This window comes from Halorhodospira sp. 9628, from assembly GCF_022228075.1.
In the GTDB taxonomy this organism is placed as follows: Bacteria; Pseudomonadota; Gammaproteobacteria; order Nitrococcales; family Halorhodospiraceae; genus Halorhodospira; species Halorhodospira halophila_A.
On the sequence record NZ_JAJNRF010000011.1, the window covers coordinates 1 to 55359 of the forward strand.

Here is a 55359-nt window from a genome sequence, read left to right on the forward strand (position 1 = left end):
GGTGGCCGAGCCACGCTCGGCCGCGGCGGCGCTGGCGTAGCCAGCGCGCAGGCGGGCCCCGATCTCCTCGTCGGGGTCGAGCAGGTCCTGGGCATCCACGGTCTCAAAGCGAACCGACCCCCCCAGGGCACCGGGGCCCTGGTCCGCCGCCGGACGCGGGTCGAGATCGGCCGACCGCAGCAGGTCCGGGTCGAGGCCGGTCAGGCCACCGCGGTGCTGGTGAAGATTGCGCCCCTGGCGGGCGCCGTCGACGCTGACGTTGAGGTTGCTCGACTCGACACCGCGCAGGTAGAGGCGCTGGGCGTTGCGGCTGCCGCCACCGACCCCGGCCGAGGCCTCGCCGCGGAAGATCTCGGCGCTGCTGGAGGCCTGGCGGCGCTGCAGGGCTTCGCTGTCCGCGCCGCGTCCCAGGGGATCGCCGCCGGCCTCGATGCGCACCGGCGACAGATCGGTGGAGGAAGCGATCGGTTGGTCATCGTCCGCGGCGTGGGCCGGGACCGACACCGCCGTGGCCAGCAAGGCACCGAGCAGGCGCCCGGGTTTTCGATCGTTCGGATTCATGTTCAGCGCTCCTCGTCTTGCGACGGGCGCTGGCGACTCAAACTGGGGGAGCGACGACGGCTGCAGCGCCGCCGCCGGACGGATGGGATCACCGGCAAGCTCACCCCCAGGCGCGCCGCCCGCACGCCGTTTCGTGGGTTGCTGTGGGCCGGTCTCCGGGCTCGTGGGGGGTCGCTGGATGCGTCGTTGCGGATCGCCTTCCCGCGAGGGCCGCCGGGTGACGGCTGTCTCGCAGTGGCCTGTGATCCGCAGGCCCCACCTACCGTTGCGGGGGCAGCGCCGGCTTCACTGCTGGGTGCAGCTGGACCGGACTTCCCGTTTAACCCCAGGCGATCCTGTTGCGCCTGCGGGCACCCACATCGAAGTCGCGGAGTTTAGGCAGGCTGATCGGCCGGTTGCAAATCGACGAGCCGGACAGTTCGTCGCAGGGGGCGCGATCCCCGTGCCCACCCCCCGGGGGATGCACCGACGGAACGCGCACCTAGCCCGCCGGCCGCCCCGGCACGCCGAGCGCCTCCAGCCAGGCGGGTTCCAGGGCCTGCTCCAGGGTGTCGGCAAGGCGATCCAGCTCCGCCTCGATGCGCGCCTGCTCGTCGCCACCCTCGCCCTCCAGGGCGAACCACTCCACCAGCAGGGCGCGGCGGAACGGCCCGCTGTCGAAGAGCCGGTGGAGGTAGCTGCCGAGCACGCGGCCGTCGTCGGAGCGCGCCACGAAGGGGAAGAGGCCCTCTTGGGCGCCGGTGACACCGTGGTGGATCTCGTAGCCGGTGACGGTCACCGGCGCCGGCCACTCGGCGTGGCCGTGCACCTCGGCCAGCTGCTTGGTCGCCGCCAGGCGGGTGCGCACCGGCAGCAGGCCTAGGCCCGGGGCGCTGCCGCCGCCCTCGACCCCTTCCGGGTCCTCGATGTGCTCGCCGAGCATCTGCAGGCCGCCACACAGGCCGACCACCCGACCTCCATACCGACAGTGGCGCAGCAGCGCCTCGGCCACGCCGGATTCACGCAGCCAGGCCAGATCCGAGAAGACATGCTTGGAGCCGGGCAGGACGACCAGGTCCGCCCCGTCGAGATCCCGCGGCTGCCGGGCGAAGCGGACGTGGACCCCCGACTCCGCATCCAGGGCGTCGAGATCGTCGTGGTTGCTCATCCGCGGATAGGCCACCGCCACCACCTGCAGGGCGCCGCCGGAGCCGCGCGGCCCAGCCATCCGGTAGGGGGCGTCCTCCTCGGGCAGGTGCAGATCGGGCACCGCCGGGACCACGCCGATCACCGGCACGCCGCCGCGTTCGGCGAGCTGCGCCGGCGCCTCGCCGAGCAACTCCGGGCTGCCACGGAAGCGGTTGATGATCAGCGCCTCCACCCGGCGCCGGTCGGCCGCATCAAGCCACTCCAGGGTGCCGAGCAGGGAGGCGAAGACGCCGCCGCGGTCGATATCGCCCACCAGCCAGACCGGGACGTCGGCGGCCTCGGCAAAGCCCATGTTGGCGATGTCCCCCTGGCGGAGATTGGGCTCTGCCGGCGAGCCGGCCCCCTCGACCAGCACCACGTCGTAGGCGGCACGCAGGCGCTCGAAGGACTCGAGCACCGGCGGCAGCAGCGGCTGGCGGGCCTCACGGAAGGCGCGCGCCTCGAGCCGCCCGGTGACCTGGCCCTGGAGCACCACCTGGGCGGTGCGCTCGGCCTCGGGCTTGAGCAGCACCGGGTTCATGTCGGTGTGCGCCGGCACCCCGGCGGCCAGGGCCTGGAGCCACTGGCCGCGGCCGATCTCGCCGCCGTCGCGGGTGACCGCCGCGTTGTTGCTCATGTTCTGCGGCTTGAACGGCGCCACGCGGACCCCGTGGCGGGCGAGCAGGCGGCAGAGACCGGCGACCAGCGCCGTCTTGCCGGCGCCGGAGCAGGTGCCCTGGAGCATGAGGGTGCGGGCGCTCACCACTCGATCCCCGGCTGGGCGCGCACCCCGGCCTCGAAGGCGTGTCGCACGGCGCCTACCTCGCTGACCGTATCCGCGGCGTCGATCAGCGGCTGCGGCGCGTGACGGCCGGTGACCACCACGTGCTGTTCGTAGGGCCGCCGGGACAGATCATCCAGGACCTCGCCCAGTTCCAGGTACTCGTAGCGCAGGACGATGCACAGCTCATCGAGCACCACCAGCGACGGCCCCTCCTCACACAGCCAGCCCCGGGCGGCGCGCCAGGCCTCGCGGGCCGCCGCCACATCCCGCTCGCGGTCGGCGGTCTCCCAGGTGAAGCCCTCGCCCATCACCTGCCAGTCGACCCCAGGCTGGTCACGGAAGAAGGCCTCCTCGCCGGTGGCCCGGCCGCCCTTGATGAACTGCATCACCCCGGCGCTGCGGCCGTGGCCCAGGGTCCGCGCCACCATGCCCAGCGCCGACGAACTCTTGCCCTTGCCCGGGCCGGTGAGCACCAGTAGCACACCGCGATCCTGCTGCGCGCGGGACCGGCGCTCCTCCATGACCGCCCTCTTGCGCTCCATGCGCGCCGCGTGCCGCTGCGGGTCCTTCGCGTCTTCACGCATCGCTTCGCACACCTCGTTGCTCGGGAGAAACCGCTCCCCGGGGAAGCGGCGATGAGTAGCCTACCGGCTCAGGAGCCCGGCGACGACCTCGGGCGCCGAGGGAAAATACGCGTGGAAGTAGGTCGCGGTCAGGCTGCCGACCCGGTAGACGCCCTCGGCCGGGCTGCCGCTGCGCCGCACGGTTTGCTCCGTGGGCTCCAGGGCCGTCTCCAGCCGCGAGTGGTGGAAGGTGTGGCCGCGCAGCTCGCCCTCCGGGCGGGACAGGCTCTGCAGGCCGATGCCCGTCAGCCGCCCGGCCATCTCGGCACGCCCCGCGAGGAGGCCGAGCATCGGGTGCTCGCTGCCGTCGCCATCGACCAGCGACTCGGCGCAGTACATCAGACCGCCGCACTCGGCGAGGATCGGCCGGCCCGCGGCGTGGTGTTCACCGATAGCGGCCCGCATCCCGTCGTTGGCGGCCAGGGTGGCGGCGTGCAGCTCCGGGTAGCCGCCGGGCAGCCAGAGGGCATCGCAGGGGGGCAGCGTCGCATCGCGCAGCGGCGAGAAGGGCACCACCTCGGCCCCCATCGCCTCCAGCAACTCGAGGTTGGCCCGGTAGGCAAAGGCAAAGGCGGCATCCCGGGCCACCGCGATCCGCTGCCCATGCAGCCGCCGGGGCGGAGCCGGCGGCGCCTCGCCGTGCAGGGCCACCGGGGGCGGCAGGCGGCCCAGGCCGGCCTCGGCGAGCACCGCTGAGGCCGCATCCAGGCGTGCATCCAGGTCGGCCACCTCGCCGGCCTGGACCAGTCCCAGGTGGCGATCAGGTACATGCAGGGCCTCGTCGCGGGGCACCGCCCCGAGCCATTCCACCCCCTCGGGCAGGCTGCCGGCGAGCATGCGCGCATGCCCCGGACTCCCCACCCGGTTGGCGATGGCCCCGATCACCCGCACGTCATCGCGGTGGCGGGCCAGCCCGCCGACCAGGGCCCCGAAGGTCTCGGCCATGGCCCGGGCGTCGATCACCACCGCCACCGGCAGGCCGGCCAGGGCGGCGAGATCGGCACTGGAGGGGTCACCATCGAAGAGCCCCATGGAGCCCTCGACGAGGATCAGGTCGGCCTCGCGCGCGGCCTCGGCCAGGCGCCAGCGGCACTCGGCCTCGCCGGTCATCCACGGGTGGAGCTGGTAGACCGGCGTCCCGCTGGCCCGCTCCTGGACCATCGGATCCAGGTAATCCGGGCCGTGCTTGAACACCCGCACCCGGCGCCCGGCATTGCGGTGCAGCCGGGCGAGCGCCGCGGTGATCATCGACTTGCCCTGGCCGGAGCCCGGGGCGGCGATCAGCAGCGCGGGGACCGTCATTGCCCGAAACCCTAGCGCAGGATGAGCAGCGGCGTGCTCGAGCGCATGATCATGTGGGTGGTCGTGCTGCCGACAAAGAACCGGCGCAACCGCGAGTGGCCGTAGGCGCCCATGGCCATCAGGTGGATATCCTGCTCCTTGCGGTAGTTGCACACCGTCTCGTCGATCCCGCCGGGACGGACCTCGGCGTGGACCGTGAAACCGGCCGCCTCCAGCTGCTGACGCGGGGCGAGCAACCGCTCGCGGTTGACCTCGGTATCGGCGTCAACCAGGAGCAGGTGCGCCTCGAGCCCCTGGAGCAGCGGGCTCTCGGTGATGCGATCGACCACCTTCTGGGCCGCCGGGCTGCCGTCGTAGGCGATCAGGAAGCGTTCCGGCTCGCGGAAGGCCAGCGGCGCCACCAGGATCGGCTTCTGCACCCGGCGGATGGTGCTCTCCAGGTGGCTGCCGATATGCTGCTCTTCGGCGTCGCCGTCCTCGCCCTGCTTGCCGAGCACCAGCAGGCGCATCTCCTCCTGCGCCTTGTCCAGCACATCGGTCACCTCGCCGTTGCGCAGCAGCCGCCCGGGGTTCTCGATGCCCTGTTCCCGGGCGCGGCTCATGGCATCCTCGAGGATGGCGCGCGCCTGCTCGCGTGCGAGCCTACCCCGCTGCTCCTCAAGCTGCACCATCTCGTCGAGGAGGTTTTCCCGCACCCCGAAGGTCAGGTTGCCGCTGAGATCCGCCTCGCGCTCACCGTGCGGGTTGCGAAAGGCGTGCAGGAACGTCAACGGCGCCTGCAGGCGCCGTGCGGCCCAGACCGCGTGATCGCAGACGGAGGGCGACGAGCGGGATCCGTCGACGCTGGCGATGATTTTGCTCATGGTCGTTGACTCCTTGCCCGGCTCAGTGACCCATCAACCGCTCGACGGCATCCGGCTCGTTGTGGACCGCGTAGCGATCGACGATGGTCGCCGTCGCCTCGTTCATGCCGACCACGTCCACCGCGACGCCTTCGCGGCGGAAGTTTATGACGACCCGATCCAGCGCGGCCACCGACGTGATGTCCCAGAAATGGGCCCGGGTTAGATCGATGGTGACGGTGTCCAGGTCCTCACCGAAATCGAAGGACTTGCGGAAACGCTCCGCCGAGGCGAAAAAGACCTGGCCGACCACCTCGTAGCGGCGGTGCAGCGTCTGGTCGTCAGGCAGGCTCTGCACATCCGAGCGCACGTACATGAAGCGGCTGACCTTGTTGGCGAAGAACAGCGCCGCGAGGAGGACGCCGGTGAGCACGCCGATGGCCAGGTTGTGCGTGAACACCGTCACGGCCACGGTGCTGATCATGACAATGTTGGTGCTCATCGGGTGCTTGGGCAGATCCCGGATCGAGGCCCAGCTGAAGGTCCCGATGGAGACCATGATCATCACCGCCACCAGCGCCGCCATCGGGATCATCTCCAGCAGCGGGGTCAGAAAGACCACGAGGATCAGCAGCACCAGGCCGGCGACCAGCGACGACAGCCGCCCCCGCCCGCCGGATTTCACATTGATCACGGACTGGCCGATCATCGCACAGCCGGCCATGCCCCCCAGGCTGCCGGCGGCGATGTTGGCGATACCCTGCCCCTTGCACTCGCGGTCGCGGTCGGTCTCCGTATCGGTCAGATTGTCCACGATCCCCTGGGTCATCATGGACTCCAGCAGCCCCACCACGGTCAACGCCAGCGCATAGGGGAGGATGATCCAGAGCGTCTCCAGGTTCAGCGGGACATCCGGCCAGAGAAACACCGGCAGGGTGTCCGGGAGCTTGCCCATATCCCCCACGGTGGGGATGTCCATGCCGAGGAACCAGGCCAGCGTGGTGAGAACGACGATGGTCACCAGCGGGGACGGCACCATCCGGGTCACATACGGGAACAGGTACAGGATCGCCAGACCACCGATCACCATCGGGTAGACCGTCCAGGGCACGTCGATCAGCTCCGGGATCTGCGCCATGAAGATGAGGATCGCCAGGGCGTTGACGAAGCCGGTCATCACCGAGTTCGAGATGAAGCGCATCAACTGCCCGACCCGCAGGTAGCCGGCGATGATCTGCAGCAGGCCGGTCAACAGGGTCGCCGCCAGCAGGTACTCCAGCCCGTGCTCCTTGACCAGCGTGACCATCAGCAGCGCCATCGCCGCGGTGGCCGCCGAGATCATCCCCGGCCGCCCCCCGGTGAAGGCGATCACGACCGCGATGCAGAAGGAGGCGTAGAGGCCGACCTGCGGGTCCACACCGGCGATGATGGAGAAGGCGATGGCCTCGGGGATCAGGGCCAGTGCCACCACGATGCCGGCGAGCACGTCGCCCCGGATGTTGCCGAACCACTCCCGCTTGAGCCTGCTCCAGTCCATTCCGTTCCCCAAGTCACCAGACCATTACGCCCCCTTTCGGACCGCTCCAGGACCGAGGGCTCGTACGCAATACGAAACCGCGATGGTGCGCTCACGGGCCGGGCCCGGAGCCTGGATGCCGCGAATCACCAGCAGACCCGGAAGGGCCCGCCACCAAGGAGGGCGCTGTTCGTGCCAATCGCGAAAGGGCGAGGATCCTACCAGCCCTGGGGGGGCGAATGACAGACGGAGACCTCCGCGAAGCGCACCGCACCCTCGCCGGCGGGCACACGGATTGACGGCACATGCCCTGCGGCCGGATACTTACCGGCAATTTGCCGGCGATCCGTCCAACCGGTGGCAACACGGAGCGGGAGGCAAGCGTGAACCGCGTGATCTTTAATCAGAAAGGCGGGGTGGGCAAATCCACCATCACCTGCAACCTGGCCGCCATCAGCGCCGCCTCCGGGTTGCGGACGCTGGTGGTCGACTCCGACCCGCAGGGCAACTCCTCGCAGTATCTGCTCGGCGCCGATGCCGACGCGTGCGAGTCCACCATCGCCGACTTCTACGCCTCGACCCTGGGTTTCCGTCTCGGCCCCCGCAAGCCGGCGGATCTCGATCAGTTCATCACCGAGACCCCGTTCGAGAACCTCTCGATCCTGCCGGCCAACCGGGAGTTGGAGGCGCTGCAGAACAAGCTGGAGGCGCGCTACAAGATCTACAAGCTGCGCGACGCCCTCTCCAGCCTGCAGACCCCATTCGACGCCATCTACATCGATACCCCGCCGGCACTGAATTTCTTCAGCCGCTCGGCGCTGATCGCCGCGCAACGCTGCCTGATCCCCTTCGACTGCGACGACTTCTCCCGCCGTGCGCTCTACGAGCTCGTCGAGCACCTGGAAGAGATCCGCGAGGATCACAACGAGGCGCTGCGGGTCGAGGGCATCGTGGTCAACCAGTTCCAGCCCAGCGCCAATCTGCCACGGCAGCTGGTCGAGGAACTGATCAACGAGGAACTGCCCATCCTCGCCCCCCACCTGAACACCTCGGTCAAGGTCCGCGAATCGCACCAGAACGCCCAGCCGCTGATTCACTGGGCGCCGAGGCACAAGCTCACCGGACAGTTCCGCGAACTCTACGAGAACCTCAACGGCGCGACGGTGGCCTGCTAGGGCGCGCCCGGCTACCCGTCCGTCCCGCGGCGGGCCAGAATCCGGTCGAGTTGGTTGGCGAAGGCCTGGCGGTCACGCTGGCTCAGCGCCGCCGCCCCACCGGTCTCCACCCCGCTGGCGCGCATAGTATCCATGAAATCACGCATATTCAGGCGCTCCCGGATGGTGGCGGGCGTGTAGAGCTCGCCACGGGGGTTGAGCGCCTGGGCGCCGGCGTCGATCACCTCGGCGGCCAGCGGGATATCGCCGGTGATGACCAGATCCCCCGCTGCCACCTGGCGGACGATCTCATGATCGGCGACGTCAAAGCCGGGCGCCACCTGGACGGCGCGGATATGCTTGCACGGCGGCACCCGGATCGGGTGGTTGGCCACCAGCGTCAACGGCACTCCCGTGCGCTGGGCGGCGCGAAAGAGGATCTCCTTGATCGCGCCCGGGCAGGCATCCGCATCGACCCAGATCTTCACAGTGTCCTCCAGGCAGGTTCCGCATCGGTCTCAGGAGGCGGCCGGCCATCGAGCCTGGAGCCACCGCGCCACTCCAGCGTAACCGATCGCCACCGCCGCCAGGCAGAGGACCGTGGTGGCTAGCACATTGGCGCCGGCAAGAGCGGGCGCCCGCTCGAGGAGGGTCAGCGTCTCCAGGTTGAAGATGGAGAACGTGGTGAACCCGCCGCAGAAGCCGTTCACGGCGAACTGCCGCCAGTGGGTGGGCAGCGTCCGCTCCGCCGGATCCGCCGCCGCCCAGGCCGCCACGGCACCGATGAGCAGCGAGCCGAGGGTGTTCACCAGCAGGGTCCCCCCAGGGAAGGCCACCCAGCCGGCCACGTGCATCAACCGGTCCACGCCGTAACGGCTCAGCCCGCCGAGGGCACTGCCGGCGGCGACCCAGAGGGTGATCCTCATGAGCCGCCTCCGGCGATCCACGCCCCCGCCTGCAACCCGATCCAGGCGCCCGCCAGGGTCAGCGCCAGGGTGGCGGCGATGTTCCCCACGGCCCGGACTCCGCTACCCGTCCGGGCGAGGGTGTAGGTCTGCAGGGCGAAGGAGGAGACCGTGGTGTAGCTGCCGCAGAAGCCGATCAGCAGCAGCCTCTCCAGCGTGGCGAATCCGCCGGCCGTGGCGGCGAGCACAGCGGCCAGCACCCCGGCAAGCAGCGCCCCGGTGACGTTGACCACCAGCGTCCCCCAGGGGAAGGCCTCGCCCAGGCGCCGGTTGACCGCCGCCGCCACCCAGAAGCGGGCGACCCCGCCGAGGGCACTGCCCACGGCCACCGCCAGCGCACCGGCCATACCTGCCGAGGATGCCATGGCTCAGGCCGCCCTCAGGGTGCGGATCCCGACCTGGCGAATCCGCTCATCGGCAGTCACCAGCACCATGCCTTCCGCCTGGGACTGAGCGATCAGCATTCGATCAAACGGATCCCGATGATGCATGGGCAACTGTCCGGCCTGCTCTCCATGGAAGAAGGTGACCGGAAGATGCAGAAACCCGGCCGCTTCCACGAACTCATCGAGGCTTTCAGGAGCCTCCAGTTTTCCCAGAGCGCGCTTGATCGAGATCTCCCAGCCGGAGACCGCGCTGACGAAGACATCGTTGCCCGGATCGGCGAGGGCGCCCCGCGCCCTCTCAGCCAGGGCCGGGTCATCAGCAAGCCACCAGAGAAATACATGTGTGTCCAGCAATAGCCGTTTCACGGGCCGCCTTCGAAATCCTGCACGATTGATTCCGGAGTCTCATCAAAATCCGCGGCGATCCAGATCCGGTCCTTGAGCAGCCCGGGCTGGCGTGGCTGCGCCGAACGGCGATGGGGTACCAGATCGAGATACGGCTTGCCGGCCCGCGCGATCACCACCCGCTCTCCCTGCCAGACAAGCTCGCCCAGCCGGGAGAGCTGGGACTTGGCCTCATGAATGTTGACCTGTTTCATCGCACACCGCCATTAGCTAAGTCCGACTAGGCTATACCCCTAGGCCCCGGCTGTGCAACGCCGCTGCGCCCCGGCGGCCCGGTCAGCGGCGCACGCTCAGCCGCCCTCCGTCGGCCAGTTCTCGGGGCGGGTGCGCCACTACCTCGGCGCCGGCCTCCAAGCCCGAGTGGACCCGGGTCAGACGGGCACCGCGTTCGCCGATGGTCACCGGCTGCAGCCGCGCCCGCCCCTGCTCGACCACGAAGACCGCCCAGCCGTCGTCGTGGCGGAACAGGGCGCTGGTCGGCACCCGCAGCACGTCCTCCGCCGACCAGAGCACGAAGACCGCGTTGACCCGGTAGCCATCGCCAAGGCGCGCCCACGCCTGCCGGGGCGAGGCGAGATCGGCGATGACCCGCACCCGCCGCTCCTCCACGCCGAGGGCGGTGATGTACTCGAAACCGTAGGGCTCCACCCGGCGGACCACGGCCTCCAGGGGCTCGGCCTCGCCCCAGCGTTCCAGGCGCACCAGCATCCCGGGGGCGATGCGCACCGCATCCGCCGAGCGCACCTCGACCTCCACCTCCAGCCGGGCGAGATCGGCCAGCTCCAGGATCGGATCACCGGGCTGCACCACCCGGGCGCTCTCGAAGTGGCGCTGGAGGATCACGCCGTCGATGGGGGCACGCAGACGGATCGGCTCGGCAGCGCCGGCGTCCAGGGCCTCCTCCCCTTCCCAGCGCAGGACCGCCTGGGCCTGATCCCGCTGGGCCTCGGCGCTGGCCACCCGGAACTGCGCCGAGCGCCAGGCCGCCTGGGTCTGCCGGCGCTCGGCGTCGGCCCGCTCCACGCTCCGCTCCGAGACCGCCCCCTCCTCGCCCAGGGCCGCCAGACGGCGGTACTCATCGGCCGCCGATTCCGCCGTCGCTCGGGCTGCCTCGGCCTCCTCGCGGGCCGCTTCCAGCGCCGAGCGCGCCGCCTCCAGCTGGGCCCGGGCCTGCTCCCGGGCCCGGGCGTCGAGCACCGGGACGGCCATCGGGTCGAGGGTAGCGAGCACCTCCCCGGCCTCCACCCGATCCCCGGGCTCGGGAGTGACCCGCCGGGCCTGGGCCGTTGCCGGGGCGGAGAGGAGATAGCGATCGGCCACACGGGTCTTGCCCTCCTCCTCCAGGGTGACCTCCAGGGGGCCGCGGCTGACCGCCTCGGTATCGACGAGGATTGGCGCCGGCCGCAGCACCAGAATAAGCAGGCCGATGACCGCGACCCCGGCCAGTGTCCATGCGATGACGGCTTTCCAGCGTGGCTGCATCCCTACTCCCTCGATTTCAGGGCCTCGACCATGTCCAGCCGGTCCAGCCGGCGCCGCACCACCCAGGCCGAGAGAGCGGCGACACCGAGCAGGACCAGGGTGGCCAACGCGATGCCGGCCACCGACGGGATCATGGGGACCCGGTAGAGCTCCGACTCCGCGGCCTGGACGATGATGGCGTAGAGGTAGTGGCCGATCACGAACCCGATGGGCAGGGCGGCGGCGATCAGCACCGCCTGCTCGCCGAGGAGCAGATAGGCGATCTCGCGCCGGGTGAAGCCGAGCACCCGCAGGCTGGCCAGCTCGCGCCCGCGCTCGGCCAGTGCGATCCGGGCGTTGTTGTAGACCACCCCGAAGGCGATGGCACCGGCGAGCAGCGTGGTCATCGCCGCGGTGGCCATCATCGTGCCGGCCACGTTCTCCTCGAAGTTGCGCATGGCGGCATCGGCCTCGGTGGCCCCGGCCACCCGCGGGCGGCGGTCGAGCTCGCGCAGCAGGGGGCCGCGCTCCTGCCCGGCAAGACCCAGCCAGGCCCCGGAGATCGCCTCGCCCTCGCCAAGGAGCCGATTGAGTGCGTCCAGCTCCATGTAGACCGACACCCCCAGGTACTCGGCGATCACCCCGCTGACCGGGACCTCCAGCGTCTGCCGCCGCCCCTCGAGCACGCGGATCTCCAGCGTATCTCCGGGCCCGACCCGCAGCTGCTCGGCCAGGTAATCCGTCAGCAGCACCCCCTCCCCGGGCAGCGGAACCGTACGCAGGTCGGTATCGAGCAGCCGGCGCAAGTCCGCATCCGGCTCCAGGCCCAGCACCGCCATGCGGTGGCTGCGGTGCCCGAAGGCGACCTCCGCCGCCACCTGGCGAAACGGCTCGGCGCGATCGACACCGGGCAACCCGGCAAGCTCGTGGATCACCTTGCGCGAGGTCGGCTCGTAGAAGGAGACCGTCACGTCATCGCGCTGAACCAGATTGAACTGGATGTCGATCATGGTGTTAAGCGCGTTGCGCTGATACGGGCCGATCATCAGGATCGCCACGGCCAGGGCGATCCCCACGGTGGCCAGCCCGGCGCGCAGGGGACGGCGCTCGAGACCGCGCAGGATCATCCGCGTCGGCTGGCTGAACCAGCGCTGCAGCCCAAGCCGCTCGATCAGTGTAGGCCGATAGGTCGGCGGCGGCTCCGGGCGCATCGCCTCGGCCGGCGGCAGCCGGGCGGCACGCCGGACCGCCAGCCACGTCCCGAGCAGCGCCGAGAGCGTGGTCACCGCCGCGGCGATGGCGACCACCGGCGGCTGGAGCCGGAACTCGAGGAAGGGGAAGCGGAAGAAGCCGGCGTAGATCTCGGCCAGGTGGACCCCCAGCCAGTACCCGGTGGCCACGCCGGCGAGCACCCCGAGCAGGACGATGAGCAGCACCAACCGGAGGTAGTGCCCGGCGATGGCCAGCCGCGAGTAGCCGAAGGCCTTCAGGGCGCCGATGATCTCGCGCTGCGTGGCCACCAGGCGGCTGACCACCACGTTGAGCAGGAAGGCGGCCACGCCAAGGAAGATGGCCGGGATCACGTAGGCCAGGTTGGCCAGCTGGGTCAGCTCGTCCTCGAGCAGGGCGTGGGAGAGCTGATCCCCCCGGTCGTGGGCACCGCGCCCGCCCCGGGGCTCCAGTAGGCGGTCCACGGCCTCGATGATGTCACCGGGCCGGGCACCGTGCTGCAGGGTAAGCAGCAGGTCGTTGAAGGCCCCGTCCATGTCGTAGGCCGCGGCCAGGGCCCGGCGATTCATCCACAGGATGCCGTAGCGCTCGTAGTCGGGGAGGATCTCACCCGGGCGGATCTGATAGATGAACTCCGGCGAGACCGCCACGCCGACCACCTCCAGGCGCTGGTAGCGGCCGCGGATGATCGCCGCCAGGTCATCGCCGGGACCCAACCCATGGGCCTCGGCGAAGGCGTCACTGACCACCACCTCGGCCTCGCGGTCCGGCTCCGGCAGCCGCCCCTGGCGCAGGTGGAGGCGGTTCATGTCCGGCTGGCGGCCCTCGGGCAAGGAGAGGATGCGCCCGGTCACCGGGTTGTCGTAGCCGGGGACGTCCAGGTTGGCCGCGGTGACCACGCGGTCCTCCACGCGCTGGACGCCGTCGATCCGTTCGATCTCCGTCACCAGGCCCCGGGGGGCCCGCTCGGCGCTGGCGAAGAGATCCGCGAAGCGGTACTCCTGGTAGAAGGCGTCGCGGGTCTCGGTCAGGGCAAAGAGCGCGGTGAGGAACATCATCAGCGTCGCCACGCCGCCGGCGATGACCACGGCAATGGCGATCACCTGCCCACGCAGGGTCACCAGCTCGCGCAGCAGCTTGCGGGTGAGCGCGCTCACCAGACCAGCTCCGCCGCCCGGCGCCGCTGGTCATTGATGTGCACCGAGTCGATCAGCCCGTCCTTGAAGTCCACCACCCGGTGGGCCATGGAGGCGATGTCCGCGTTGTGGGTGATCAGCGCGGTGGTAGTGCCCAGCTCCGCATTGATGCGCTCGAGGACCTCGAGCACCGCCACCCCGGTCTTCGAGTCCAGGGCGCCGGTGGGCTCGTCGCAGAGCAGGACCTGGGGGCGCTTGGCCACGGCGCGGGCGATGGCCACCCGCTGCTGCTCGCCGCCGGAGAGCTGCGAGGGGAAGTGGTCCAGTCGGCTGCCCAGCCCGACCAGCGCCAGCGCCTCCTCGGGGGGCATGGGGTCGCGGGCGATCTCGGTGACGATGGCCACGTTCTCGCGGGCGGTCAGACTGGGGATCAGGTTGTAGAACTGGAAGACGAAGCCGACGAAGTGGCGGCGAAAGGCGGTCAGCTCCGCCTCCCCGGCCCGGGTGAGATCGCGCCCCTGGACGATGACACGACCGCTGGTGGGCGTATCGAGCCCGCCGAGGATGTTGAGCAGGGTCGACTTGCCACTGCCCGAGGGCCCGAGCAGCACCACCAGCTCCCCGGCGTAGAGGACCAGGTCCACCCCGCGCAGGGCGTGCACGGCCACCTCGCCCATGCGGTAGACCTTGGTGATGCCCTCGGCGCGGAAGACTTCCTGGGCGGGCAACGGGGCGCCTCACGATGACCGGGCAGCGGTTCCCCCTATTCTAGGCGGTCCGCGGCGGCCACGGCCGATGCCCGGGGCATGGCCCCCCGTGGCGCTCAGTCGCCGCGGCGGCGCCGATCCGCCCGAAGCCGGGCGGCGGCGAGGCTGGAGAGCAACGGGATGGCGCCGAGGGCCACCAGCGAGGCGATCATCCCGGTGCTCATCAGCTCCGCCGGGGTGTGGACCGCCTCCAACTGCGCGCCGGCGTTGGTGAGGATGGCCACGCCGGGGAACATCCCCAGCAGGCTGACCCAGAAGTAGGTCCGCGCCGGCATCCGCGTCAGCGCGAAGAGGGCATTGATCAGGAAGGTGGGGAACGGCTCGGCGATGCGCAGCAAAAACAGCGCGCTCGGGCCGTGGTCGGCACAGTGGCGGTCGACGCGCCGCAGTGCTTCCGGGAACCGGCGGCGCACCGCGTCGTGGAGGGCGTAGCGGGTGAGCAGGAAGATCGCCAGCGCGCCGGTGCCCACCGCCACCAGGACCAACGCCAGACCGGCCCAGAAGCCGAACATCACCCCACCGGCGACGGTCAGCACCCCGCTTCCGGGGACTGAGACCACCGAGAAGAGAAAGCGCAGCGACAGGAGGACGAGCGCCGCCTGCACCGGCTGCGACTCGGCCACCTGCCGCAGCTGTTGCAGCTGGCCGTGCACCCACGCCCACTCCGGCGCGCTGCCGGCCAGCAGGGCACCGAGCAGGGCCAGCACCAGGGCCGCGAGCACGGCGCGGGCACCGAGGGTCGTCCAGCTGAGGGTGGCTCCGTTCACGTCGTTTCCGGTGGCCGATGGAGATAGAGCGCGGTGCGGTCGAAGGTCGGCATCCCGTGCCGACAGCTCCCGGCCGCCGTCTCGCCGTCCGGCGCGGCCCCGTACTGGCCCTCCAGCCCGGGCCGCGGCAGCCGAAAGAGGATACGGGCCGGCGCGCGCTGGCGGCGGATGTTGGCAAGGATCGGCGTCCGCGGGCAAGCCTGCAGGGCGATCAGCGCCACATCCACCTCGGGCAGGGCGTCGGCCGCCGCATCGGCACAGAGGACCCGGACGCGCCCCGGTCCCTCACCGAGGAGGCCCAGGTGCGCCACCACGGCTTGCGCCCCGGCCACGGCGGCGGCGGAACGGTCCACGGCGATCACCCGGGCCCCGCCCAGGCGCGCGGCCAGCACCGCAGTGAACGGCAGCGCCCCGCAGCCTACATGCAGCAGCCGCTCGCCGGGCACGACCCCGGCCAGGCGCAGCTCCCGGGCCACCAGCCGGCGGTACGGCCAGGCGTAGAGGTGAAAGAGGAGCGGCCAGCGCGCGCTCCAGCGCTCCAGGGCGGCGACGCCGGGGGCGATCAGCCGCACGGCAGACCGCCGGCTGGTACGAAGACACGGGCCCCGTCGGCCTCGGTGGCGACCAGCCGCTGCCCGTAGAGCGCCTCCAGCGCCTCGGTGACGAGCATCACCTCGGCGGGCCCCCAGCAGGCATCGCCGTTGGGGTAGAGCAGCAGGATGTGGGTGCACCAGCGCGCCGCCAGGTTGATGTCGTGCAGGCAGAGGAAGACACCGCGCCCCTCCCGCGCCTGGCCGGCCAGCAGATCCATGACGGCCACCTGGTGGCGCAGATCCAGGTGGTTGGTGGGCTCATCGGCCAGCCAGACCGCTGGATCCTGGGCCAGTACCGTGGCCATCGCCAGGCGCTGACGCTCGCCGCCGGAGAGGGTACTGACCAGCCGCTCCTCGAGCCCGCCGAGTTCGAGCCGCTCCAGCGCCTGCCGGGCGCAGGCCAGGTCCTCGGCGGTCTCCAGATCCCACGGCGTCAGGTAGGGGTGACGACCGATGAGCGCGGTCTCCAGCACCGAGGCCGGGAAGCCGTCGTGGCGCTCCTGGAAGACCACCCCCAGGCGCCGGGCCAGCGCCTTGCGCCGCCAGCGGCGCAGGCTGGCGCCGTCGAGCTCGACCGCACCGGCACGGGGCGCGCGCAACCCGGCCAGGGTGTGCAGCAGCGTCGTCTTGCCCGCGCCGTTGGGCCCGAGCACGCCCCAGATCTCCCCGGGCTCGATGGTGAGGTTGAGCGGATAGCCGTCGGGCCGCTCGGGGATGTCGATGATCAGATCCTGGGCCTGGAGCATGCTTCCCCCCTAACGACTGCGGTGCAGCAGGTAGAGGAACAGCGGCACGCCGAGCATCGCCGTGATCACGCCCACCGGGAGCTGCTCCGGGGCGATGAGCGTGCGCGCGAAGACATCGGCCAGCGCCAGCAGCGCCCCGCCGGCCAGCGCCGCGGCGGGCAGGATCAGCCGCTGGTCGTTGCCCAGCACCAGGCGCAGCATGTGCGGGACCACCAGCCCGACGAAGCCGATGCTCCCGGCGGTGGTCACGGCGACGGCGGTGAGCACGCTGGCCGCCACATAGACCGCCCACTCCAATGGCCGCACGGCGACGCCGAGCGCCGCCGCCTGCAGTGGCCCGCGGGCGAGGACGTTGAGGCTGCGCCCGAGCGGCAACGCCACCAGCACGGCCACGGCCAGGGCGACCAAGGCGAGCCACGGGCCGCGGGCGTAGGCCAGATCGCCCATGAGCCAGTAGAGCATGCCGGGCAGCTGCTCGGTGGGCCCGACGGCGAGCATGAAGGTGACCAGCGCCCCCCAGCCGGAGGCCACCACCACGCCGGTGAGCAGCAGCCGGGTCGGCGTCCAGCTGCCGGTGCCGTGGGCCAGGCCGAAGACCAGCAGGGTCGAGAAGAGCGCCCCGACGAAGGCCGCCCCGGAGACCAGGGCCATGCCCAGCCCGAGGAGCATCGCCGCCAGGGCGCCCACGGCGGCCCCGCCGGAGAGCCCGAGCACGTAGGGGTCGGCCAGCGGGTTGCGCAGCAGCACCTGCATCAGCGCCCCGGCCACGGCCAGCAGTCCGCCGACGGCGAAAGCGGCCAGGGCCCGGGGCAGACGCAGCTCCAGGACCAGGGTCTGGTGCAGCGGCTCGCCGCTGCCGGCCAGGACCGCGAGGACTTCGCCCGGGGTCAGGGGCACGCTGCCGATGGCCACCGCCGTGGCCACCGCCAGCAGTGCCGCCAGCGCCAGCACGCCCAGGGGCAAAAGGAAGCGCACCGGCGATCCGACCCGACTCGGCTGGGCCAGCGCCCCGCCCTCCTCGCTCACGGCGCCGGAGCGGCCCCGCTGATCGGCTGTGCGCCCGATCCCCATCAGCGGTTGCGCCGGGCCTGCTCGAGCTTGTCACACAGCGCCCGCGTCCCCTCGAGGATGCGCGGCGTCGGGCGCTGGATCGTCGAGGGCTGGACGAAGAAGAGGTTGTCCTTGGCGGTGGCCTCCAGGACGTCGTAGCGCCGCCACTCGTCCAGCCAGGCGTCGTCGGCCTCGCCCATCCCGCCGGCGACGATCGCCTCCGGGTCGGCCTCGAGGACGGACTCGGTATCCAGCCGCGGGGTCAGGCTGCCGAGATCGCCGAAGACGTTCTCGCCGCCGCAGATGCGGATCGACTCACTGATGATCTGCTCGTCGTTGATGGTCATCACCGGGTCCGGCCAGATCTGGTAGAAGACGCGCACCGGGTCGCGGCCGGCGTACTCGGCCTCGAGTTCCGCCACCGCGTCACGGAAACGGGCCGCCTCGGCCTCCGCGGTCTCCTCGCTGCCGGCCAGGGCCCCGAGCCGTTCCAGGGAGGTGGCGATCTCCTCAAGCTGCCGGGGATCGCTGCGGTAGAGCGGCACGCCCAGCGACTCGATGCGTTCGAGCTGGCTGCTGGAGTTGCCGCTGGTCCAGCCGATGACCAGATCCGGCTCATGGGCGAGGATCGACTCCATATCGAGCCGGTCGTAGCTGCCCACCCGGGGCAGATCGGCGGCCTCCTCCGGGTAGTCGGCGTGGCTGACCGCAGCCACCACATGATCCCCGGCGCCGGCGGCGAAGAGCAGCTCCGTCGCCCCGGGCGAGAGGGCCACGATCCGCTGCGCCGGGGCCTCCAGGCAGACCTCCTGGCCGGCGTCGTCCTCCACACAGCGCTCCCCGGCGTGCACCGGCGCCCACGCCGCCAGCGATGCCAAGAATCCGGCTGCGATGCCCCCTAGCGCGGCTCGGGCCCCGGCGGGGCGTCCTCGAAGACCTCGGCCCCGAAGAGTCGCGCCTCCAGGCTGGCCAGCACCACTTCCTCGTGGGCCTCGTGCGGGTACAACACCCAGTGGCCCTGACCGTCCGAGCGGTAGAGTTCCAGGCTCCCGATCTCCGGGTCGATGAGGAGATACTCCCGCAGCGAGGGGAGCTTGCGGTAGGCGGCAAACCTGGCGCCCCGGTCGTAGGCCGCCGTGGAGGGGGACAGCACCTCCACCACGAGGCACGGCGCCTCCTTGTGTTCGGAGCGCTGATGATCGGTCGGATCGCAGGTGACCAGCACATCCGGATAGAAGAAGGCGTCGGCCGCCTCCACCCGGACCCTCATGTCGGCCATGAACGTACGGCATGGCCCCCCGCGCAGCTGCTGGCGCAGCGCGCTGGCCACATTGAGCGTCACGGTCACGTGCCGGTCCGAAGCCCCACCCACGGCGAAGATCTCTCCCGCCACAAACTCGTGCTTGAGGGGCTGCTCCGCCTCCCAGGCAAGGTACGCCTCGGCGGTCATCCCGGTTGGCTGCGGATCGGCCATGGCTGGAACCTCGGGATACACAGTCATCGCCAGTGTAGCAGTGCCGCCACGCCTGCCCGACGCTCTTCAGCCGGCAGAGCCGCACCGCCAGCCGGCGCACCACGCACCCTGCTGCCATCACGTGTGTCCACCCTACCGTCGCGCCCACCATCGACACTTTACGCGCTCTCATCCGCCGCCCGCTGACCGGCCGGGCGCCAGAGCACCTCGCCGCCGTTCTCGTAGCGGGAGAGGACCCGGGCGACGACGAAGAGCAGGTCGGAGAGGCGGTTGAGGTAGGCCATGGACTCGGGCCGCACCGCCTCGTGGTGGCTCAGGGCCACGACCTTGCGTTCCGCACGCCGGCAAACCGCCCGGGCGACGTGGCAATCCGCCGTGGCCCGGCCGCCACCGGGGAGGATGAACTCCTTGAGATACGGCAGCGAGTCATTGAAGTAGGACAGCGCCGCATCCAGGCGATCCACGGCCCCCTCGGGGAACGCCTTGTGGCCGGGCACGGCCAGCTCGGCGCCCAGGTCGAAGAGCTCGTGCTGGACCTGTGCCAGCACCGGGGCCACGTCCTCGGGCAGCTCGTGGGCCAGCAGGCGCCCCAGGAAGCTGTTGAGCTCATCCACCTCGCCGAAGGCCTCGACGCGGTGGCTGTCCTTGTCCACCCGCGACCCGTCACCGAGGCCCGTGCGGCCCTCATCACCGGTGCAGGTGGCGATCTTGGAAAGTCGGTTTCCCATTATTGCCTCTCCCGCGCCACTGGAGCACCCAACGAAGCTCCAGCGCGCCTATCAAAAACTAGGTTTCAGAATGCGTACTCCGCCGACACGAAATAACGCCGACCGGGCGCTGCATAGTATGTCTCGGGGTCTGAGAAGCCATTCCAGGCCGGATACCACTCCTTATCCCCGACATTCTCGACCTTGCCTCGGACAACCCAACCATCAACAGGACGATAGGCAACGCGAAGATCGAAGACCCCGTAGCCGGAGAGCCGCTTTTCTCCCCCTCCGTCATAGCGATAACTCGCCGCCTCAACGGCGCCGCCGAGACTCCAAGCGCCAAGATGGCGATCGACCTCCAGTGAACCACTGAACGGCGGTTGACGATCCCGGCGCTCCCCCGTTTCACGGTCTTCGGCATCCAGGGCCGTTAATGCCCCGAGCACGGTCCAATCCGAAGATCGGTAGCCCGCTTCCAACTCCGCCCCTCGCAGGCGCACCTCGGCCACGTTTTCCGGACGCATGGGTTGAGCCGCTGTATCCCAATCGATCTGGTCGTCAATGTCCGTATGGAATAAAGAAATGGCCCAGTAGGCATGGTCGAACCATTGCTGAAGACCGACCTCATAGGTTTCCGACTCTTCGGGATCGAGATCAGGGTTTCCCGCTTGCCATTGGGACTCCGGCCAATAGAGATCATTAAACGTCGGCGCCTTAAAAGCCGTACCGTAACTGGCATAAACGGTTGTGACGTCGCCGATATCAAGCCCTGCGGAGATATCGCCGGTCACATGACGGCCGAACGCCTCGTCCTCATCTTCGCGCAGACCCAACGACCACCCCCACGGCCCCTCTTCGCCCGCATATTGCGCGAAGAGCCCCCGGTTCGTGCGGCGATCCTGGGTCAGGGGATCATCCGTATCCACGTCCTCACGTCGCCAATCGAACCCAAGGATCAGGTCGTGACGGGGAGCAAGCGAGACATCGGTCTGCCAAGACACCTCGCGGCGACGTGTATCGAACTGACTATACGGCTGGCCATCGTCAAACTGCGTGCGCTCATCCCGGAGTTCCGAGACCCTTACCGTCGTATCAACATCGTCTGCTATGCCGACCCGCGCGGTTACGGACAACAGTTGGTCCAAGAAATCCGTCTGATTCGGCGTGCCGTCGTACTCGGTCTCCCCTTCGGTACGTGACACATCCAAATCGACCACAGCGTCGTCTGTAAGAGTGCGACTCCAACGCATGGCGAGAGAGTCCTGCCGATAGCCGTCATCGTCGGGTTCGAAAGTCTTCGAGGCATCAACCGGAACTTGTGAGTCGAAGCCTCGGGTGCGGAGCGAACTGGCGGATAAGCGATATCGGTTAGTCGCATCCCCTCCCGATACAGAACCCCTCACTTCACGCGTGCGCTCAGAGCCAATTCGAACGCCGGCAGAGCCACTCGGCTCCTCCGTCACGTCTCGAGTAAACACTTGGATAACACCGCCAATGGCGTCGGACCCGTAAAGGGCCGATCGTGGCCCACGCACCACCTCAACGCGTTCGATCTGGCTCAGAGGAATATGCTGAAGGTCGGCCTCTCCCGTGGTCGCGGACCCCGCTCGAACACCGTCTATCAGAAGAAGGCTCTGCGACGTTCCCGTGCCACGCATCGAAATGCGAGTCTGTTTACCGAGACCACCTTGCTGACTGACGTTCACGCCGGGAGCACGACGGAGAAGCGCGGGAAGATCTTGCGCTTGACTACGCTCGATCTGTTCGCGGTCAATGACCGTTACGGAAGCCCTTGACTGCTGTGGCGCCTCCGCGGATCGCGAGGGCGTAACCACCAAAGGCGTAAGTGAACGCTCAGATACACTGGCATCACCAGCGACAACCGACGAACATCCAACTGCAGCGGCCAAACCGGCAGCGACTCCAGCGCTCGCGTTTCTGGACATATTTTCCTCCCTTCCGCGCGCCACCCGCACGCGCGTCGGTTTGATTCCACCGCAGGGAGGAACAGGGATGGGGAAGGGATCGCGCTTGCGCCCGGCAAACGGTGGCCTGCCCCGGTCTGCCGCCTCCCGCGGCACCTGGGTTCCCTCAGGCCGGTCTCCGGGCTCGTGGGTGGGGTCGGTGACCCCGGGCGAATCGCCTTCCCGCAGGGCCCGCCGCCGAACGACGGCGCCTTGCAGTGGCTTTGTGATCCGCCCCCCACCTACCGTTGCGGGGGCAGCGCCGGACTCGCCGCTAGGTGCGGCTGAACCGGTCTTCCCGTTTCACCCCGCCGCTGCTCGCGCGGGGCACCTGAGGAGCTTGGTACTCTAGGCAGCCTGGGCCCCGCCGTCAAACCGCCGCACCCCGACGTCCAAAGGAGACGTGATGCACCGCCACCGACTGGCACAGACCGCTGCCCCGGCCCGCCATGGCGCCTGAGCCGCTGCGTGTCCTGCTCCTTGGCGGTACCGGCGAGGCGCTGGCACTGGGCCAGGCGCTGGAGCAGGAGCCCGGCATCGCCGCGGTCTATTCGGTGGCCGGGGTAACCCGCCGCCCCCGCCTGCCCCGCTTGCCGGTCCATCGCGGCGGATTCGGGGGCGTTGCCGGACTGGCCGGGTACCTGCGCCAGCACGGTGTGCACTGCCTGGTCGATGCCACCCACCCCTTCGCCGCCGGCATATCGGCCAACGCGGCGGCGGCCGCCCGGCAGACGGGGACAGCCCTGCTGGCAGTGCGCCGGCCAGCGTGGCAACCGGGGCCGGGCGAGCAGTGGCACCGGGTGGCCGACATGGCCGCTGCCGCCGAGGCGCTGGGTCCGCAGCCGGGCCGGGTGCTGCTGACCATCGGCAATCAGGAGGTCCCGGCCTTCTGCGCCGCACCCCACCACCACTACTGGATCCGCTGCCTGGAGCCACCGGAGCGGATGCCCCCTGGGGCCCGGATCCTCTTCCAGCGCGGGCCGTTCCACTACGCCGACGAGTGCCGCCTGCTCCGCGAGCACGGCATCGACACCCTGGTCACCAAGAACGCCGGCGGGGCCGCCACTCGCAGCAAACTCGATGCGGCCCGGGACTGCGGAGTCCGCATCGTGATGGTCGAGCGCCCGCCGGACCCGCCGGAGGCGGAGGTGGCCACCGAGGTCGAGCAGGCGCTGGCGTGGTTGCGGAGACGACGCCCGGCGGCGGCTGACCCTCGCCTGGGTTAGGATCAGCGCATGGCGCAAGATCCCGAGTGCTTCACTGAGACCTCCGCCGGCACCGCCCTGCGCCGCGGCTGGACCACCGGCGCCTGCGCCGCCGCCGCGGCGCGGGCGGCCTTCTCGGGGCTGGTCAGCGGCGCCTTCCCCGATCCGGTCACCGTCCGGCTGCCGCGGGAGCGCAACCCGGCCTTCGCCCTGGCTGCTCAGGCCTGCGGCGACGGCTGGGCGCGGGCCGGTGTCATCAAGGACGCCGGCGACGACCCGGACGTCACCCACGGCGCCCTGGTCTCGGTGACCGCACGCCCCGGCGCACCGGGCGGCGGGGTGCGGCTGCGCGCCGGCCCCGGCGTGGGCACCGTGCGCCGCAGCGGTCTGCCCGTCGCCGCCGGCGAGCCGGCGATCAACCCCGGTCCGCGGGGCTACATCGAGCAGGGTATCCGCGAGGCGGCGGCCGCGCTGTCGGTGCCGGCCGACGTCACCCTGGAGGTCGCCATCGAAGACGGGGAACGCCTGGCGGCGCAGACCCTCAACCCGCGATTGGGGATCGAGGGCGGACTGTCGGTGCTCGGCACCACCGGGGTGCTGGTGCCCTTCTCCTGCGCCGCCTGGATCGACGCCATCCAGCGCGGCATCGACGTGGCCCGGGCCGCCGGGCTCGGGCATGTGGCCGGGAGCACCGGACGCACCTCGGAGCAGGCGGTGCAGGCCTACCACGGGCTCCCGGACGAGGCGCTGATCGACATGGGCGATTTCGTGGGCGGGATGGTCAAGTACCTGCGCCGGCACCCGGTACCGCGGATCACCATCGCCGGCGGCATGGCCAAGATCACCAAGCTCGCCCAGGGCTTTCTCGATGTGCATTCGCGCCGCGGGCAGGCCGATCTGACGGCGCTGGCCGAGACCGCTGCACAACTCGGCGCGGATGCCGCCTGCCAGGAGGGCATCGCCACCGCCAACACGGTCGCCGAGGCCTTTGACCTCGCGCAGGCCGCTGATCTCCCGCTGGGCGACGCGGTGGCGCGGGAGGCGCAGCGCACCGCCCTGGCCCTGGTGGATCCGGCAACCAGCGAGGTGGAGGTGCTGATCTTCGATCGCCGCGGCCAGCCCGTGGGCCGGGCCGGCTGGGCACGGCACTGAGACCTACCAGCGGCGGGCCGCTGCCTCGGCCTCGGCATTGGTCGGCCGCGCGATCAGGCCACCGCGGGTAACCGCCACCCGATACTCGGCGCCGTCGGCCATGGGCAGGTAGGTGGCGCTGCCGTAGGTGGCGTCCACCCAGGGGAGACGATCGCCGTGGCGCTGACCCAGCAACCAGGGGTCGATACCCCGCTGCGGCGGGGCCAGGGGGTGCACCGTGCGCAGCGCGGTGCGCTCGGCCTCGGGGTCGGCGTAACGGCCACTGATCCGCTCCAGCCGGTAGCGGGTCTGCAGACCGAGCACCGTCGCGAAACCACTCCAGCGCAGCACCCGGGCATCCACCTGCCACTGATCGCCGGCCAGCGGCACGGTCACACGCCGCCCGTCCGGGTAGATCAGCCGCGCCACATAGCGCTGTCCGGCCACCTCCTGAAAGCGCAGCGCCAGCACCGGGCGCTCCTGCTCCAGCCGCTCATAGGCCAGCAAACCCAGCCCGAGGGCGCCGGCGGTTCCCAGCCCGCCGAGCAGGATCAGCCCGGCGGCGAGCACGGACACCCCGCGGAGTAGGCGACCGCGCAGCAGCGCCCACCCACCCGTGACGGCCAACCCCAGGGCGAGGACCAGCAGCACCGCCGCCGCCATCAGCACCGCCCAACCGGCCCCGCTGATCTGAGCTGCCGTTTCAAGCCCCCCGTGCATGCGGCCTCCCGCGCCAACGCGCGACGCTGTACCCTGTGCGGGATGATACGCTGTACGATTGCGTATATGGTGTCCGGAGCGCTCGGCCGGGGCCGTCTCAGCCGGGCTCGCGGTGTAAGCGCGCACCCTGTTCCGCGCAATCAGTCGTTTGATACAAAGTAGCCGATGAACTAATCGGGAGGTCCGGTATGGAAGCGTTTGATCCAATCCTGCTACTTGTCGTCGGTGCCGTGGTCGGTGCCGCTGTGGGTGCCTACGTCGGGCGCGCCTCTTCGCCCAACACCCAGGAGATCCGCGACGCCGAGAGCGTGGCCCGCCGCAACCGCGAGGAAGTGCGCAACGTCCGCAGCGAGGTGGACCAGCACTTCGAGCAGACCGCCCAGATCATGGGCGAGGTCACCAAGGCGTACCGTCGCCTCTACGAGCACATGGCCACCAGCTCCCAGCGTCTGGCGCCCCGCCGCACGCAGGACCTGGTCAAGTCCCTGGGTGACCAGCGCCTGCTGTCCCAGGACGTGGTCGAGCAGTCCGCACGACGCATGAGCGAGATGAAGGCCAAGGAGCAGCGTGAGGCCCAGGCCCGCCGCCAGATCAGCCAGGAGCGTTCCGAGCGCTCTTCCGGCGACCGCTCCGCCAGCAGCAGCAGTGGCGGCAGCAGCCGCAGCGCCGGCAGCAGTCGGAGCAGCGGTTCCTCCGAGTCGGCCATCGGCTCCTCCAGCCGCTCCTCCGAGTCCGCCATCGGCCGTCGCCCGACGCGCAGCCGCTCCACCACCTCTTCCTCCCGGTCCCGCAGCAGTGCCCCGGAGCGTACCCGGAGCACGGCCACCGAGGAGCGCAGCAGCAGCAGCGGTGAGAAGCGGCGTCGGCGCCCGAGCATCTTCAGCTGAAGAGCTGCCCGGGGACGTGAACGGTCCACCGACCGTTCATGGCGATACGGACCCCGGGGCCTGCCGGCCCCGGGGTTTTTTTGACCCATCGACCAATCCTGATTGGTTCCAGTTCTTATCTCTTTCGGGATATAGCACCCCGACGCTGCGCCTCCATCCTTGGTGAAAGATCAGACATTTTGTCGCACCCAAGGAGTGAGGAGGCTAACCATGCTGGACACCCTGAAGACCGCCTGGACACCGGCCGTTGCCTGGGAGCACCTGCTCGGCGCCGAGCGGCTGTTCATCCTGGATGTGCGCAACCCCGACGAGTTCGAGCGCTGGCGCGTCGAGGGCCCGCACGACACCCCGACTATCAACGTCCCCTACTTCGAGCTGCTCGACCTCGATGAGGACGCCGACGACGTGGACGCGGCCGTGCTGCGCGGCATCCGGGCGCAGCTGTCCGACCGGTTACCCACCGACCACACCATCCTGACGGTCTGCGGCGAGGGGCACACCTCGGAGCACCTGGCCCACGGCCTGCGCGAACTCGGCTACCCGGCTCTGAACCTGGAGGGCGGCATGGAGGCCTGGGGCGATTTCTACTACCACCGGGTAGTGGGCAACCACGAGCGCTACACCGTCTACCAGGTGATCCGCCCGGCCCGTGGCGACCTGAGCCACGTGATCATCAGCGACGGTGAGGCCGCTGTCATCGACCCCAATCGCCACGTGGACGTCTACGAGGAGCTGATCCATGCGCGGGGAGCCCGCATCACCCAGGTCCTCGACACCCACGCCCACGCCGACCACATCAGCGGCGGCCCGGAACTGGCCCGTCGCCACCGGGTCCCCTACCACCTGCATCCCTACGACGCCATCCACCCGATGGACATGCTGCCGGCCCGCATCGACTTCGCACCGCTGTATGCCGATCAGTCGGTGCGCGTCGGGGCGATCACGCTGCGCGCCCTGCACGTCCCCGGCCACACCCTGGGCATGGTGGCTTTCCTAGTCGACGAACAGTACCTGGTCTCGGGGGACAGCATCTTCCTGGAGTCCATCGCCCGCCCCGACTTGGGCGGCGCCGCCGAGGCTTGGACGCCGCTCTTCCATGACTCCCTGCAGCGGCTGCTGGCCCTGCCCGAGGACACCGTGGTCCTGCCCGGCCACGCCACCGACCCCAGCGTCGCCGATACCCGGGGCCGTTTCTGCGCCGAACTCGGTCCCCTGCGCCGCAGCAATCCGGGGCTGCGACAGGTGGATGCCGGTCCGGAGCCGTTCCGCAGCTATATCCTCGGCAGCCTGCCCCACTTTCCCAAGGCGTATATCGAGATCAAGCGGGTCAACATCGGCCTCGTCCAGCCCGACGAAGCAGAGGCCCGGCGCCTGGAGGTGGGCAAGAACGTCTGCGCCCTGAGTGAGGCCGCGGCCGCCTGATAGCGGCCCGGCCCGCGGTACCCCGTTGGAGATATTTGCATGACACATGCGCGCGTCATGATGGATGGCGCACCAGCCAAGACCAGCAGGGGACCCCGCGATGGACCACTACCCGATCTTCCTCAAGCTCCACGGCCGCAACTGTCTGGTGATCGGCGGCAATGAGACCGCCGCCCGCAAGGCCGAGGATCTGCTCGACAGCGGGGCGACCGTCACTCTGGTTGCCCGCGAACTCGGCGGGGACTGTGAGGAACTGCTGCAGCGCCATCCCGACCGGGCCCACCATCGGGCCGAGGACTACCGCCCCGGCATGGAAGAAGGGGCGGCGCTGGTGCTCAACGCCGCCAACCACGAGGCCACCGACCAGCTGGTCTACCGCCGATGCTGCGAATGGGGCATACCCGTCAACACCGTCGATCGGCCGGAGTACTGCAGCTACATCACCCCGGCGGTGGTGGACCGCTCCCCGCTGCAGGTGGCGATCACCAGCGGTGGCGCCGCGCCAGTGCTGGCCCGTCAGGTACGCAGCCAGATGGAGACCCTGCTGCCCACCGCCTACGGGCGGCTGGCCGCCCTTGCTGGCCGCCTGCGGGAGCGCGTAGCTGCCGCCCTCCCCACCGGGCGGCAGCGCCTGCGGTTCTGGGAACAGGTCTTCGAAGGCCCGGCGGCGGAGTCCATGCTCGCGGGTCGGGAGCGGGAGGCCGAACAGGCAATGCTCGAGCTGCTGCGCCAGGAACAGGCCCGCAGTGACGGGCGCGGCGAGGTCTACCTGGTGGGTGCCGGCCCAGGCGACCCCGACCTGCTCACCTTCCGCGCCCTGCGCCTGATGCAGCGTGCCGACGTAGTGCTCCACGACCACCTGGCGGCGCCCGCGCTGCTGCGCCTGGTGCGCAAGGACGCCGAGCGGATCCCCGTCGGCAAGCGCCGTGGCCGGCACACGCTGCCCCAGGAGGCGATCAACGACAAGCTCATCGAGTTGGCCGCTGCCGGCAAGCGGGTGCTGCGCCTCAAGGGCGGGGACCCGTTCATCTTCGGCCGCGGCGGCGAGGAGATCGAGGGGCTGATCGAGCACGGCATCCCGTTCCAGGTGGTGCCGGCGGTGAGCGCCGCCCAGGGTGCTGCGGCCTACGCCGGCATCCCCCTGACCCACCGGGATCACGCCCAGAGCTGCCGCTTCCTGACCGGGCACCGCCGCCACGGCGCCCTGGAACTCTCCCAGTGGGCCCCGTTCCGCCGCGACGAGACGCTGGTGGTCTACATGGGGCTCACCCATCTGGAGACGGTCTGCGCCCAGCTTCAGTCGGGCGGCCTGCCGCCGGACCAGCCCGCCGCAGTGATCGATCAGGCCACCACCCCGGCACAGCGTGTGATCACCGCCCCGCTCGGCGAGTTGCCCGGACAGGTGCGCAATGCGCGGCTCCAGGGCCCGGCGCTGATCGTCGTCGGCCCAACCGTGACGCTCCAGCCGCAACTGGGGTGGTACCACAGCTCACCCAACGCCGAGCCGGCCTTCCCGGAGCACGGCTGCCTGAACAGCGAACCGCGCCCCGTCCGCCGTCGCGTCCCGGCGGATACCGAACAGGCCTAAGCGGCCGTCCACCTCCTGCGCAATAACCGAGACCCGGGCCGAGCTGGCCCGGGCCTCGGCGGTTTAAGGCGGGGCGGCGCAGAGACCCCGCCGGGGCTTGCGCGCCTTACAGCCGCGCCTCGTGGTAATAGAGACGCACCGCGTGGCGGGCCTCGGCGAAGACCAGCCAGCGTTCGATGAGCGCGCCGAGCAGCGCCACCGCCACCGCCGCGTAGGCCCACACCGCCCCGGCCCCAAGGGCCACGGCGCTCAACGCGGCGATGGGGAAGGCGAACGTTGCGGCCAGTGCCAACCCACGGTAGACCTGCGCGCGCCCCTCGGGCAGGGGGTACTGGAACTCCCAGGTCAGGAAGTTGCCGGCGGTGTGACCGGCGTCGACCAGGCGCACCGGGGCACCGCTCAGCCCCAAGGCCGTCGTCTTGCTGGAACTGCCGGGACGGCGGTTCCACAGGTACCAGGCCGACTTGGTCACTGCGGCCACCGCCAGCAGCGCCACCCCCATGGCCGCCGCCGGGGCCGGATCGGCGCCGAAGAAACCGCGCACGGCGGCGAGCACGGCGGCGCCCAACCCCAGACCGATGAGCAGGTAGTTTACCGGGGTCAGCCCCTGGCTCCACTCGCGGATGGCGCGGACACAGGCGTAGATCATGCCCGTCGCCACGACCGTGGCCAGGGCCAGCACCGCCGTCAGCCCGGCGAACACGAGGGTCACGGCGTTGTGCTCCAGCCCGAGCAGGAAGTAGGGCCCGAAGTAGAGCAGGGCCACCGGGTAGAAGAGCACGGCGAGCACCGCCTCGCGGGACAGCCAGGAGGTCCGGAAGCGAGCGAAAGAACGCCAGGCATTGCGCGGATTGGCGAGGTGACCGGCGGACGACATCAGGCCGATGGTGATGAGCACGGCACCGATGGCGACCGCGGCCAGCAGCTCTCGCTGCCCGACCGCGCCACCAAGGGCGAGGATATCGGTCAGGGCGAACAGGGCGACGAAGCCGTAGCCGGCACCGGAGAGCACCGTGAAGAAGACAACGGACCAGGCGGGATGCATGGGTGAATCCTCCCTCAGCGGTGAACGACGCGGTTGGGCCAGTGCTGGACGCTGGCCGGATCGGTGCCCTGCCCCGGGGACGTACCGGTCGTTTCGGGCAGCGGACGGCTGGCTTCGGGCGGGCGCACCGGCAGGTAGTGGTTGACCGGCTGGCACCCCATCTCGGGGAGCATCACGAAGCCCCGCCGCTCGCGCACCAGCTGGCTGACCCGCGAGTCGGGGTCGTCGAGATCGCCGAAGTGCCGTGCCCGGGCCGGACAGGAGAGCACACAGGCGGGCTGGCGCTCGGCCTCGGGGAGACGGTCGTCGTAGATCCGGTCGATGCACAGCGTGCACTTCTTCATGGTGCCGCTGGCGTGATCGAGTTCGCGGCAGCCGTAAGGGCACGCCCAGGCGCAGTAGTTGCAGCCCATGCACTTGGCCTCGTCGACCAGCACGATCCCGTCGGCGTCACGCTTGTAGGACGCGCCTGTGGGACAGACATCCACGCAGGGCGGCTCATCGCAGTGCATGCAGGAGACCGGCACGTTGACGGTCTTGCTGTTCGGGTACGTCCCTTCCTCGTAATGACGCACGCGGTTGAGCATGACCCCGCTGGGGGATCCACCGTAGGGGTGGTAATCGGTCAGCGGACCGACCGTCCCCGAGGTGTTCCACTGCTTGCACGCCACCACGCAGGCGTGACAGCCGACGCAGGTATCGAGATCGATGACCAGTCCCAGTCTCATCAACGCCCCCGGCTCAGAATGTCGCGCATGGAGCGGTGCAGGCGCACCGCCTGGTGGGTTGCGTAGCGCATGAGCCTCATCGGCCCGTTGTCGACGCCCGGCGGCGGGATCAGATCGGTGAACTGCGGTTGCGAGATCCCGCCCTCCCCGGGTGCCGCCCTGTGGATGCGCACCTGCAGGTCGTACCAGGCCGCCTGCCCGGTGATCGGATCGGAGTTGCTCAGCGGCTTCTCGTCATCCCGGCGTGGCAGGCGGTCATCGATCAGGTGGTTGAGGAGGAACCCCCGGCTGGCCTCCGGCCCGCCGGGCTCCAACCCCCAGGCCCCGGAGCGCTTGCCCACCGCATTCCAGGTCCAGACGGTATCCGCCTGCACGCCCTCGACCAGCTGCAGCGGCACGCAGATGCGCCCGTTGTGCGACTCGACCCAGACCCAGTCGCCATCGCTAAGGCCCAGGGCCTCGCCGCGTGCGCGGTTCATGTAGAGGACGTTCTCGGCCATGATCTGGCGCAGCCAGGCATTCTGGCTGTCCCAGGCGTGGTAGTGGGTCATCGGCCGCTGGGTGATGGCGTGGAAGGTATACCCCTGCCCCTCGACGCGGCTCTGTTCCAGCGGCGCGTAGTGGAAGGGCAGCGGATCACAGTAGGTGCGCACCCGCTCGCGATCCACGGCATCCTGGGGTTGCGGCCCGTCGTAGAGCCCCTCGGCGGCGAGTCGAAAGCGCTGCAGGGGCTCGGCGTAGACGCTCATGACCATCGGCTCCGCGGAGCCGTTGATCCCGGCCGCCTCGGCCCACTCCAGGTAGCCCTTGTTGGCGAACTTGTAGAACTGATGCGAGAGCGGCAACTCGTACTGGAAGAAACCGCCGTTCTCGATGTAGTGCTCCCACTGCCGGGGGTTGGGCTCGCCGCGCAGCGGCTTGCTGCCGTCCTCGCCCCGCCAGCCGGCCAGGAACCCGACCCCCGGCGCCTTCTCGAAGCGGACGATGAAGTCCTCATAGCCGCTGTACTTCGGACTGCCGTCCTCGTTGGTGAACGCCGGCAGCCCCAGGCGGGCGCCGAGTTCGATCATCACCTCCTGCCAAGGACGTGCCTCGCCCTCCGGCTCCAGGATCGGCTGACGGATGGCGTCCGCCGGCCCCTCGGCGGTGGAGATCGGCCGGTCGAGCATGGAGATGCAGTCGTGGCGCTCCAAGTAGGTGGTATCCGGGAGCACCAGATCCGCGTACTGCACGGTCTCGGAGTGGAAGGCGTCCACCACCACCAGGTAGGGGATGCGGTACGCGCCGGATTCGTCCCGGGCGCGCAGCATGTCCTGGATACTGGTGGTGTTCATGGTGGAATTCCAGGCCATGTTGGCCATGAACAGCATCAGGGTGTCGATGGGGTACGGATCCCCGTCGTGGGCGTTGCTGATGACCGTGTGCATCTTGCCGTGGGGCGAGACCGGCGCCTCCCAGGAGAACGCCTTGTCGATGCGCAGCGGCCGGCCCTCGCCGTCGATGACCAGATCCTCGGGCGCCACCGGGAAACCCAGCGGCGAGGCCGCCAGCGGAGTATCCGGTGCGGTCTCCCGGGCGGGACGCAGCGGTGGCGGGATCGGCTTCGGGTACGGGGGCTTGGCCCGATGCCCACCGGGGCAATCCACCGAGCCGAGCAGCAGCTGCAGCAGGTGCAGCGCACGGGCCGCCTGGAAGCCGTTGGAGTGGGCTGAGACCCCCCGCATGGCGTGCATGGAGACCGGGCGGCCGATGAACCGGTCGTGCCGGCGTCCAGCCCAGTCGGTCCACTCGCACTCGATCTCGATGGTTTCCTGGAAGGCCACGTGGGCCATCTCGGCGGCCAGGCGCTCGATGGTCTCCGCCGGCACGCCGCAGACCTCGGCGGCCCGCTCCGGGGCGTACTGTGCGTCCAGGTAGCGCTCGGCGAGCAGGGTCATGGCCGTTTTCACCGGCCGCCCGTCAGGCGCCGTCCAGGCACCGAAGAGCGCCGGCGCAATCCCGGCCTGCGTGCCATCGACGAACGCCTCCTGCTGCAGATCCCGGACCAGCGGCGCGCCCTGCTCATCGCGCAGGAACAGCCCATCCCCGGCCTGCCCCGGGGTCTGAACCACCAGGTAGGGGGCGTTGGTGTAGCGGATGAGATAGTCCTGGTCGAACTGCCCGTCGCGCAGCAGGCAGTGGATCAGCGACATGGCGAGCATGCCGTCCGTGCCCGGACGGATGGGCACCCACTCGTCGGCGACGGCCTGGTAGCCGGTGCGCACCGGATTGATGGCGACGAAGCGCCCGCCGCGGCGCTTGAGGGTGTCGATGCCGAGCTTGAAGGGGTTGGAGGCGTGATCCTCCGCCGTCCCCCAAAGCAGGAAGTAGCGGGTCCGCTCGAAGTCCGGATCACCGAACTCCCAGAAGGCGTGCCCCAGGGTGTAGAGCCCCGCAGCGGCCATGTTCACGGAGCAGAAGCCGCCGTGGGCCGCCCAGTTGATGGTGCCGAACTGCGTGGCCCAGAGCCCGGTCAGCGCCTGCATCTGATCACGACCGGTGAAGTAGGCGAGCTTCTTCGGGTCTTCGGCGCGGATCCGGCGCAGCCGCTCGGTGAGCTCATCCAGGGCCTCGTCCCAGGAGATCTCCTCGAAGGCGCCCTCACCGCGCTCCGTGCCCGGTTTGCGACGCAGCGGGCGGCGGAGTTTCGCCCTGGAGTTCTGCTTCATGATGCCGGCGTTGCCCTTGGCACAGAGCACGCCGCGGTTGACCGGGTGATCCGGGTTGCCCTGGATGAAGCGAACCTGGCCGTCCTCCAGGGTGACCTGAATACCGCAGCGGCAAGCGCACATGTAGCAGGTGGTGTAGCGGACTTCCTGGCGGTCCCGAGGCTCAAGACGAGCGGGGTCGTCCGCCACCTCGGCTTGCGGGGTGACGCGCATGGCTGCCTCCATGGCCGGCTTGCGGGTGTGGGATCGGGGCGGGGCCGCCAACCGGGGCCGGCCCCGCAGCCGGCTCAAGCGCGCTTGAGCCGGAAGTGGTAGGTCCCGTCCTCTTCCTTCTGCTCGAGCAGCTCGTGCCCCGTCTGCTTGCTGAAGGACTCGAAGTCCTTCACCGATCCCGGATCGGTGGCCATGACGTAGAGCACCTCGCCGGTGTTCATGGTGGCCAGGGTCTTCTTGGCCTTGAGAATAGGCAGCGGGCAATTCAGCCCGGTGGCATCGAGGGATTGATCAAACTCCGCCATCTCCGGTGCTCCTCAGTTGGACGCCACGATGTTGTCGGTACGACCCTCCAGGCCGTCGGCGTAACCCGCTTCATAGCGGTCATTGACGCGCTGCTCTTCACGCTTGGGGTTCTGCAGATAGCCGCCGATCCAACCGGCCATGTAGTCGGCATCGACCCCCTGTTCCTCCATCCGCCGGACGGCGTTGTAGTACTCCCGGTTCATCACCGCCTCTCCCCGCTGTCGTTGTGCGACGCTACGTTTCGCTGAAGAATGCCCATGTCCTGATATATGCAACAACCTGCCAAAGGGGAGACCGCACACGGGGCATCTATCCCCGAGGGGGTATTGCGACCAGCCCTCCGCCGCGCCGCCGCACGCCCCTCCCCAAAAGGGAATAGGCCGGCGCCCCGGCTGTCACCCACCAATGGGTATTCCGCCACTGCGCACGCGGTCCTACGTTTGATTTTGATCGATCGCAATTAAACCAACGAACGCAACCGAGGAGCCTGGCGATGCGCTTATCCCGGCGCGACTTCCTGGAGCTGATGCTGGCCGCCGGCGCGGCCGGCGCGCTGGCCCGCCCCGGCAAGAGCCTGGCGGGCGGCAACGGCGCGGGCGACTGGCGGGCAATCCCGGAGAATTTCTACGACCTGCCGCGCAGGGGCAACGTCCACTTCCTCCACTTCTGCGACCTCCACGGTCAACTCAAGCCGGTCTATTTCCGCGAGCCCAACATCAATCTGGGCCTCCACGACTTCAAGGGCAAGCCACCGCTGCTCGTCGGCGAGGAGCTCCTCCGCCACTACGAACTCGATCGCTTCAGCCCCGAGGCCCACGCCTTCACCCACCTCGACTTCCAGGCGGCGGCCGAGTATTACGGTCGTGTCGGCGGCGCCGCCCACCTGGCCACGGCGGTGAAGCGGGCCCGCGCCGAACGCCCCGACGCCCTGCTACTCGACTCCGGAGACACCTGGCACGGATCAGGCCCGGCCCTGTGGACCGAAGGCCGCGCCATGGTAGATTTCCAGAAGCAGCTCGGGGTCGACGCCTGCACCGGGCACTGGGAGTTCATCTACGGCGACGAGCGCGTCCAGGAGCTGGTCGCCGACCTCGACGACGCCGGGGTGCGCTTCCTCGCGCAGAACGTGCTTGACCGCGACTGGCTCGACCCGATCTTCGACGCCTACACCCTGCACGAACAGAACGGCGTCCCCGTGGCGGTGGTCGGCCAGGCCTTCCCCTTCACCCCCATCGCCAACCCCGGGTATATGTTCCCGCAGTGGGAGATGGGTCACCGGCTCGACCGCCTTCAGGAGCAGGTGAACAAGGCACGCGAAGACGGCGCGCAAGTGGTGGTTCTGCTCTCCCACGCCGGCATGCTCACCGACATGGCCTACGCGCGGCAACTGCGCGGGGTCGACGCCATCCTCGGCGGCCACACCCACGACCCGGTCCCCTACCCCGAGCGGCTCGAAGACCCCGACGGCGAACCGACGCTCGTCGTGAACAGCGGCTCCAACGGCAAGTACCTCTCCGTGCTGGACTTCGAGGTCCGCGACGGACGCATTCGCGACTTCCATTACCGCAACCTGCCGATCTTCTCCAACGCCCTCGACCCGGACCCGGAGATGCAGTCGCTGGTCGACGACATCCATGCCCCGTACGAGGAGAAGCTCTCCGAGGTGGTCGGCGAGGTCGATGGGGTGCTGTACCGGCGCGGCAACTTCAACGGCACTTTTGATGAGGTGCTCGCCCGGGCCCTGATCGAAGGACGCGACGCCGAGGTCGCCTTCACCCCGGGGTTCCGCTGGGGACCGAGCGTCCTGCCCGGCAAGGTCACCTTCGAGGACTGCATGAACCAGACCTGCAGCACCTACTCGGAGACCACCCGCAACGAGATGACCGGCGAGGCGATCAAACACGTCCTTGAGGACGTCGCCAATTCCATCTTCAACAAAAATCCGATGCTCCATCGCGGTGGCGACATGGTCCGCAGCGCCGGGCTGCGCTACGCCATCGATCCGACCCGGGAGATGGGCGATCGCATCAGCGACCTGGAGATCAACGGCGAGCCCATGGACCCCAAGCGCAAGTACGTCGTGGCCGGCTGGGCCGACGTCAACGAGCCCCAGGACGGACCGCAAGCCTGGGATGTGCTGGCGGACTACTTCCGCAACCACAACGCGCTGCGGGTCGAGGAGCCCTACGTGCCGAAGCTCAAGGGGGTCAGCGATGACAACCCGGGTCTCGCGCTCTAACACGTTGCCCGCCGGCGGGCTGGTGGCTGGGGCGATGCTCCTGTCACCGGCCCTCGCCGATGAGCTGTTCGTTCCGGAGGCCGAGCCGGTGACCGACGGGATCCACGCGATCATCGGCCCGACGGATGCCCGCACCTACGAGAACCACGGCATGAACGCCAACTACGGCATCGTCGAGACCGACGAGGGCGTCCTGCTCATCGACTCGGGGCCCACCGCCTTCAGCGCGGAGCTGATCGAGGAGGCGGTGGCCAAGGTGACCGACGCACCGATCCGCTGGGTTCTAAACATCGGGGTCCAGGACCACCGCTGGCTGGGCAATGACTATTTCCAGCGCGAGCACAACGCCGAGGTCATCGCCTTCGAAGAGACAGTGACCCAGCAGGAGGCATTCGCCGACGACCACCTCGAGGGGCGCCTCAGGGAGGCCGTCGGGGACCGGCTCGAGGGGACCGAACCGGCCTTCGCCGAGCGCCGCCTGGAGGGCGAGGAGGCGACCCTGGAACTCGGCGGGGTGACCATCGAGATGCAGCGCACCGATGCCCACTTCCCCGGCGACGCCATGGTCCACCTGCCCGATGCGGACGTGGTGTTCACCGGCGATCTGGTCTACGTCGATCGCATGCTCGGCGTACACCCGTGGTCGAGTGTGAAGAACGGCTATGAGGCCTATCAGGAGCTCTCGGAACTGGACCCCGGAACAGTCGTCCCCAGCCACGGGCGGATTAGCGATATGGAGCGGGTCGAACAGGACACCGGCGCCTACTACGAATTCCTCGTCCACGAGGTCGGCGCCGCCGCCGAGGAGCTCGAACCTCTCGACGAGGTGGTGGACCGGCACCGCGAAGAGCCGGCCTTCAAGCACCTGGAGCACTTCGACGGCTGGCATACCACCAACATCAATCGCGCCTACCTGGAGTTCGAGTGGTAGGACGCAGCAACCGAGTCGAGCAACCGGCCCAACGGGCCGCAACGGGAGGAATCCACCATGGATAAGCAACAAGTCGACACCCAACGCCGCAAGCTTCTCACTGGCGCCCTGGGCCTCGGCGGCGTAGGAACCGCTGTGGGCCTGGGCATGCTGGCCCCGTCCCAGGCCCTGGCCTCCTGGCGGGAGGAGTCGATCATGGCCACCAGCCTCGAGGACGGCCTCAACGCGGTACTCGGCGCCGCGGATTACGAGGAGAGCGACGAGATCCGCATCGACGCCCCGGAGGTAGCTGAGAACGGCGAGACGGTACCGATCACCATCGATACCTCGCTGCCGGACGTCGAGAGCATCACGGTCTACGTGCCGGAGAACAACGCGCCGGTCTCGGCGGTCTTCGAGCTCGGCGGCAAGACCAAGCCCAAGGTCTCGCAGCGGATCCAGATGGCCGACACCTCGGACGTCGTGGCGATCGCCAAGAGCAACGGCAAGCTCTACGGCACGAGCCGCCGCGTGCGGGTCACCATCGGCGGCTGCGGCGGCTGAGCTGCCGACCGGCGGCGTTCACGTCACACCCGCGAAAGATCACAAGGGAGCCAACCATGTCTTCGATTCGAGCACGCGCAACCCTGGTCGACGGAATGGCGGAGGTCCGCGCCCTGATCAGCCACCCGATGGACGCCCCCGACGAGGAGACGGGCGATGAGGGCCACTTCATCCAGGAGGTGATCGCCGAGATCAACGGCGAGAAGGTCCTCCACGCCCACTGGGGGCCGAGCATCTCGCCCAACCCCCTAATCGAGTTCGAGACCGAGGCCGAAGCCGGCGACACCCTCAAGATCCGCTACACGGACAACCGCGGCGAGGGCGACAGCCACGAGATGGAGCTGACCTGAAGCCCGACCGCGGGGCGCGGACGGTGATGCGGGGGGCGTCGGTCGCGACGCCCCCGCTGCCCATGCGCCGCCCCCTGCCTTACTGGATCTTGATGTAAGAGAAACCGCGGCGTTGCAGTTCCTCGAGCCGGGTGGCGCCGTAGTCGATCAGCTCGGCCTCCACCGCCAGGTCATCCGCCGCCAGGCCCGCCTCATCCATGGAGCTGGCGCAGACCTCCAGCTGCACGTCGTAGGTGTCGGCCAGCGAACGCAGCCGCTCGAGCAGCTCATCGCGTTCGGCCCGCTCGGCGTCATCGACCTCATAGGCGGTATCCGCCAGCCGGTCCTCGGTGACGTACTGCAGGCCGAACCCGTGCAGGACAATCCGCACATCGTAGTCGAGCAGCTGCCCCTCGTAGTGGCTGGCGGCGTTGTTGGCGTTGAAGATGGTGGAACTGACCCGTTGCGGCTCCTCCATATCCACGTGGAAGACCAACCGGGGCTCGGGGAATTCCTCCGCGGAGACCCCGCCCAGCGAGAACCCGAGTGCCACCAGGCCGGCGGCCAACACCCCCTGGCGGCCCCGTGAACGGCTCTGTACGGTCATGGTGCTCCCTCCTGCGGACCGACCCACCTACTGCGCTTCCTGCTCGAGCAGATCGGCAAGGTCCTCGGGCGTCAGGCGGAAGGAGAGCTCGCCCCCCGGGGTGGCCATGGTCGGTGTGCCGGGCACACCGATCTGCTGCGCCGTTTCCTGATGGCGATCCACCGGCGAGGCGTCGCAGGCCTCGGCCTCCGGCTGTTCACCGGATTTGGCCGACTCCAGCGCCTGGTGCCGATCCTCGCTACACCAGACCCGGTCCATCAGCTCCCGCGAGGCATCTGAGAGGGCGAAGGCGGCGTAGCGCACGCGGATACCCTGCTCCAGGTAATCATCCAGGTCAGCGTGGAGGTCCTGGCAGTGCGGGCAGGTCACGTCGGTGAAGACCGTGACGCTGTGCTGCGCCTCCCCCGCTTCGGGCTCGAAGATGATCAGATCCTCCTCCGGCATGGCCTCGAGGGTCTCGGCGATCTCCTCCGGCATGGCACCGGAGGCGGCCATCGCCGCGCCCATACACCCCCCCAGCACCAGCCCCCGGACGGCGCCGCGGCCGGTCCGGGGGAACGGTTCCCAGGTTCTGGTCGGCTCCCTGCGCATGGCGTCCTCCCTCGCTAACCGAAGATGTCTCGGGTGATCGAGGCGTACCAGCCAGGGGCGTAGTCGGCCTCGCGCTTGCGGAACTCCCGCGAGGCGCCCTCGGGACTCAGGCCACCGGCCCCCTCCACCGAGCGCATCGCACCGTCCCGGTACTCGTAGACCGCTGCGACGGTTACACCCCAGTCCGGCGCGGCCAGGCTGTAGCAGGTATTCACCGTGGGGAAGCTGGGCACCTCGTGGCCGCGCAACTCACTGACGATGCTCGCCGCCACCAGCTTGGCCTGGTTGTTGGCGGCGTGGCCCGACTTGGGCATGTCGCCGGCGACGGCGGCGTCCCCTACCACGTAGACGTCGTCGTGACGGGTCGAGCGGAAGGTACGCTGGTCCACCGGGCACCAGCCGTCGTCGTCGGTCAGCCCGGCCCGCTCGGCGATGGCACCGGCCTTCTGCGGCGGGATCACGTTGAGCACGTCGGCGCGGTGCTCGGCACCACCGCCATCGGTGAAGACCTTGCGATCACGCACCGAAATCCGGTCCGGCTTGCCGCCATCCGCGGCCGGCACCCACTCGATCATATCGCCGTAGAGTTCCTCCCACGCCTCCTCGAACAGCCCCTGTTTGGAGAAGCTGTCCTTCGGATCCAGGGCGAGGACCTTGGCCCGCGGCTTGTGCTGCTTGAGGTAGTGGGCGATCAGACTCATGCGCTCATACGGCCCCGGGGGGCAGCGATACGGCCCGTCCGGCGGGCAGATGACCACGGTACCGCCGTCGTCCATGGCCTCGATCTGGCCGCGGAGGATGGAGTACTGCGCCCCGCCCCACCAGGCGTGGGGGACAGCAATGGTGTCGTCGCCGTCCATCCCCTCGACCCGGTCCCAGTCGAAGGCGATGCCCGGCGCCACCACCAGCCGGTCGTAGGCGATGGAGCCGTTCTCGGCGGTCTCCACCCGGTGACCATCCAGGTCAATGTCCCGGGCCCGATCGTGAATAACCTGGATGCCGTACTCGTCGCGCAGGGTGTGGTAGCCGTGGCGAAGGGTACGCAGCTCGCGGAAGCCACCCAGATACCAGTTGCCGGCGTAGCAGGTGTAGTAGCTCTCGTTGGGTTCGATGAGGGTCACCTCCAGCTCCGGCGCGTGGTGCTTGAGGTAGCGCGCGGCGGTGGCACCGCCCGAGCCGCCGCCGACCACCACCACACGGCCCTCGACCCGGCCATTGACTTCCGGTTCTCTGGGGGCGCAGCCGGCCAGACCCAGTCCGGCACCTGCGGTCCCGAGACCCGCGAGGCGGATGAAATCCCTTCGCGTAAGACGTTTGCTCATGCCTGCCCTTCCCTTATTGATCCATCTCGGCGATATAGGCAGCCGCCGCGCGCAGCTGCTCATCGGTGTAGCCGGTGGCGTGCCGGTCCATGACCGTGGGGTCGCCCCGTCCCTCGCGGAACTCCTTCATCACCTCGACCAGGGCCTCCTCGTCCCAGCCGGCCAGTGGCGGCATGCTCTCCGCACCCTGTCCGCCGGGGCCGTGGCAGGCCAGGCAGCTGTTGGCGATCATCTCGCCCTCGGAGATCGCACCGTCACCGGCCGCTGCCGTGCTCCCCCCGAGCACCAGCCCCAGGGTGACGGCACCGCCGAGCAGTGCCCTGCGCGCTGATTGCTGCATGGATCCCCTCCTCCTTCTCTCATGGTCGGGGGCGGCCACGGCCGCCCCGCTCAGAACGTGGCGCCGAAATCGTACCGGGCACCGATGGCATAGGTGGTCAGGTAATCATCCTCAGTATCACCGGCCCGGCCAATGGCGTCGTCGAAGGCCTGGTGCTGCACACCGGCGTAGACACGGAAATCCGCGTGGGGCCGGTGGACCAGCGCGCCGGTGACCGAGGTCACGTCCTCGTCGTCGCCATCGGCATCGGCGTGGCCGAAGGCCACCACCCAGGTGTTCCGGCCCTGCTCGTAGGTCCCGATCAAGGCGTGGTGATCGACCGAATCGGTGAACAATGCGTCGTCACCATCCCCATCCACCCGGTTCGAATCGTCATCGACCAAATTGTCGATCCGCCCGGTACCGGCCGGGCCGCGGATGATCTCCGCCGACTCGTACTGGTAGGCGAGCGAGAAGGCGTCTGGCGACCAGCGCGCCCCCACCTTCCAGTTGGTGTCGCCGTCGTCGACGTCGTCCACGTCGGTGAACGGCTCGTCGAGGTGCATCACCGCGGCGATGAACTGCCAGTCGGGCAGGCCGGTGTAGTCGGCCCCGAGGATGACATCGCCCTGCCGCATTGCCGGATCCGCGTCTCCGTCGTCTGTACGATCCTGGTTGTCGTCCTCCGTCCCGATCTGCGCGTGCAGCTGCCAGCCAGCCAACTCCGGGCTGACGTACTGCACGGCGCGGTCCACGAAATCATTGTGGCCGAACGATCCCCCGGACATGCCCCCGGTCCGCCGCTGCTGCAACTCGGTGGTCACCAGCGGATCCCAGCGGACGCCACCGAGGGTCTTGTAGGCGGCGTGGACCGCACCCACCACCACCTCGCCGTAGGGGCCGTCCACCCCCACGTAGCTGATCCGGCGGCTGAGATTGTCCTCGCCCAGATGGGGCCCGACGGCCCACTCCAGCTGCCCGATGGCCGCCCAATCACCGTCCAGGAGCTGTCGGCCGGCAACCCCGAGGCGGGTCCGCCCCTGATCGGTGAATTGGGTGACATCCGAGGCGTCCTCGTAGGAGAAGTGGTTCAGCCCCGCATGGACCTGCCCGTAGAGATCGACCTCAGCGGACCCGGACTGCGCCACCCACGGGATGCCGCCCAGGCTAAACGCGCCTGCCAGTACCGCCGCCGTTGTTGTTCTTTTCATGGTGCCTGCCTCCGGTGCCTGTTGGGGTTCCGGGCCGGAGACCGCGCCGAGTCCGCAGGGGACCTTCGCCGTCTCGCCAGCCCGCTCGCGCACCGGCCAGCCTGTTGCAACGCCCGAGAGCCAACAACTGCCCAGTTGGGCAGCCCGGCCTGCCCGATGGGGATAGGGCTTTGAACAACAGCTCACCCTAAAAAGGGTATTCGCACGCTCCCCCCCGCCCGCTAGCCTGCCAACACAGGCTACCCAGCCCACGATGCGACCAGAAATGGCCAATCGGACAATCCATATTCCGGGTTTCAAGGAGGGGGTCCCATGACAGCGCGCAGCCCTACACGCTCGGCACGAATCGCAGCAACCCTCGGCCTCTGTACCGGCGCGGCGGCCATCGGTCTCCTGGCGACACAGGGCGCCGGCGCCGGAGAGCAGGAGCGGAACATCGAGCCGCGCCCGGCCCCCGACGGCATGGATCACCACACCAGCGAGACCTGGGAATCCCTTGCCACGGAGCCCTCCCAGGGCCGGATCGTGGAAGAGGACGGCGAGACGCGACAGATCCGCTACGAGTTCGGCGGTTTCCCGGGTGAGGAGAACGAAGACTTCGGCGACTGGCCGACCCACTCCTACGCCGACGAGACCGAATACCCGGAGCCGCAGGAGGCGGACATCCCCGACGACCTCGAGGGTGATCCCGAGCGCGGCCGCGAGCTCTTCGCCAAGGGCGAGCTTGGCCCCTGTTCCTCTTGCCACTTGGTTCCCGAGGCGGGGATCGATTCGCCAGGCAATGTGGGCACCGACCTGCGCACCGTCGGCGAGTGGGCCCCGGACAAGGAGTGGCTCTACCAGGTGGTCTACGACCCCCGGGTGTTCTACGGCGAGGACAGCCCGATGCCCCCGTTCGGCCTGAGCGGTATGTGGTCCGAAGAGCAGATCGTCGACGTGGTCGCCTACCTGATGACCCTCGAGGGCGACGAGGACGGCGAGCCGATCACTCCGGAGGGGGTGGATCGGCACTGGGACCCGAACACCCGCCCCGCGCTGCAACCCGCGGGCGAACACTTGGATCCGTTCGACAATCCGGCGCTGATGCATGCCGAGCAGATCGCCGTCCCGCTCTGGGACGAGCCAGGCCCCAACGGCGAGTCCTGCGCCAGCTGCCACGGCGAGCTGGAGCCCGCCGATGAGTTGCGCCCGGTCGGCGTCATCGAGGACCTGGAGGGCGTGGCCGCCGAGTACCCGAAGTGGTTCGACGAGTACGACCGGATGATGTCCATCGAGGACTTTCTGGCGGTGCACGCCAAGGAGGAGCAGGACATGGAGCTGCCCACGCAATCGGACGAGAACCTCTATATGTCGCTGCTGGTGCACAGCCAGTCCAACGGCATGGCTTACGACCTGGATGACGAGGACCCCAACGTCCAGGCGGCCATTGAACGGGGCGAGGCACTGTTCCACCGTCCGGTCGGGGAACGGGCCCACGCCTGCGCCAACTGCCACACCGACCGCGGCGGTGGGGATAAGTGGCTCAGCGGCCGTATCCTCGCCAATATCGAGGCCGAAGGTACGGCGATGAGCAACCACCCCTACTGGCGCACGGCGCAGAGCCGGGTGTGGGATCTGCGCACCCGCTTCCAGTGGTGCATGACCCCGCTGGGCACCAACTACCTGCCGGGGGATGCGCCGGAGTACGCGGACCTGGAGACCTACCTTATCTCCGAGCAACAGGGCGAGGAGGTGCTGGTCCCGCGCTACGCTCACTGACCGGCGCCCGCCGCCCCGGCGGCCCGCCACGGCCGCGGCCCGGAGTCTCGGGCCGCGGCCGCTCCATGGACGAACCCGCGCGGGCCGAACCCGCCCGGACCAGGGCCCTTTAGGCCCCGGCCGGCTCATCCGCACCCACCCCGAGATTGCCCAACAGCCCACCGATGACCGGGCGCAAATTGGCGACCATCTCGGGCCCTTCGACCTCGGTCAGCCGCCCGTGCAACCACAGATCCCGCGGCCGGTCGCTGGCATCGCAGCCGCGCTGACCCAGCAGGTTGTAGGCCGGGAACCCCGGATCCTCACCGGCATAGGTGATGCGTGCATACTCGTTGAGGCGCTCGCCGGCGCGGGCCAGGAACGCCCGCCCCGCATCGGTGTCGCTGCCGTTGTCGCGGATGCCGTCGGCCAGGCGCTTCACCATGGCCTCGACCAGCCGGCGGCGCGACTCGTCGGCCAGCCCCCGCAGCCAGGCCAGCCGGTCGGTGTACTGCACGGCGAAGAGCAGCAGCTCCTCCACCAGGGCCAGATGCCCCCCGGTGCGATCGGTGATCGGGCCGTCCTCGGAGAGGGTGCGCACCGCCGCGGTGGCGACACGCCAGGCACGGATCGACGCCGCGGCGCCAACCTCCTCGGGCTGCTGCTCGTCGCGGGGGCGGAACCAGTGGGTCTTGGTACGCATGATCAGATCACTGCCTTGTGGGGAATGAACAGCCCGCAGCCCCAACAGCGGCCGCGACCCAGCCCCCGGGCCTGAAGCCTGCGCCCGGCCTGGGGGCCCATGCCGTCGACCAGCAGACTGCGTGTGGCCACGGGCCCATCCGCGGTCACCAAGGTCTCCTGGCGACCGCAGAGCAGGCGCTTGGGGTGGACACCCATGCCTGCGAGCTCCTCGCGCGCCGCCGCCAGCAGTGCAGTCTCCTCCACTGCGCCGCGCTGTGGCCCCAGAACCCGATGGGCGTAGACGGTGGCCGCGGCGGGGATCTCAAAGCTCTGGGCCTGCCCCAGCGCAAGGACCTCGCCGGCGACATCCAGCGTCGCCCCGGTCAGCCCGGCCACGGCCCCGGCGTGCTCGCGGGGCACGCGCAGCACCAGGCGGCTGCGCCGCGGCAAAAGGATCGGTTGATCCGGCGTGCGCCACCAACCGTGGCCACTGGCCGGCAGGTGGGTGATGCGCACCCCCACCTCGTCGGGATCGAGCTGCGGCACCAGGCGCGGGGCCAGGGCCTCGGCCAGGGGCGCGGCGTAGGCCTCGGGCAGTGCGCGACCGCTCAGCGCGAAGGCCACGTCCACCGCCTCAGCGGTCTCCTGTGCCTGCTCCTGCTCGGTTTCCCAGTACACCGCGGCCTCCACACCGTTCGGGCTGACCCGAGTACAACCGCGCACCGAGCAGCGCTCTATATCCCGAAAGGGATACGCCGTATTCCTATTCAGCTCCTTGAATGGATATTCCCTCGCCCCGGCCCTCTGGCTAGCTTGGTCACCAACCGAGACCGGGCCGCCTCCCGCGGCCCTGAGATCCGTCAGCCGCAGGCGAGGTGAGGATCAGCGCCATGACCGACAAGACGTACAACACCCCGAAACTCGACGAGCTGGAGAGCGGCCCGTGGCCGAGTTTCGTCACCGGGCTCAAGCGCCTGGCCGAGGACAAGCCCATGATCGCCGGCGTGCTCGGGCAGCTGGAGCACTCCTACACCGACCGCAAGGGGTACTGGAAGGGCGGCACCATCGGCGTCTATGGGTACGGCGGCGGCATCATTCCCCGCTTCACCGAGCTCAAGGACGACGACAGCAACCCGATCTACCCGGAGGCCCAGGAGTTCCACACCATGCGCTTCATCCCGCCGGCCGGGATGCACTACTCCACGGAACTGCTGCGCGACATCTGCGACATCTGGGAGAAGCACGGTTCGGGGCTGATCGCCCTGCACGGACAGACCGGCGACATCATGCTCCAGGGCATCACCGCGGACAACGTCCAGGCCTGCTTCGATGAGCTCAACGCCTACGGCCTCGATCTCGGCGGCGCCGGGCCGGCGGTGCGCACCGGCATGTCCTGCGTCGGCGCCGCCCGCTGCGAGCACTCGTGCTGCAACGAGCAGAAGATCCACCGCCTACTCGTCAACAACTTCCTCGACGACATGCACCGGCCCAGCCTGCCGTACAAGTTCAAGTTCAAGGTCTCGGGCTGCGCCAACGACTGCATGAACAGCATCGAGCGCTCGGACTTCGCGGTCATCGGCACCTGGCGCGACGACATCCAGGTGGATCAGGCCGAAGTCCAGGCCTTTGTCGAGACCAAGGGCCGCAAGCACACCATCGACAACGTGGTCAGCCGCTGCCCTTCCGGCTCCCTGAGCCTGAACGACGACAACACCCTGGAGATCGACAACGCCAGCTGCGTGCGCTGCATGCACTGCATCAACGTCATGACGCGGGCCCTGGCGCCGGGACAGGACCGGGGCGTCACCATCCTCGTCGGGGGCAAGCGCACCCTGCGCATCGGCGACCTCTTCGGCACGGTAGTGGTGCCCTTCCTGCCCCTGCGCAGCGACGCCGACTACCAGCGCATCCTCGAGATCGCCCAGGAGATCGTCGACTTCTTCGCCGAGAACGCCCTCGAGCACGAGCGGGTCGGCGAGATGATCGAGCGCATCGGCTTGGTCAACTTCCTCGAGGCGGTGGGCCTGGAGGTCGACCCGAACATGATCCACGAGCCGCGCTCGATCTCCTACGTCCGCACCGACGACTGGGACGAAGAGGCCGAGAAGTGGTACCGGCGCCAGCACATGCAGTCCGAGCAAGCCTCGTGAGGCACGCGTCAACGCCCCGGGCGCTCAGCAGCGGAGGAAGAGCGAATCATGGCTGAAGCAAGCACCACCAACCAACCGCGGTCCCCCGTCGAGAGCGGGACCCCGGATCCGTTCCCGCACATGCACGCCACGCTGCGCCGCAACTTCGGGCTGTGGCGCCACCACGACCGGCCGCAGCCGGGCGTGCTCCACCACGTCTCGGAGACCGGCGAGGAGGTCTGGACGGTGCGCGCCGGCACCCAGCGGCAGATGGACCTGGCCACGGTGCGTAAGCTCTGCGACATCGCCGACGAATACGCCGACGGCTACCTGCGCTTCACCATCCGCTCCAACGCCGAGATCACCGTCGACCGCGAAGAGAAGGTCCAGCCGCTGATCGACGCCCTACGCGGCGCCGGTTTCCCGGTGGGCGGCACCGGCCCGTCGGTGACCATGATCTCGCACACCCAGGGCTGGCTGCACTGCGACATCCCCGCCACCGACGCCTCCGGCGTGGTCAAGGCGCTCATGGACGAACTGCACCAGGAGTTCGTCCGCGAGGAGATGCCCAACCGCGTGCACATCACCACCTCGTGCTGCCAGATCAACTGCGGCGGCCAGGGCGATATCGCCATCAACATCCAGCACACCAAGCCGCCGAAGATCCAGCACGACCTGGTCGGACAGGTCTGCGAGCGCCCCTCGGTGGTGGCCCGCTGCCCGGTGGCCGCCATCCGCCCGGCGGTGGTCGACGGCAAACCCTCGCTGGAGGTGGACGAGAGCAAGTGCGTCGCCTGCGGCGCCTGCTACCCGCCCTGCCCGCCGATGCAGATCAACGACCCGGAGCACTCGCGCCTGGCTATCTGGGTGGGCGGCAACCACTCCAACGCCCGCGGCGTGCCGACGTTCCACAAGCTGGTGGTGGCCGGCCTGCCCAACAACCCGCCGCGCTGGCCCGAGGTCGCCGAGCACGTGAAGAAGATCCTCTACACCTACCGCGACAACGCTCGGGACTACGAACGCGTCGGCGAGTGGATCGAGCGCATTGGCTGGAAGCGCTTCTTCGAGCTCACCGGCCTGCCCTTCACCAAGCACCACATCGAGAACTGGCAGGGCTCGCGGCACAAGCTCAACGCCTCGGCCCATCTGCGCTTCTAGGCAAGGAGGACCCATGCAATTCGGAATCCTGGTCAACGAGGGGCCGTACCAGCACCAGGCATCGGACAGCGCCTACCAGTTCGCCGTCGCAGCCTTGGAACAGGGCCACGAGGTGCCCCGCGTCTTTTTCTACATGGACGGGGTGCACAACGCCAACCGGCTCCAGGAGCCGCAGCAGGACGACCGCAACATGGTCCGACGCTGGTCCGAGCTCGCCGAGCGCCATCACACCGATCTGGTGGTCTGCGTCGCTGCCGCCCTGCGTCGCGGCATCAAGGACGAGATCCTGGCCCCGGGCTTCCGCATCTCCGGGCTCGGTCAACTGGTCGAGGTGGGCATCCAGGCGGACCGGCTGGTGACCTTCGGCGACTAGCGACGCCGGCGCAGGCAATTCGACAGGAGGCGAGACCGTGAGCGAGGCAATGGATCTGGAACAGGAAGGCGATATCAAGCGGTTCATGTTCATGAACCGCAAGGCGCCGCACGGGAGCATCTACGCCCTGGAGGCACTGGAGGTCGTGCTGATCGCCGCCGCCTTCGACCAGGACGTCAGCCTGGCGTTCCTGGACGACGGGGTCTTCCAGCTGCGCCAGGGGCAGAACGCGAAGGCCATCGACATGAAGAACTTCGCACCCACCTTCCGCGCCCTGGAGGACTACGCCATCGAGAAGCTTTACGTCGAGCGCGAGTCCCTCGACGAGCGAGGGCTCACGGAAGCGGACCTGATCGTCCCCGTCGAAGTCGTCGATCGGGCGCGCATGGGCGCGCTGATGGCCGACCAGGATGTCGTGCTGTCGTTCTAGGAGGAATCGTCGTGCTGCACACCGTCAACAAATCCCCCTGGCAGACCCCCAACCTCGACGCCTGCCTGGCCCATCTCGGCAACGAGCGTCTGCTGCTGATCGAGGACGGGGTCTACGCCGCCGTGGCACGCAGTGACGCGGCCGGCAAGCTCGACACCCCGGCCCGCGACGGGCGGGTCTACGTCCTCGGCCCCGATCTGGAGGCCCGCGGCATCGACCCCGAGCAGATCGCCGAGGGTATCGAGGTGGTCGATTACACCGGCTTCGTGCAACTGGTCGCCGAGCACGGGCCGCACCAGGCCTGGCTCTGAGCACCGGAGGCACGGCCGCACCGGCTCCACGAGAAGAGAGACGACCGCAGAAGAGGAGAGCGAACCATGGCAATCCAGGTCAACGGCACCACCATCCCTACCGACGAGGAAGGCTACATCGAGGACCTGAGCCTCTGGAGCCCCGAGGTGGCCGAGATCATGGCGCAGGAAGATGGCCAGGAGCTGACCGAGCAGCACTGGGAGGTCATCAACTTCCTGCGCGAGTACTACGACGAGTACCAGATCGCACCAGCGGTGCGGGTGCTGACCAAGCAGATCGGCAAGCGCCTGGGCCCGGAGAAGGGCAACAGCAAATACCTCTACGAACTCTTTCCTTACGGCCCGGCCAAGCAGGCCTGCCGCTACGCCGGCCTGCCCAAGCCCACCGGCTGCGTCTAGGCCCACGGCAACAGCGCCGCCCCGGGGAGCGACAGGGAGAGCGAGTACCGTGCTGACAGCAACCTTTGCCGTGCTGTTCTACACCGCCACCGTGGTGCTGGTGCTCGGCCTGGCGGCGCGGGTCTACCTCTACGCCCGCACGCCAGCGCCGCTGCGCATCCCCACCACGCCCGCCCCGACTTCCCGGGGCGGCGCCGCCCTGCGCGTGACCGGCGAGGTGGTGGCCTTCCGCAGCCTCTTCCGCGGCGAGAAGCTGCTCTGGCTGCTCAGCTGGGCCTTCCACGTGGCCCTGCTGCTGGTCATCCTGCGCCACCTGCGCTACTTCCTCGATCCGGTGCCGCAATGGCTGGTCTGGATCCAGCCGCTCGGGCTGTATGCCGCCTACGTTCTCGCGGCAGCCCTGATCGGCCTGTGGCTGCGGCGCCTGTGGATCGAGCGGGTGCGCCACATCAGCACCCCCTCCGATCACGCCGCCCTGGCCCTGTTGCTGGCCATCGGCTTCACCGGGCTGGGCCTGCAGCACTTCCAGCCCACCGATATCGTGGCGGTGAAGGCGTTCTTCATCGGCCTGATGCAGTTCGACTGGCAGCCGCTGCCGACCGAACCGCTCCTGCTCCTCCACCTGGCGCTGGTCGCCCTGCTGATGATGGTCTTCCCGTTCAGCAAGCTGCTGCACGCCGCCGGGGTGTTCTTCAGCCCCACCCGCAATCAGCCGGACAACCCGCGGGAGCGCCGGCATACCGCCCCGTGGGCACGCGCCCTGGAGCAGGAAGCCACCCACCAACCGCACGAGTGAGGATGCCGTGAGCCAGGATCCCTTCCAAGTGCCGCCCCTTGCCGCGGACCCCGAGGCCAACGGCCCGCCGCGCATGGAGAACGAGGCGACCGGGCACGTGCGCCCGCACCCGGCAAGCAGCGATCACCAGGAGGCGCTCGGCTTCCCGGGCGAGATCCCGGAGGACTGGCAGGAGCGCGCCCTGGCGCGCATGGAGACCCTGCTCGAGCGCAACCGCTCGCTGCGCGTCTACATGGACGCCTGCGTGCGCTGCGGTGCCTGCACCGACAAATGCCACTTCTACCTGGGCACCACCGATCCGCGGAATATGCCAGTGGCACGCCAGGACCTGATGCGCGATGTCTACCGCCGCCACTTCACGGCGGCCGGCCGCAACTTCCCGGGTCTGGTCCGCGGCCGCGAGCTCACCCGCGAGGTCATGGAGGCGTGGTTCACCTACTTCCATCAGTGCTCGCAGTGCCGGCGCTGCTCGGTCTTCTGCCCCTACGGCATCGACACCGCGGAGATCTCCATGGCGGCCCGGGAGATCCTCGACGCCGCCGGCTTCGGCCAGAAGTACACCAACGAGATCATCGGCAAGGTCCACAAGGTCGGCAACAACCTCGGCCTCCCCGGCCCAGCCCTCGAGGACACCCTCGAGGGCCTGGAGGAGGATCTCAAGGACGACACCGGTCACGACATCCGCATCCCGCTCGATCAGGAGGGCGCGGACATCCTCCTGGTCACACCGTCGGCGGACTTCTTCGCCGAGCCCCACGTCGACGGCCTGATGGGCTACGCGAAGGTCCTTCACCAGGCCGGCCTCTCCTGGACGCTGAGTTCCTACGCCTCGGAGGCGGCCAACTTCGGCATGTTCATCGGCAGCTACGAGCAGATGAAGCAGATCGCCGAGCGCATCCGCAAGGCCGCCGTGGACCTGGGTGTCAAACGCATCGTGGTCGGCGAGTGCGGCCACGCCTGGCGCGTTGCGTACAGCTTCTGGAACACCCTGGCTGGCATCGGCCGCGGGGCGGATGCCGACGACACCTACGCGCGGGCGCTACAGCGCCAGCTCGATCCGCGCTACCCGGTACCGCAGCACATCTGCGAGCTGACCCAGGACCTGGTAGACAGCGGCGCCATCCGCCTCGACCCGGAGGCCAACAGCCACTACGGCGGCGTCACCTTCCACGACTCCTGCAACGTCGCCCGGGCCTCCCGCATGGGTCAGCGCCCCGGGGGGCAGCTGGAGATCCCCCGCCGTCTGCTGCGCGCCAGCGTGCACAACTTCCGGGACATGGCCGACGCCACCATCGGCGACGAGACCTTCTGCTGCGGCGGCGGGGGCGGGCTGCTCACCGATGAACTCATGGAGCTGCGCGTCAAGGGCGCGCAGCCCCGCGTCTCCGCACTGCGCGAGACCATGGACGAGCACGGGGTCGACCGCATGGTGGCCATCTGCGCCATCTGCAAGGCCCAGTTCAGCAAGGTCCTGCCGTATTACGACATCCCGCGCGAGACCGTCATCAGCCTCCACGAGGTGGTGGGCAACGCGGTGCGGCTGGACCGCAGCGAGGCTTAAGCCGGCGCTGGGCCCGCGGGCCCCGGCCGAATAACGAGGGAGAGAGTCATGGCGACCCACGCGGAAGAGATCCCCTTTACGTTCCGTCGCTACCGCGACGGCGACGACCGGCAGCGCGCCTGGCGCGAGCAGATCTTCAAGGCGGACACGTCCCATAAATGCCCGACGTACGTCCACCGCACACCGCCGTGCCAGGCCAACTGCCCGGCCGGCGAAGAGATCCGCGGCTGGCTGCACGCCGCCCGCGGCCTGGAGAAACCCGCCGAAGGCGAGGCCTGGCAGGCGCTCGCCTTCCGCCGCCTGGCCGCCGCCAACCCCTTCCCCGCGGTGATGGGGCGCGTCTGCCCCGCGCCCTGCCAGCAGGGTTGCAACCGGCGGGTCGTCGACGACCACATCGCCATCAACGCCATCGAGCACACGATCGGCGACTACGCCCGCGATCACGGCCTGGACCTCGGCGAGCCCGGAGCGGACACCGGGCACCACGTGGCCGTCATTGGCGGTGGCCCGGCAGGGCTGTCCGCCGCCTACCAGCTGCGCAAGCGCGGCCACCGCTGCACCCTGTTCGAGGCGCAGCCAGAGCTCGGCGGCATGATGCGCTACGGGATCCCCGGCTACCGCGTTCCGCGCGAGGTCGTCGACACCGAGATCCAGCGCATCCTCGACCTCGGCGTCAACGTCCGCACCGGCTACCGGGTCGGCGAGCAGGTCACCCTTGAACAGCTCGAAAGCAACTACGACGCCGTACTCTGGGCCGTGGGCACCCACGAGGGGCGTCCCCTGCCGGTAGACGGCTGGGACGAGGCGTCCAACTGCCTGACCGGCGTCGAGTTCCTGCGCGCCTTCAACGAGGGCCGTCTAGGTGCGGTCAGCGACCGGATCCTGGTCATCGGCGGCGGCGACACCTCCATCGATGTGGCCTCCGTGGCCCGACGCCTGGGCTACAGTGCCGAGCTGCCCGACGAGGACCGGCCGGAGCACGCCGTGCTCGGTTACACCGCCCACGACGCCGCCAACCTGGCGATCCGCGAGGGAGCGGAGGTGGTTCTCACCTCCCTGTTTCCCCGTGAGGAGATGGCCGCCTCGGAGCAGGAGATCGAGGACGCGCTGCGCGAGGGGGTGACCATCCGCGACGGGGTGATGCCCCTGGTCGTCGAGCGCGACGCCGACGGCCGCGCCTGCGCGGTGCGCTTCGCCGAGTGCCGCATGGAGGGCAACACCCCGCACCCGATCGAAGGCACGGAGTTCCGGGTCGAAACCGACCTGGTCATCGCCGCCATCGGCCAGCGGGGCAACCTCGAGGGGCTCGAGGCGCTGGATAACGGCCACGGATTCATGGATGCGGACCAGTCCTACCAGCTCAGCGGCCGTCCGGGCCACTTCGTCGCCGGCGACATCATCCAGCCGCACCTGCTGACCACAGCCATCGGCCAGGCGGCCACGGCAGTGCAGGGCATCGACGCCTACCTCCAGGGCCGCGAGCCGTCCCGGCCGCCCAAGGTCAATGCCCACCATTTCCGACTGCTCGACGCGCTGCGGCGGGCAGGCCGCGAACCGGAACCCTATGAGCCGGCAGCGGTGCGCGGCACCGATACGAGCGGCTTCGCCATCCACAACTTCGAGGACCGCGCCACCCACGAGGTGATTCGCCACGACCGGCTCTACCTCGGCCACTTCACCCCCGGGGAACGCCCCGAGCGCGAACGCCGAGCCATCGACCCGGAAGGCGTGATCGGCGACTTCAGCGAACGCATCCAGCCGCTGCCCGCCGAGACGGCCGTTGGCGAGGCTCGCCGGTGCATGAGCTGTGGGCTCTGCTTCGAGTGCGACAACTGCCTCGTCTACTGCCCACAGACCGCCGTGCAGCGCGTGCCCAAAACTGAGCGGGCCATCGGCCGCTACGTGCAGACCGACTACAGCCGCTGCGTGGGCTGCCACATCTGCCGAGACGTCTGCCCCACGGGGTACATCGAGATGGGCTTGGGCGAGTAGGGGGAACCGGCCATGCGGCGGAGACATCGACTGGCGTGGATCGGCTCCGGGGCCGCACTGGTGCTGGTGGCCACCGGCCTTGCCCTGGCCATCGGCGGCCTGCCCGGCAACGGTGGCGAGCCGTCAGCCCTCGCCGACCGTCCCGAGCCCCGGGGCGACGCTTGCATCCACGACGATGCCGGCACCATGCGCCGCGAGCACATGGACCTGCTCCGGGCGCACAAGGATGAGTCAGTGCGCGAGGGCCGGCGAGACGCCGACAAGAGCCTGCAGGGGTGCGTGAACTGCCACGCCACCCCTGCCGAGCAGCAGGCGCAGGGCGTCCCGGAGATGGCCTTCTGCACCAGCTGCCACGAGTACACCGCCGTGGAGATGGCGTGCTTCCAATGCCACAGCAGCGACGACACGGAGGGGCACGATGAGCGATAGGGATCCGGGCGGCATCAGCCGCCGGCGGCTGCTCGGCAGCGCCGCGGCGCTTGCCGGCGCCGCGCTCGCCCCCGGGCTTTTCCTAGTCCAGGCACACCCGGATGGCGGGGCCGATGCCGGGGCCCGCTGGGGACTGCTGGTGGATACCAACCGCTGCCGCCGGGATTGCCGGGCCTGCGTGGACGCCTGCCGCGAGGAGAACGGCTGGCCCGCCGCCGACAACGCGGGCGGCGACATCCACTGGATCCGCAAGGTGGACCTGCAGCCAGCCGAGGCAGACGGTCCCGGCCACTCTGCGCCGGTGATGTGCCAGCACTGCGCCGAACCGCCCTGCGTCAGTGTCTGCCCCACACGGGCCTCGTTCCGGCGCGCCGACGGCATCGTGTTGGTCGACAAGCATCGCTGCATCGGCTGTCGCTACTGCATGGTGGCCTGCCCCTTCCACGCCCGCGCCTTCGTCCATGCGCCGGTCGACGAACGCTCGCCCAACCACCCACGGGGCAAGGGTACCGTGGAGTCATGCACCCTCTGCGTCCACCGCATCGACCGGGGCGAGGCCCCGGCCTGCGTGGCACGCTGCGCCGAGGCGGGGCACGCGGCCCTCGTCTTCGGCGATCTCAACGACCCCGACAGCGAGATACGCCACGCCCTGCGCGAGCGCAGCGCCGAATCTCTGCGCCCGGACCTGGCGCTGGATGCCGGCGTGCGCTACCACGGACTGTCCTGAGGGAGCATCAGTCATGGCGACACGGATTCGCTATCGACACCTGGGCACGCGCCACCCGCTGCGCTGGGCTGCCGCCATGGCTGGCGCCGGCGTGCTGGCGCTGATCGGGGCGGCAACAGGCCTCTATCTCATCGTGGCCGGCCACCACCTGACCGGCATGGGCCAGCAGGTGGTCTGGGGGTGGCCACACGTCGTCGCCATCGGCCTGATCCTCGCTGGCGCCGGGGCCTTCGCCCTGGCGGCACTGGCCCCCGGCGCCCTGGGGCAATCCGGCGAGCCGTGGGCCCGCCTGGGCACGGCGTCCGCGGCGGCACTGCTGGTCGGCGGGCTGGCGGTCCTCAGCCTGGATCTGGGCAGCCCGCAGCGCATCCTTCCGCCGCTGGAACTCAACCTGATGTCGAGCTTCAGCCGCAACCTCTTCCTGTACACGGCGTTTCTGGCCGTCGCCCTGCTCTACCTGGCCACCCTGATCGAGCCGCGCATGCGTCGCTACACGGTGACCGCCGGCGCCCTGGCCGCGGTGGTAGCGGTCCTGCTGGCGCTGAACGTCGGCTCGATCTTCGCCATGCTCGCCGCCCGTCCGGTCTACGGCGGCGCCATCATGATGCCGCTTTTCCTCGCCGCCGCACTCACCCTGGGCACGGCGGCCCTCTCCCTGATCTGGCTGGCGGTGCTGCGCGCCCAGGGCCAGGCGCCGCCGCCCCGGGCCACGGAGCGGCTCGGCAGCATCCTGCTCGTCGCACTGCTGGCCCTGGCCACCCTGCTGGCGCTGCACTTCGTGACCCTTGCCTACCAGCCGGGCCATAGGGACATTGCCCGTTTCCTCCTCGTCGACGGCGGCGTCTACCCGATCGTGTTCTGGCTCGGGGCAGTCGCCGTCGGCATCATCACGCCCACTCTCCTCCTGCTGCGGAAGGCGGCCCGCGCTCGTGGTCAGGCCCTCGCCTGGGCCTCGGGGGTTGCCCTGATCGGCGGGTTCGCCCAT

Annotated in this window: 58 protein-coding genes and 2 riboswitches (1 of these 60 only partly in view); of the genes, 23 read left to right on the plus strand and 35 right to left on the minus strand. The window is 69.5% G+C overall.

Annotation, left to right across the window (positions count from 1 at the left end):
* The 6 genes from LRG10_RS10610 to LRG10_RS10635 form a co-directional block, all read right to left on the minus strand.
* Positions 1-561 (minus strand): TonB-dependent receptor plug domain-containing protein (locus tag LRG10_RS10610; protein WP_238635546.1); only part of this gene is annotated, 561 nt, incomplete at its 3' end.
* A gap of 128 nt (positions 562-689) precedes the next feature.
* Positions 690-934: riboswitch (cobalamin riboswitch) on the minus strand.
* Between the two features lie 108 nt (positions 935-1042).
* Positions 1043-2491, minus strand: coding sequence for a cobyric acid synthase (locus LRG10_RS10615; protein WP_238635547.1), 1449 nt, complete (start codon positions 2489-2491; stop codon positions 1043-1045).
* Positions 2488-3096 carry a cob(I)yrinic acid a,c-diamide adenosyltransferase gene (cobO, locus tag LRG10_RS10620; protein ID WP_201171838.1) on the minus strand — a complete coding sequence of 203 codons (609 nt, stop codon included), beginning with the start codon at positions 3094-3096 and terminating at the stop codon, positions 2488-2490. The genes LRG10_RS10615 and cobO overlap by 4 nt, the downstream gene beginning before the upstream one ends.
* A 60-nt stretch (positions 3097-3156) precedes the next feature.
* Positions 3157-4437 (minus strand): cobyrinate a,c-diamide synthase, encoded by a 1281-nt coding sequence (locus tag LRG10_RS10625; RefSeq protein ID WP_238635548.1) that lies wholly within the window; start codon positions 4435-4437, stop codon positions 3157-3159.
* A gap of 11 nt (positions 4438-4448) precedes the next feature.
* The gene (locus LRG10_RS10630; RefSeq protein WP_201171840.1) at positions 4449-5300 is read right to left on the minus strand and encodes a universal stress protein; all 852 of its coding nucleotides are present in this window, start codon (positions 5298-5300) and stop codon (positions 4449-4451) included.
* A 22-nt stretch (positions 5301-5322) separates the two neighbouring features.
* Positions 5323-6816 carry a SulP family inorganic anion transporter gene (locus LRG10_RS10635; RefSeq protein WP_238635549.1) on the minus strand — a complete coding sequence of 498 codons (1494 nt, stop codon included), beginning with the start codon at positions 6814-6816 and terminating at the stop codon, positions 5323-5325.
* A gap of 362 nt (positions 6817-7178) precedes the next feature.
* On the opposite strand from LRG10_RS10635, the gene LRG10_RS10640 reads away from it, so the two are divergent.
* Positions 7179-7970 carry a ParA family protein gene (locus tag LRG10_RS10640; RefSeq protein ID WP_201171842.1) on the plus strand — a complete coding sequence of 264 codons (792 nt, stop codon included), beginning with the start codon at positions 7179-7181 and terminating at the stop codon, positions 7968-7970.
* An 11-nt stretch (positions 7971-7981) separates the two neighbouring features.
* On the opposite strand, the gene LRG10_RS10645 is transcribed toward LRG10_RS10640, so the two are convergent.
* The 16 genes from LRG10_RS10645 to LRG10_RS10720 all read right to left on the minus strand — a co-directional run bounded on the left by LRG10_RS10645 (position 7982) and on the right by LRG10_RS10720 (position 21585).
* A complete protein-coding gene (locus tag LRG10_RS10645; protein WP_238635550.1) occupies positions 7982-8437 on the minus strand; it encodes a YaiI/YqxD family protein in 456 nt (151 codons plus the stop codon).
* A 30-nt stretch (positions 8438-8467) separates the two neighbouring features.
* Positions 8468-8875 carry a CrcB family protein gene (locus tag LRG10_RS10650; protein ID WP_201242937.1) on the minus strand — a complete coding sequence of 136 codons (408 nt, stop codon included), beginning with the start codon at positions 8873-8875 and terminating at the stop codon, positions 8468-8470.
* Positions 8872-9279 (minus strand): CrcB family protein, encoded by a 408-nt coding sequence (locus tag LRG10_RS10655; RefSeq protein WP_238635551.1) that lies wholly within the window; start codon positions 9277-9279, stop codon positions 8872-8874. Before LRG10_RS10655 ends, LRG10_RS10650 begins: the two co-directional genes overlap by 4 nt.
* A 3-nt stretch (positions 9280-9282) precedes the next feature.
* The gene (locus LRG10_RS10660; RefSeq protein ID WP_238635552.1) at positions 9283-9666 is read right to left on the minus strand and encodes a type II toxin-antitoxin system VapC family toxin; all 384 of its coding nucleotides are present in this window, start codon (positions 9664-9666) and stop codon (positions 9283-9285) included.
* Complete coding sequence (locus tag LRG10_RS10665; protein ID WP_207189845.1) at positions 9663-9899, minus strand: type II toxin-antitoxin system Phd/YefM family antitoxin; 237 nt, start codon at positions 9897-9899, stop codon at positions 9663-9665. Before LRG10_RS10665 ends, LRG10_RS10660 begins: the two co-directional genes overlap by 4 nt.
* Before the next feature lie 82 nt (positions 9900-9981).
* Positions 9982-11187, minus strand: coding sequence for an efflux RND transporter periplasmic adaptor subunit (locus tag LRG10_RS10670; RefSeq protein WP_238635553.1), 1206 nt, complete (start codon positions 11185-11187; stop codon positions 9982-9984).
* Positions 11188-11189: 2 nt separating this feature from the next.
* Complete coding sequence (locus LRG10_RS10675; protein ID WP_238635554.1) at positions 11190-13553, minus strand: FtsX-like permease family protein; 2364 nt, start codon at positions 13551-13553, stop codon at positions 11190-11192.
* Positions 13550-14209: an ABC transporter ATP-binding protein gene (locus tag LRG10_RS10680; protein ID WP_370641494.1), complete on the minus strand. Its 660-nt coding sequence runs from the start codon at positions 14207-14209 to the stop codon at positions 13550-13552. The genes LRG10_RS10675 and LRG10_RS10680 overlap by 4 nt, the downstream gene beginning before the upstream one ends.
* A gap of 146 nt (positions 14210-14355) precedes the next feature.
* Entirely contained in the window at positions 14356-15066 is a 711-nt protein-coding gene (locus LRG10_RS10685; protein ID WP_238635555.1) for a VTT domain-containing protein, read from the minus strand.
* Positions 15063-15638 (minus strand): methyltransferase domain-containing protein, encoded by a 576-nt coding sequence (locus LRG10_RS10690; RefSeq protein ID WP_201171862.1) that lies wholly within the window; start codon positions 15636-15638, stop codon positions 15063-15065. The genes LRG10_RS10685 and LRG10_RS10690 overlap by 4 nt, the downstream gene beginning before the upstream one ends.
* Entirely contained in the window at positions 15629-16405 is a 777-nt protein-coding gene (locus tag LRG10_RS10695) for an ABC transporter ATP-binding protein (protein ID WP_201242235.1), read from the minus strand. Before LRG10_RS10695 ends, LRG10_RS10690 begins: the two co-directional genes overlap by 10 nt.
* A 9-nt stretch (positions 16406-16414) precedes the next feature.
* The gene (locus LRG10_RS10700) at positions 16415-17476 is read right to left on the minus strand and encodes an iron ABC transporter permease (RefSeq protein ID WP_238635556.1); all 1062 of its coding nucleotides are present in this window, start codon (positions 17474-17476) and stop codon (positions 16415-16417) included.
* Entirely contained in the window at positions 17476-18333 is an 858-nt protein-coding gene (locus LRG10_RS10705; RefSeq protein ID WP_238635557.1) for a cobalamin-binding protein, read from the minus strand. The genes LRG10_RS10700 and LRG10_RS10705 overlap by 1 nt, the downstream gene beginning before the upstream one ends.
* A gap of 20 nt (positions 18334-18353) precedes the next feature.
* Positions 18354-18929, minus strand: coding sequence for a Uma2 family endonuclease (locus LRG10_RS10710; RefSeq protein ID WP_238635558.1), 576 nt, complete (start codon positions 18927-18929; stop codon positions 18354-18356).
* 158 nt (positions 18930-19087) lie between these two features.
* Positions 19088-19657, minus strand: a complete 570-nt coding sequence (locus LRG10_RS10715) for a cob(I)yrinic acid a,c-diamide adenosyltransferase (RefSeq protein ID WP_201171870.1) — start codon at positions 19655-19657, stop codon at positions 19088-19090.
* A 65-nt stretch (positions 19658-19722) separates the two neighbouring features.
* Positions 19723-21585, minus strand: coding sequence for a TonB-dependent receptor domain-containing protein (locus LRG10_RS10720; protein ID WP_370645266.1), 1863 nt, complete (start codon positions 21583-21585; stop codon positions 19723-19725).
* Positions 21586-21715: 130 nt separating this feature from the next.
* Positions 21716-21953: riboswitch (cobalamin riboswitch) on the minus strand.
* A 99-nt stretch (positions 21954-22052) separates the two neighbouring features.
* Between LRG10_RS10720 and LRG10_RS10725 the strand changes: the two genes are divergently transcribed.
* Together LRG10_RS10725 and LRG10_RS10730 are read left to right on the plus strand one after the other, a co-directional pair.
* Positions 22053-22829, plus strand: coding sequence for a cobalt-precorrin-6A reductase (locus LRG10_RS10725; RefSeq protein ID WP_238635560.1), 777 nt, complete (start codon positions 22053-22055; stop codon positions 22827-22829).
* Between the two features lie 9 nt (positions 22830-22838).
* Positions 22839-23960, plus strand: a complete 1122-nt coding sequence (locus LRG10_RS10730) for a cobalt-precorrin-5B (C(1))-methyltransferase (RefSeq protein ID WP_238635561.1) — start codon at positions 22839-22841, stop codon at positions 23958-23960.
* Positions 23961-23963: 3 nt separating this feature from the next.
* On the opposite strand, the gene LRG10_RS10735 is transcribed toward LRG10_RS10730, so the two are convergent.
* Positions 23964-24659: a hypothetical protein gene (locus tag LRG10_RS10735; RefSeq protein ID WP_238635562.1), complete on the minus strand. Its 696-nt coding sequence runs from the start codon at positions 24657-24659 to the stop codon at positions 23964-23966.
* Positions 24660-24847: 188 nt separating this feature from the next.
* Here LRG10_RS10735 and LRG10_RS10740 point away from each other — a divergent pair, with 188 nt between their 5' ends.
* From LRG10_RS10740 to cysG, 3 genes are all read left to right on the plus strand, one after another.
* Entirely contained in the window at positions 24848-25546 is a 699-nt protein-coding gene (locus LRG10_RS10740) for a ZapG family protein (protein WP_238635563.1), read from the plus strand.
* A gap of 210 nt (positions 25547-25756) precedes the next feature.
* Positions 25757-26968 carry an MBL fold metallo-hydrolase gene (locus LRG10_RS10745; protein ID WP_238632772.1) on the plus strand — a complete coding sequence of 404 codons (1212 nt, stop codon included), beginning with the start codon at positions 25757-25759 and terminating at the stop codon, positions 26966-26968.
* Positions 26969-27068: 100 nt separating this feature from the next.
* Positions 27069-28556 (plus strand): siroheme synthase CysG, encoded by a 1488-nt coding sequence (gene cysG / locus LRG10_RS10750; RefSeq protein ID WP_201171891.1) that lies wholly within the window; start codon positions 27069-27071, stop codon positions 28554-28556.
* 106 nt (positions 28557-28662) lie between these two features.
* Here cysG and LRG10_RS10755 read toward each other — a convergent pair whose 3' ends face one another.
* From LRG10_RS10755 to LRG10_RS10775, 5 genes are all read right to left on the minus strand, one after another.
* A complete protein-coding gene (locus tag LRG10_RS10755) occupies positions 28663-29601 on the minus strand; it encodes a DmsC/YnfH family molybdoenzyme membrane anchor subunit (RefSeq protein WP_201171897.1) in 939 nt (312 codons plus the stop codon).
* A gap of 14 nt (positions 29602-29615) precedes the next feature.
* A complete protein-coding gene (locus LRG10_RS10760) occupies positions 29616-30329 on the minus strand; it encodes a 4Fe-4S dicluster domain-containing protein (protein WP_201171899.1) in 714 nt (237 codons plus the stop codon).
* On the minus strand, positions 30329-33250 hold the full coding sequence (locus tag LRG10_RS10765) for a molybdopterin oxidoreductase family protein (RefSeq protein ID WP_255772238.1): 2922 nt from the start codon (positions 33248-33250) through the stop codon (positions 30329-30331). Before LRG10_RS10765 ends, LRG10_RS10760 begins: the two co-directional genes overlap by 1 nt.
* Before the next feature lie 74 nt (positions 33251-33324).
* A complete protein-coding gene (locus tag LRG10_RS10770; RefSeq protein ID WP_201171901.1) occupies positions 33325-33555 on the minus strand; it encodes a sulfurtransferase TusA family protein in 231 nt (76 codons plus the stop codon).
* A gap of 12 nt (positions 33556-33567) precedes the next feature.
* Positions 33568-33759, minus strand: a complete 192-nt coding sequence (locus tag LRG10_RS10775; RefSeq protein WP_201171903.1) for a hypothetical protein — start codon at positions 33757-33759, stop codon at positions 33568-33570.
* A gap of 290 nt (positions 33760-34049) precedes the next feature.
* On the opposite strand from LRG10_RS10775, the gene soxB reads away from it, so the two are divergent.
* Genes soxB through soxZ form a run of 4 tightly spaced genes read left to right on the plus strand, consistent with a single transcriptional unit; the run spans position 34050 to position 37619 of the window.
* On the plus strand, positions 34050-35795 hold the full coding sequence (gene soxB, locus LRG10_RS10780; protein WP_238635564.1) for a thiosulfohydrolase SoxB: 1746 nt from the start codon (positions 34050-34052) through the stop codon (positions 35793-35795).
* Positions 35770-36726 carry an MBL fold metallo-hydrolase gene (locus LRG10_RS10785; RefSeq protein ID WP_238635565.1) on the plus strand — a complete coding sequence of 319 codons (957 nt, stop codon included), beginning with the start codon at positions 35770-35772 and terminating at the stop codon, positions 36724-36726. The genes soxB and LRG10_RS10785 overlap by 26 nt, the downstream gene beginning before the upstream one ends.
* Positions 36727-36783: 57 nt before the next feature.
* Positions 36784-37269: a thiosulfate oxidation carrier protein SoxY gene (gene soxY / locus LRG10_RS10790; RefSeq protein WP_201242247.1), complete on the plus strand. Its 486-nt coding sequence runs from the start codon at positions 36784-36786 to the stop codon at positions 37267-37269.
* 56 nt (positions 37270-37325) lie between these two features.
* Positions 37326-37619 (plus strand): thiosulfate oxidation carrier complex protein SoxZ, encoded by a 294-nt coding sequence (soxZ, locus tag LRG10_RS10795; protein WP_201171911.1) that lies wholly within the window; start codon positions 37326-37328, stop codon positions 37617-37619.
* 79 nt (positions 37620-37698) lie between these two features.
* On the opposite strand, the gene LRG10_RS10800 is transcribed toward soxZ, so the two are convergent.
* The 5 genes from LRG10_RS10800 to LRG10_RS10820 are packed head-to-tail and all read right to left on the minus strand — an operon-like array spanning position 37699 to position 41648.
* Positions 37699-38205, minus strand: a complete 507-nt coding sequence (locus tag LRG10_RS10800) for a DsrE family protein (RefSeq protein ID WP_201242249.1) — start codon at positions 38203-38205, stop codon at positions 37699-37701.
* A 27-nt stretch (positions 38206-38232) separates the two neighbouring features.
* The gene (locus LRG10_RS10805) at positions 38233-38796 is read right to left on the minus strand and encodes a DsbC family protein (protein ID WP_201171916.1); all 564 of its coding nucleotides are present in this window, start codon (positions 38794-38796) and stop codon (positions 38233-38235) included.
* Between the two features lie 14 nt (positions 38797-38810).
* A complete protein-coding gene (locus tag LRG10_RS10810; RefSeq protein ID WP_201171918.1) occupies positions 38811-40118 on the minus strand; it encodes an NAD(P)/FAD-dependent oxidoreductase in 1308 nt (435 codons plus the stop codon).
* Positions 40119-40131: 13 nt separating this feature from the next.
* Positions 40132-40458, minus strand: coding sequence for a c-type cytochrome (locus LRG10_RS10815; RefSeq protein WP_201171919.1), 327 nt, complete (start codon positions 40456-40458; stop codon positions 40132-40134).
* Between the two features lie 50 nt (positions 40459-40508).
* Positions 40509-41648 (minus strand): porin, encoded by a 1140-nt coding sequence (locus tag LRG10_RS10820; protein ID WP_238635566.1) that lies wholly within the window; start codon positions 41646-41648, stop codon positions 40509-40511.
* Between the two features lie 312 nt (positions 41649-41960).
* Here LRG10_RS10820 and soxA point away from each other — a divergent pair, with 312 nt between their 5' ends.
* Complete coding sequence (gene soxA, locus LRG10_RS10825) at positions 41961-43406, plus strand: sulfur oxidation c-type cytochrome SoxA (RefSeq protein WP_238635567.1); 1446 nt, start codon at positions 41961-41963, stop codon at positions 43404-43406.
* Between the two features lie 109 nt (positions 43407-43515).
* On the opposite strand, the gene LRG10_RS10830 is transcribed toward soxA, so the two are convergent.
* Both LRG10_RS10830 and LRG10_RS10835 read right to left on the minus strand, forming a co-directional pair.
* Positions 43516-44088 (minus strand): hypothetical protein, encoded by a 573-nt coding sequence (locus LRG10_RS10830; RefSeq protein WP_238635568.1) that lies wholly within the window; start codon positions 44086-44088, stop codon positions 43516-43518.
* A gap of 2 nt (positions 44089-44090) precedes the next feature.
* Positions 44091-44747 carry a type I-MYXAN CRISPR-associated protein Cas6/Cmx6 gene (locus LRG10_RS10835; RefSeq protein ID WP_201242254.1) on the minus strand — a complete coding sequence of 219 codons (657 nt, stop codon included), beginning with the start codon at positions 44745-44747 and terminating at the stop codon, positions 44091-44093.
* 212 nt (positions 44748-44959) lie between these two features.
* Here LRG10_RS10835 and dsrA point away from each other — a divergent pair, with 212 nt between their 5' ends.
* The 12 genes from dsrA to nrfD all read left to right on the plus strand — a co-directional run.
* The gene (dsrA, locus tag LRG10_RS10840; protein WP_238635569.1) at positions 44960-46219 is read left to right on the plus strand and encodes a dissimilatory-type sulfite reductase subunit alpha; all 1260 of its coding nucleotides are present in this window, start codon (positions 44960-44962) and stop codon (positions 46217-46219) included.
* A 48-nt stretch (positions 46220-46267) separates the two neighbouring features.
* Positions 46268-47356, plus strand: coding sequence for a dissimilatory-type sulfite reductase subunit beta (gene dsrB / locus LRG10_RS10845; RefSeq protein WP_201171949.1), 1089 nt, complete (start codon positions 46268-46270; stop codon positions 47354-47356).
* Between the two features lie 13 nt (positions 47357-47369).
* Positions 47370-47729, plus strand: coding sequence for a sulfurtransferase complex subunit TusD (tusD, locus tag LRG10_RS10850; RefSeq protein WP_201171952.1), 360 nt, complete (start codon positions 47370-47372; stop codon positions 47727-47729).
* A 49-nt stretch (positions 47730-47778) separates the two neighbouring features.
* Positions 47779-48159 (plus strand): sulfurtransferase complex subunit TusC, encoded by a 381-nt coding sequence (gene tusC, locus LRG10_RS10855; protein ID WP_238635575.1) that lies wholly within the window; start codon positions 47779-47781, stop codon positions 48157-48159.
* Positions 48160-48170: 11 nt separating this feature from the next.
* On the plus strand, positions 48171-48470 hold the full coding sequence (gene tusB, locus LRG10_RS10860; RefSeq protein WP_201171954.1) for a sulfurtransferase complex subunit TusB: 300 nt from the start codon (positions 48171-48173) through the stop codon (positions 48468-48470).
* 66 nt (positions 48471-48536) lie between these two features.
* Positions 48537-48869 (plus strand): TusE/DsrC/DsvC family sulfur relay protein, encoded by a 333-nt coding sequence (locus tag LRG10_RS10865; protein WP_011814742.1) that lies wholly within the window; start codon positions 48537-48539, stop codon positions 48867-48869.
* Between the two features lie 49 nt (positions 48870-48918).
* A complete protein-coding gene (locus tag LRG10_RS10870; RefSeq protein ID WP_201171957.1) occupies positions 48919-49665 on the plus strand; it encodes a respiratory nitrate reductase subunit gamma in 747 nt (248 codons plus the stop codon).
* Positions 49666-49672: 7 nt separating this feature from the next.
* Positions 49673-51226, plus strand: coding sequence for a sulfate reduction electron transfer complex DsrMKJOP subunit DsrK (dsrK, locus tag LRG10_RS10875; protein ID WP_201171960.1), 1554 nt, complete (start codon positions 49673-49675; stop codon positions 51224-51226).
* Between the two features lie 48 nt (positions 51227-51274).
* Positions 51275-53218, plus strand: coding sequence for an NAD(P)-binding protein (locus LRG10_RS10880; RefSeq protein WP_238635570.1), 1944 nt, complete (start codon positions 51275-51277; stop codon positions 53216-53218).
* Between the two features lie 12 nt (positions 53219-53230).
* Entirely contained in the window at positions 53231-53647 is a 417-nt protein-coding gene (locus LRG10_RS10885; RefSeq protein ID WP_201171966.1) for a sulfur reduction protein DsrJ, read from the plus strand.
* The gene (dsrO, locus tag LRG10_RS10890; protein WP_201171969.1) at positions 53637-54374 is read left to right on the plus strand and encodes a sulfate reduction electron transfer complex DsrMKJOP subunit DsrO; all 738 of its coding nucleotides are present in this window, start codon (positions 53637-53639) and stop codon (positions 54372-54374) included. The genes LRG10_RS10885 and dsrO overlap by 11 nt, the downstream gene beginning before the upstream one ends.
* Positions 54375-54387: 13 nt before the next feature.
* On the plus strand, positions 54388-55359 hold the 5' portion of the coding sequence (nrfD, locus tag LRG10_RS10895; RefSeq protein ID WP_238635571.1) for an NrfD/PsrC family molybdoenzyme membrane anchor subunit. It continues 282 nt past the right edge of the window; the window shows 972 of its 1254 coding nt (coding positions 1-972); it begins with the start codon at positions 54388-54390; its stop codon lies beyond the right edge, outside the window.

Excerpts from the sequence above, each read along its gene's own strand:
- LRG10_RS10695 (WP_201242235.1), bottom strand. The coding sequence starts at position 16,405 with ATGCTCCAGGCCCAGGATCTGATCATCGACATCCCCGAGCGGCCCGAC.
- LRG10_RS10760 (WP_201171899.1), bottom strand. The coding sequence starts at position 30,329 with ATGAGACTGGGACTGGTCATCGATCTCGATACCTGCGTCGGCTGTCAC.
- LRG10_RS10625 (WP_238635548.1), bottom strand. The coding sequence starts at position 4,437 with ATGACGGTCCCCGCGCTGCTGATCGCCGCCCCGGGCTCCGGCCAGGGC.
- LRG10_RS10735 (WP_238635562.1), bottom strand. The coding sequence starts at position 24,659 with ATGCACGGGGGGCTTGAAACGGCAGCTCAGATCAGCGGGGCCGGTTGG.
- LRG10_RS10800 (WP_201242249.1), bottom strand. The coding sequence starts at position 38,205 with ATGACCGTACAGAGCCGTTCACGGGGCCGCCAGGGGGTGTTGGCCGCC.
- LRG10_RS10745 (WP_238632772.1), top strand. The coding sequence starts at position 25,757 with ATGCTGGACACCCTGAAGACCGCCTGGACACCGGCCGTTGCCTGGGAG.
- LRG10_RS10665 (WP_207189845.1), bottom strand. The coding sequence starts at position 9,899 with ATGAAACAGGTCAACATTCATGAGGCCAAGTCCCAGCTCTCCCGGCTG.
- soxZ (WP_201171911.1), top strand. The coding sequence starts at position 37,326 with ATGTCTTCGATTCGAGCACGCGCAACCCTGGTCGACGGAATGGCGGAG.
- LRG10_RS10730 (WP_238635561.1), top strand. The coding sequence starts at position 22,839 with ATGGCGCAAGATCCCGAGTGCTTCACTGAGACCTCCGCCGGCACCGCC.
- LRG10_RS10810 (WP_201171918.1), bottom strand. The coding sequence starts at position 40,118 with ATGAGCAAACGTCTTACGCGAAGGGATTTCATCCGCCTCGCGGGTCTC.
- LRG10_RS10830 (WP_238635568.1), bottom strand. The coding sequence starts at position 44,088 with ATGCGTACCAAGACCCACTGGTTCCGCCCCCGCGACGAGCAGCAGCCC.
- dsrA (WP_238635569.1), top strand. The coding sequence starts at position 44,960 with ATGACCGACAAGACGTACAACACCCCGAAACTCGACGAGCTGGAGAGC.
- LRG10_RS10820 (WP_238635566.1), bottom strand. The coding sequence starts at position 41,648 with ATGAAAAGAACAACAACGGCGGCGGTACTGGCAGGCGCGTTTAGCCTG.
- LRG10_RS10670 (WP_238635553.1), bottom strand. The coding sequence starts at position 11,187 with ATGCAGCCACGCTGGAAAGCCGTCATCGCATGGACACTGGCCGGGGTC.
- dsrB (WP_201171949.1), top strand. The coding sequence starts at position 46,268 with ATGGCTGAAGCAAGCACCACCAACCAACCGCGGTCCCCCGTCGAGAGC.
- LRG10_RS10775 (WP_201171903.1), bottom strand. The coding sequence starts at position 33,759 with ATGAACCGGGAGTACTACAACGCCGTCCGGCGGATGGAGGAACAGGGG.
- LRG10_RS10765 (WP_255772238.1), bottom strand. The coding sequence starts at position 33,250 with ATGCGCGTCACCCCGCAAGCCGAGGTGGCGGACGACCCCGCTCGTCTT.
- LRG10_RS10680 (WP_370641494.1), bottom strand. The coding sequence starts at position 14,209 with ATGGGCGAGGTGGCCGTGCACGCCCTGCGCGGGGTGGACCTGGTCCTC.
- LRG10_RS10755 (WP_201171897.1), bottom strand. The coding sequence starts at position 29,601 with ATGCATCCCGCCTGGTCCGTTGTCTTCTTCACGGTGCTCTCCGGTGCC.
- LRG10_RS10815 (WP_201171919.1), bottom strand. The coding sequence starts at position 40,458 with ATGCAGCAATCAGCGCGCAGGGCACTGCTCGGCGGTGCCGTCACCCTG.
- LRG10_RS10880 (WP_238635570.1), top strand. The coding sequence starts at position 51,275 with ATGGCGACCCACGCGGAAGAGATCCCCTTTACGTTCCGTCGCTACCGC.
- LRG10_RS10785 (WP_238635565.1), top strand. The coding sequence starts at position 35,770 with ATGACAACCCGGGTCTCGCGCTCTAACACGTTGCCCGCCGGCGGGCTG.
- dsrO (WP_201171969.1), top strand. The coding sequence starts at position 53,637 with ATGAGCGATAGGGATCCGGGCGGCATCAGCCGCCGGCGGCTGCTCGGC.
- LRG10_RS10805 (WP_201171916.1), bottom strand. The coding sequence starts at position 38,796 with ATGCGCAGGGAGCCGACCAGAACCTGGGAACCGTTCCCCCGGACCGGC.
- tusD (WP_201171952.1), top strand. The coding sequence starts at position 47,370 with ATGCAATTCGGAATCCTGGTCAACGAGGGGCCGTACCAGCACCAGGCA.
- LRG10_RS10720 (WP_370645266.1), bottom strand. The coding sequence starts at position 21,585 with ATGTCCAGAAACGCGAGCGCTGGAGTCGCTGCCGGTTTGGCCGCTGCA.
- soxA (WP_238635567.1), top strand. The coding sequence starts at position 41,961 with ATGACAGCGCGCAGCCCTACACGCTCGGCACGAATCGCAGCAACCCTC.
- LRG10_RS10740 (WP_238635563.1), top strand. The coding sequence starts at position 24,848 with ATGGAAGCGTTTGATCCAATCCTGCTACTTGTCGTCGGTGCCGTGGTC.
- LRG10_RS10700 (WP_238635556.1), bottom strand. The coding sequence starts at position 17,476 with ATGGGGATCGGGCGCACAGCCGATCAGCGGGGCCGCTCCGGCGCCGTG.
- LRG10_RS10770 (WP_201171901.1), bottom strand. The coding sequence starts at position 33,555 with ATGGCGGAGTTTGATCAATCCCTCGATGCCACCGGGCTGAATTGCCCG.
- LRG10_RS10725 (WP_238635560.1), top strand. The coding sequence starts at position 22,053 with ATGGCGCCTGAGCCGCTGCGTGTCCTGCTCCTTGGCGGTACCGGCGAG.
- LRG10_RS10885 (WP_201171966.1), top strand. The coding sequence starts at position 53,231 with ATGCGGCGGAGACATCGACTGGCGTGGATCGGCTCCGGGGCCGCACTG.
- soxY (WP_201242247.1), top strand. The coding sequence starts at position 36,784 with ATGGATAAGCAACAAGTCGACACCCAACGCCGCAAGCTTCTCACTGGC.
- LRG10_RS10630 (WP_201171840.1), bottom strand. The coding sequence starts at position 5,300 with ATGAGCAAAATCATCGCCAGCGTCGACGGATCCCGCTCGTCGCCCTCC.
- cobO (WP_201171838.1), bottom strand. The coding sequence starts at position 3,096 with ATGCGTGAAGACGCGAAGGACCCGCAGCGGCACGCGGCGCGCATGGAG.
- soxB (WP_238635564.1), top strand. The coding sequence starts at position 34,050 with ATGCGCTTATCCCGGCGCGACTTCCTGGAGCTGATGCTGGCCGCCGGC.
- tusC (WP_238635575.1), top strand. The coding sequence starts at position 47,779 with ATGGATCTGGAACAGGAAGGCGATATCAAGCGGTTCATGTTCATGAAC.
- cysG (WP_201171891.1), top strand. The coding sequence starts at position 27,069 with ATGGACCACTACCCGATCTTCCTCAAGCTCCACGGCCGCAACTGTCTG.
- LRG10_RS10655 (WP_238635551.1), bottom strand. The coding sequence starts at position 9,279 with ATGGCATCCTCGGCAGGTATGGCCGGTGCGCTGGCGGTGGCCGTGGGC.
- LRG10_RS10710 (WP_238635558.1), bottom strand. The coding sequence starts at position 18,929 with ATGGCCGATCCGCAGCCAACCGGGATGACCGCCGAGGCGTACCTTGCC.
- LRG10_RS10865 (WP_011814742.1), top strand. The coding sequence starts at position 48,537 with ATGGCAATCCAGGTCAACGGCACCACCATCCCTACCGACGAGGAAGGC.
- LRG10_RS10635 (WP_238635549.1), bottom strand. The coding sequence starts at position 6,816 with ATGGACTGGAGCAGGCTCAAGCGGGAGTGGTTCGGCAACATCCGGGGC.
- LRG10_RS10715 (WP_201171870.1), bottom strand. The coding sequence starts at position 19,657 with ATGGGAAACCGACTTTCCAAGATCGCCACCTGCACCGGTGATGAGGGC.
- LRG10_RS10650 (WP_201242937.1), bottom strand. The coding sequence starts at position 8,875 with ATGAGGATCACCCTCTGGGTCGCCGCCGGCAGTGCCCTCGGCGGGCTG.